The organism is Stenotrophomonas sp. TWI1409, from assembly GCF_039673015.1.
GTDB classification, from domain to species: Bacteria; Pseudomonadota; Gammaproteobacteria; order Xanthomonadales; family Xanthomonadaceae; genus Stenotrophomonas; species Stenotrophomonas maltophilia_A.
This window is the reverse complement of sequence record NZ_JBDJKU010000040.1, coordinates 1-44,546: the sequence shown is the minus strand read 5'-3', so window position 1 is coordinate 44,546 and position 44,546 is coordinate 1. Positions and strand designations below refer to the sequence as shown.

The 44,546-nt window shown below is 67.2% G+C and carries 38 protein-coding genes and 2 tRNA genes; 18 read left to right on the top strand and 22 right to left on the bottom strand.

Annotation, left to right across the window (positions count from 1 at the left end; all coding sequences use genetic code 11):
- Window positions 1-86 precede the first annotated feature (86 nt).
- Together cydC and cydD are read right to left on the bottom strand one after the other, a co-directional pair.
- A complete protein-coding gene (gene cydC, locus ABE423_RS13885) occupies window positions 87-1,760 on the bottom strand; it encodes a thiol reductant ABC exporter subunit CydC (protein WP_253143597.1) in 1,674 nt (557 codons plus the stop codon).
- On the bottom strand, window positions 1,757-3,502 hold the full coding sequence (gene cydD / locus ABE423_RS13880) for a thiol reductant ABC exporter subunit CydD (RefSeq protein WP_125894450.1): 1,746 nt from the start codon (window positions 3,500-3,502) through the stop codon (window positions 1,757-1,759). The genes cydC and cydD overlap by 4 nt, the downstream gene beginning before the upstream one ends.
- A gap of 228 nt (window positions 3,503-3,730) precedes the next feature.
- On the opposite strand from cydD, the gene ABE423_RS13875 reads away from it, so the two are divergent.
- The 10 genes from ABE423_RS13875 (at window position 3,731) to pgaD (ending at window position 14,410) form a co-directional block, all read left to right on the top strand.
- Entirely contained in the window at window positions 3,731-5,314 is a 1,584-nt protein-coding gene (locus ABE423_RS13875) for a cytochrome ubiquinol oxidase subunit I (protein WP_032129413.1), read from the top strand.
- Between the two features lie 15 nt (window positions 5,315-5,329).
- Window positions 5,330-6,484 carry a cytochrome d ubiquinol oxidase subunit II gene (gene cydB / locus ABE423_RS13870; RefSeq protein ID WP_125894452.1) on the top strand — a complete coding sequence of 385 codons (1,155 nt, stop codon included), beginning with the start codon at window positions 5,330-5,332 and terminating at the stop codon, window positions 6,482-6,484.
- A 54-nt stretch (window positions 6,485-6,538) separates the two neighbouring features.
- On the top strand, window positions 6,539-6,652 hold the full coding sequence (gene cydX / locus ABE423_RS13865) for a cytochrome bd-I oxidase subunit CydX (RefSeq protein ID WP_125894454.1): 114 nt from the start codon (window positions 6,539-6,541) through the stop codon (window positions 6,650-6,652).
- Between the two features lie 56 nt (window positions 6,653-6,708).
- Window positions 6,709-6,785: transfer RNA gene (locus tag ABE423_RS13860), tRNA-Pro, on the top strand.
- Window positions 6,786-6,925: 140 nt separating this feature from the next.
- A tRNA-Pro gene (locus ABE423_RS13855) sits at window positions 6,926-7,002 on the top strand.
- Between the two features lie 218 nt (window positions 7,003-7,220).
- Window positions 7,221-8,426 (top strand): MFS transporter, encoded by a 1,206-nt coding sequence (locus ABE423_RS13850; protein WP_032129410.1) that lies wholly within the window; start codon window positions 7,221-7,223, stop codon window positions 8,424-8,426.
- Between the two features lie 343 nt (window positions 8,427-8,769).
- Window positions 8,770-10,797, top strand: a complete 2,028-nt coding sequence (gene pgaA, locus ABE423_RS13845; RefSeq protein WP_346486442.1) for a poly-beta-1,6 N-acetyl-D-glucosamine export porin PgaA — start codon at window positions 8,770-8,772, stop codon at window positions 10,795-10,797.
- Between the two features lies 1 nt (window position 10,798).
- On the top strand, window positions 10,799-12,685 hold the full coding sequence (gene pgaB / locus ABE423_RS13840; protein ID WP_032129408.1) for a poly-beta-1,6-N-acetyl-D-glucosamine N-deacetylase PgaB: 1,887 nt from the start codon (window positions 10,799-10,801) through the stop codon (window positions 12,683-12,685).
- Between the two features lies 1 nt (window position 12,686).
- On the top strand, window positions 12,687-13,943 hold the full coding sequence (gene pgaC, locus ABE423_RS13835; protein WP_010486660.1) for a poly-beta-1,6-N-acetyl-D-glucosamine synthase: 1,257 nt from the start codon (window positions 12,687-12,689) through the stop codon (window positions 13,941-13,943).
- Entirely contained in the window at window positions 13,940-14,410 is a 471-nt protein-coding gene (pgaD, locus tag ABE423_RS13830; protein ID WP_346486439.1) for a poly-beta-1,6-N-acetyl-D-glucosamine biosynthesis protein PgaD, read from the top strand. Before pgaC ends, pgaD begins: the two co-directional genes overlap by 4 nt.
- A gap of 137 nt (window positions 14,411-14,547) precedes the next feature.
- On the opposite strand, the gene ABE423_RS13825 is transcribed toward pgaD, so the two are convergent.
- From ABE423_RS13825 to ABE423_RS13775, 11 genes are all read right to left on the bottom strand, one after another.
- On the bottom strand, window positions 14,548-15,819 hold the full coding sequence (locus ABE423_RS13825; RefSeq protein WP_125894460.1) for a glutamate-5-semialdehyde dehydrogenase: 1,272 nt from the start codon (window positions 15,817-15,819) through the stop codon (window positions 14,548-14,550).
- Window positions 15,816-16,973, bottom strand: coding sequence for a glutamate 5-kinase (proB, locus tag ABE423_RS13820; RefSeq protein WP_049401148.1), 1,158 nt, complete (start codon window positions 16,971-16,973; stop codon window positions 15,816-15,818). The genes ABE423_RS13825 and proB overlap by 4 nt, the downstream gene beginning before the upstream one ends.
- Before the next feature lie 11 nt (window positions 16,974-16,984).
- Window positions 16,985-17,248, bottom strand: coding sequence for a YciI family protein (locus ABE423_RS13815; protein WP_346486437.1), 264 nt, complete (start codon window positions 17,246-17,248; stop codon window positions 16,985-16,987).
- Entirely contained in the window at window positions 17,248-18,543 is a 1,296-nt protein-coding gene (gene argH / locus ABE423_RS13810; RefSeq protein WP_346486436.1) for an argininosuccinate lyase, read from the bottom strand. Before argH ends, ABE423_RS13815 begins: the two co-directional genes overlap by 1 nt.
- A gap of 20 nt (window positions 18,544-18,563) precedes the next feature.
- Window positions 18,564-19,517 (bottom strand): N-acetyl-gamma-glutamyl-phosphate reductase, encoded by a 954-nt coding sequence (gene argC / locus ABE423_RS13805; protein ID WP_293797344.1) that lies wholly within the window; start codon window positions 19,515-19,517, stop codon window positions 18,564-18,566.
- Window positions 19,514-20,116 carry a GNAT family protein gene (locus ABE423_RS13800; RefSeq protein ID WP_049401159.1) on the bottom strand — a complete coding sequence of 201 codons (603 nt, stop codon included), beginning with the start codon at window positions 20,114-20,116 and terminating at the stop codon, window positions 19,514-19,516. The genes argC and ABE423_RS13800 overlap by 4 nt, the downstream gene beginning before the upstream one ends.
- A 3-nt stretch (window positions 20,117-20,119) precedes the next feature.
- Window positions 20,120-21,448: an acetylglutamate kinase gene (locus ABE423_RS13795; protein WP_032129401.1), complete on the bottom strand. Its 1,329-nt coding sequence runs from the start codon at window positions 21,446-21,448 to the stop codon at window positions 20,120-20,122.
- 75 nt (window positions 21,449-21,523) lie between these two features.
- Entirely contained in the window at window positions 21,524-22,612 is a 1,089-nt protein-coding gene (locus ABE423_RS13790; RefSeq protein ID WP_125894470.1) for an acetylornithine deacetylase, read from the bottom strand.
- A 132-nt stretch (window positions 22,613-22,744) separates the two neighbouring features.
- Window positions 22,745-23,938, bottom strand: coding sequence for an argininosuccinate synthase (locus ABE423_RS13785; protein WP_049447895.1), 1,194 nt, complete (start codon window positions 23,936-23,938; stop codon window positions 22,745-22,747).
- 119 nt (window positions 23,939-24,057) lie between these two features.
- Window positions 24,058-25,068 carry an N-acetylornithine carbamoyltransferase gene (locus tag ABE423_RS13780; protein ID WP_032129398.1) on the bottom strand — a complete coding sequence of 337 codons (1,011 nt, stop codon included), beginning with the start codon at window positions 25,066-25,068 and terminating at the stop codon, window positions 24,058-24,060.
- A 318-nt stretch (window positions 25,069-25,386) separates the two neighbouring features.
- Window positions 25,387-25,956, bottom strand: coding sequence for a hypothetical protein (locus tag ABE423_RS13775; RefSeq protein ID WP_032129397.1), 570 nt, complete (start codon window positions 25,954-25,956; stop codon window positions 25,387-25,389).
- Window positions 25,957-26,144: 188 nt separating this feature from the next.
- Between ABE423_RS13775 and cysS the strand changes: the two genes are divergently transcribed.
- From cysS to ABE423_RS13760, 3 genes are read left to right on the top strand one after another with little or no spacing between them, the layout of a single operon-like run.
- Window positions 26,145-27,521 (top strand): cysteine--tRNA ligase, encoded by a 1,377-nt coding sequence (gene cysS / locus ABE423_RS13770; RefSeq protein ID WP_346486432.1) that lies wholly within the window; start codon window positions 26,145-26,147, stop codon window positions 27,519-27,521.
- A 53-nt stretch (window positions 27,522-27,574) separates the two neighbouring features.
- Window positions 27,575-28,027: a SufE family protein gene (locus ABE423_RS13765; protein ID WP_049423936.1), complete on the top strand. Its 453-nt coding sequence runs from the start codon at window positions 27,575-27,577 to the stop codon at window positions 28,025-28,027.
- A complete protein-coding gene (locus tag ABE423_RS13760) occupies window positions 28,024-29,271 on the top strand; it encodes an MFS transporter (protein WP_032129395.1) in 1,248 nt (415 codons plus the stop codon). The genes ABE423_RS13765 and ABE423_RS13760 overlap by 4 nt, the downstream gene beginning before the upstream one ends.
- 508 nt (window positions 29,272-29,779) lie before the next feature.
- On the opposite strand, the gene dksA is transcribed toward ABE423_RS13760, so the two are convergent.
- Window positions 29,780-31,009 (bottom strand): RNA polymerase-binding protein DksA, encoded by a 1,230-nt coding sequence (gene dksA / locus ABE423_RS13755; RefSeq protein WP_346486429.1) that lies wholly within the window; start codon window positions 31,007-31,009, stop codon window positions 29,780-29,782.
- A 272-nt stretch (window positions 31,010-31,281) separates the two neighbouring features.
- Here dksA and yidD point away from each other — a divergent pair, with 272 nt between their 5' ends.
- The 3 genes from yidD to ABE423_RS13740 are packed head-to-tail and all read left to right on the top strand — an operon-like array spanning window position 31,282 to window position 33,732.
- Window positions 31,282-31,536 (top strand): membrane protein insertion efficiency factor YidD, encoded by a 255-nt coding sequence (gene yidD, locus ABE423_RS13750; RefSeq protein WP_080356488.1) that lies wholly within the window; start codon window positions 31,282-31,284, stop codon window positions 31,534-31,536.
- Window position 31,537: 1 nt separating this feature from the next.
- Window positions 31,538-32,884, top strand: coding sequence for a dihydroorotase (locus ABE423_RS13745; RefSeq protein ID WP_010486624.1), 1,347 nt, complete (start codon window positions 31,538-31,540; stop codon window positions 32,882-32,884).
- Window positions 32,884-33,732, top strand: a complete 849-nt coding sequence (locus tag ABE423_RS13740; RefSeq protein ID WP_180866268.1) for a M23 family metallopeptidase — start codon at window positions 32,884-32,886, stop codon at window positions 33,730-33,732. The genes ABE423_RS13745 and ABE423_RS13740 overlap by 1 nt, the downstream gene beginning before the upstream one ends.
- 105 nt (window positions 33,733-33,837) lie before the next feature.
- Here ABE423_RS13740 and ABE423_RS13735 read toward each other — a convergent pair whose 3' ends face one another.
- The 5 genes from ABE423_RS13735 to efp all read right to left on the bottom strand — a co-directional run bounded on the left by ABE423_RS13735 (window position 33,838) and on the right by efp (window position 38,094).
- On the bottom strand, window positions 33,838-34,542 hold the full coding sequence (locus ABE423_RS13735) for a squalene/phytoene synthase family protein (protein WP_049460737.1): 705 nt from the start codon (window positions 34,540-34,542) through the stop codon (window positions 33,838-33,840).
- Window positions 34,543-34,553: 11 nt separating this feature from the next.
- Window positions 34,554-35,249: a phosphoglycolate phosphatase gene (locus ABE423_RS13730; protein WP_125895510.1), complete on the bottom strand. Its 696-nt coding sequence runs from the start codon at window positions 35,247-35,249 to the stop codon at window positions 34,554-34,556.
- Window positions 35,246-35,962 (bottom strand): bifunctional 2-polyprenyl-6-hydroxyphenol methylase/3-demethylubiquinol 3-O-methyltransferase UbiG, encoded by a 717-nt coding sequence (gene ubiG, locus ABE423_RS13725; protein WP_346486425.1) that lies wholly within the window; start codon window positions 35,960-35,962, stop codon window positions 35,246-35,248. The genes ABE423_RS13730 and ubiG overlap by 4 nt, the downstream gene beginning before the upstream one ends.
- Window positions 35,963-35,986: 24 nt before the next feature.
- A complete protein-coding gene (locus tag ABE423_RS13720) occupies window positions 35,987-37,330 on the bottom strand; it encodes a TRZ/ATZ family hydrolase (RefSeq protein WP_014037873.1) in 1,344 nt (447 codons plus the stop codon).
- 197 nt (window positions 37,331-37,527) lie between these two features.
- On the bottom strand, window positions 37,528-38,094 hold the full coding sequence (gene efp, locus ABE423_RS13715; protein WP_014037874.1) for an elongation factor P: 567 nt from the start codon (window positions 38,092-38,094) through the stop codon (window positions 37,528-37,530).
- Between the two features lie 96 nt (window positions 38,095-38,190).
- Here efp and epmB point away from each other — a divergent pair, with 96 nt between their 5' ends.
- Entirely contained in the window at window positions 38,191-39,231 is a 1,041-nt protein-coding gene (epmB, locus tag ABE423_RS13710; RefSeq protein WP_132810512.1) for an EF-P beta-lysylation protein EpmB, read from the top strand.
- A gap of 73 nt (window positions 39,232-39,304) precedes the next feature.
- Here epmB and ABE423_RS13705 read toward each other — a convergent pair whose 3' ends face one another.
- The 3 genes from ABE423_RS13705 to ABE423_RS13695 form a co-directional block, all read right to left on the bottom strand.
- Window positions 39,305-41,431 carry an EAL domain-containing protein gene (locus ABE423_RS13705; protein WP_132810513.1) on the bottom strand — a complete coding sequence of 709 codons (2,127 nt, stop codon included), beginning with the start codon at window positions 41,429-41,431 and terminating at the stop codon, window positions 39,305-39,307.
- Window positions 41,428-42,330, bottom strand: coding sequence for a phosphate/phosphite/phosphonate ABC transporter substrate-binding protein (locus tag ABE423_RS13700; protein WP_032952775.1), 903 nt, complete (start codon window positions 42,328-42,330; stop codon window positions 41,428-41,430). The genes ABE423_RS13705 and ABE423_RS13700 overlap by 4 nt, the downstream gene beginning before the upstream one ends.
- A 76-nt stretch (window positions 42,331-42,406) precedes the next feature.
- A complete protein-coding gene (locus ABE423_RS13695) occupies window positions 42,407-43,177 on the bottom strand; it encodes an RNA methyltransferase (protein ID WP_049423915.1) in 771 nt (256 codons plus the stop codon).
- A 120-nt stretch (window positions 43,178-43,297) separates the two neighbouring features.
- Between ABE423_RS13695 and ABE423_RS13690 the strand changes: the two genes are divergently transcribed.
- The gene (locus ABE423_RS13690; protein WP_049401244.1) at window positions 43,298-44,125 is read left to right on the top strand and encodes an inositol monophosphatase family protein; all 828 of its coding nucleotides are present in this window, start codon (window positions 43,298-43,300) and stop codon (window positions 44,123-44,125) included.
- Window positions 44,126-44,546: the final 421 nt, after the last annotated feature.

Below are 44,546 nucleotides of genomic sequence, written 5' to 3'. Positions count from 1 at the left end.
CTATTGGTTTGGCCCGGCCGGGGGCGGCCAATCCGGTATCCTTACCAAGCGCCCTGCGGTGCCCGGCCTGCGGCCGGCACTACCATTCACGCTTCGCGCACCACTCCCCCATCACGCAACCGGTACTGCGCATCCACCACGCCGTCGGGCAGGTCGTCGTGGGTGATCATCAGCAGGCTGCGCCCGTCCAGCAACCCGGAGAGGTCCTGCAGCAACGCACGTGCGGTATCCACGTCCAGGCCTTCGGTCGGTTCGTCCAGCAGCAGGATCGGCGCATTGCGCAGCAGCGCGCGCGCCAGCGCCAGGCGTCGTGCCTGGCCGGCCGACATCGTCGCGCCGTTCTCGCCCACCCAGGTCTGCAGGCCACCGTTGCGCTCGGCCCACTCGCCCAGACGCACGCGACGCAGTACCGCCCACAACGCTGCGTCACTGGCATCGGGATCACCCAATCGCAGGTTCTCGGCCACGCTGCCGGCAAACACCGGCGCGTTCTGCGGCAGCCACGCCAGTTGCCGGTGCCAGTCGGCCTGGGCGAAATCACGCAGGTCGCGGCCCCCGTAGGTCAACCGTCCTTGTTGCGGATCCCATAGCCGCAGCAGCAGGCTCGACAGGGTGGTCTTGCCACTGCCGCTGTCGCCGCGAATCGCGATCCGCTCGCCCGGCGCCAGGGTCAGCTGCAGGCCGGACAACACCGGCCGCGCCGCACCGGGCCACTGGAAGTGCACGTCATCCCAATGCACGCGCGCGGCCTGCGGCACCGCCTGCGGCGCCTGCGGGTCCTCCACCGTCGGCGGTTGCTCGACGATGGCCTGCAGGCGATCGGCGGCGATGCGCCCGGACTGCAGCGACTGCCAGGCCAGGCCCATGCCGGCCCACAGTTCGATCAGTGCCACGGTGAGGAACACCAGACCCGCCGCCATTTCCGGCGCGATGCGCTGCTGTTCGGCCGCATGCAGGGCCAACGCCAGCATCGCCACCAGGCCCAGCCCGGCGACCAGGCCATGCAGGGTCGAGGCCGCGATCAGGCGCCAGCGCCGACGACGATCCCGCGAAGCCAGCTGCTTGGCCGCCACGCGCACCTTCAACTGCCACGCTGCATCGGCATGCAACGCGGCCAGATCACCCGCGCCCTCCAGTCCTTCGAAGGCTGCGGTACGCAGGGCAGCACGATGCGCGGCACGGTCGGCCTCCTCATCGTCGCGACCACGCACGCCCAGCCACGGCACACCGAAGGCGATCAGCAACGCCAGCACCGCCAGCAGTACCGCCGCAGACGGCAGGATCACCGCGGCCGAGGCGATCGCCACCAGTGACAGCGCACCCAGCGCCACCAGCGGCCCGATCGCACGCACCAGCAGGCCATCCACCTCATTGATGTCACCCAGCAGGCGTGCCAGCAGTTCGCCGGTACGCGTGGCCCCCAGCCGCGCCGGTGCCAGTGGCAGCGCGCGGCGGAAGAACCACACGCGCAGATCGCGGGCGATGCGCAGCGTGGCATCGTGGCCGACCAGCTTCTCGAAGTAGCGCGACACGATGCGCGCCATGGTCAGGCCGCGGATGCCGGCCGACGGCGAAAAGAAGTTGAAGCCCTGCGCCAGCCCGGCCGCACCGGCCAGCGCAGCGGCGGTCAGGAAGCCACCGGACAGGCCCAGCAGGGCGGTGCCGGCCAGCATCGTGATCCACAGCAGCAGCACGGTCAGCAGCAGGCGCGGGCGATGGCGCAGGAACACCGCGCGCAGCGAATCAGGCGAACGGCTCATGCGCGCACCGCCTGTGCCGGCTCGACCAGGCGGCCTTCCGGCAACAGCAGGCAACGGTCAGCCCACGCGATCACCGCAGGGCTGTGGGTGGCGACCACCACGCTGCGTCCACGTGCATAGGCGGCCAGGCTGCGCAACAGCGCGGCTTCGGTATCGGCATCGAGGAACGCAGTGGGTTCGTCCAGCAGCAGCACCTGCGGGTCGCGCAGCAGCAGGCGGGCCAGACCGATGCGGCGTGCTTCACCACCGGACAGGCCGAAACCACGCTCGCCGATCACGGTATCCAGCCCCTGCGGCAGGCGTTGCGCGAACTGCAGTACCTGCGAGGCCTCGGCGACCGCGCGCAGGCGCGCATCGCTGGCACCGGGATCAGCCAGCCGCAGGTTGTCGGCGATGCTGCCGTGGAACAGGTACGGCCGCTGGCTGGCGTACGCCACCTGCACGCCGGGCCGCAGCTGCAGCTTGCCGGCACGCGGCGGCAACCACCCCGCCAGCGCTTCCAGCAACGTGCTCTTGCCGGATCCGCTGGGGCCGACCAGGGCCAGGCGCTGGCCCGGTTCCAGCAGCACGTCCAGATCCTGCAGCACATCATGCGGCGCACCCAGCGGGCGCAGCACCAGACCCTGCGCCTGCAGCGGCGGCAAGGCAGCCTCGGCCGGTTCCACCGCCAACGGTGCAACCTCGCTTTCGATCAAGCCCTGCTCCCCGGGCAGCGACTGCAGCAGGCGCTCTACTTCGGCGGCAGCGGCCAGCGCGTTGGCGCGGTCGTGGTAGTGCGCGGCCAGCCGCCGCAGCGGCGCGTAGAACTCCGGCGCCAGCAGCAGGCAGAACAGCCCAGCGCCCAGCGTCGGCACTGCTGCATGCAGCGTCATCAGGCCCAGATAGCTCAGGCCCAGGTACAGCGCAACCATCGCCACGCTCACCGAGGCGAAGAATTCCAGCACCGTGGACGACAGGAAGGCGATGCGCAGCACCTTCATCGTACGCACGCGCACGCCTTCGGCAGCGGCCGCGATGCCGTCCAGTTCGGCCTCGCCCCGGCCATACAGGCGCAGCAGGCCCAGACCCTTGATGCGGTCGGCGAAGTGGCCGCTCATCCGCGCAAGCTCGCCCAGCTGCGCACGGCCGGCGGCTTCAGCGCCCCAGCCCACCAGCATCATGAAGAACGGCACCAGCGGTGCGGTGAACAGCAGGATCAGCGCCACCACCCAATCCACCCAGGCCACTGCGGCCAGGATCAGCAGCGGCACCACCACCACTTCGGTGCGCACCGGCAGGAAGCCGCTGTAATAGCTCTCGATCGCATCACCGTGATGCAGCATCAGTTCGCCCAGCTCGCCGGTGCGGCGCTGGCGCAGCCACAGCGGCCCATGCCCAAGCAGGCGCGCGAACACACGCTCGCGCAGCGCCAACCGCGCGGCATCGGCCACATCACCGGCAGCCGCCTGGGTGGCGCTGCCCAGCAGCGTGCGCAGCACCAGGATCACCGCCAGCCCAGCGAGCACCGGCAGGCCCGACGCCAGCGGTGCGCGTTCCACCAGCACCTGCTGCACCAGCCAGGCGATGGCAGCGGCCTGGCCGATCAGCAGCGCGCCGGACAGGCTGATGCACAGCGCCGCCAGCCGCTGGCGACCTCGAGCGGAGCGCGCAAGATCGGCCAGCCAGGCGGTGCGGGCACGCCGCTGGCGGGTCGTTTCGGCTTCCGGGGAAAGGCCGTCAGGGGTCGTTTCGGCAGCGCTCAAGGGGTCTTCACGGGTAACAGGGGAGACACGGCATTGTAGGCGCAGGCAACAGCCTCCCCCTGCGGCCGGCGGTCGCAGTCTTCATCGGGTTGGCATACGATCCTCCTGAATACCCATTCATACATTGATCTGGATCAAGGCTGTTTGAAGTAGTCGGTCACATCATTCACCCCGTAGACCACCCTTCCCGCCACCTGCAACGGCACTATCCAACGAGGTAGCCAGGCCATGATTGATCAGACAGTCGTAGAACTGTCGCGGCTGCAATTCGCTCTGACCGCGATGTACCACTTCCTATTCGTCCCGCTCACGCTTGGCCTGTCCTTCATGGTGGCCATCATGGAGAGCGTGTACGTGATGACCCGCAAGCAGGTCTGGCGGCAGATGACCCTGTTCTGGGGCACCCTGTTCGGCATCAACTTCGCCATCGGCGTGGCCACCGGCCTGGTGATGGAGTTCCAGTTCGGCATGAACTGGTCGTACTACAGCCACTACGTGGGCGACATCTTCGGTGCGCCGCTGGCCATCGAAGGCCTGATGGCGTTCTTCCTGGAAGCGACCTTCATCGGCCTGTTCTTCTTCGGCTGGAAGCGCCTGAGCCCGGTCAAGCACCTCACTGTGACTTGGCTGATGGCGCTGGGCACCAACCTGTCGGCGGTGTGGATCCTGATCGCCAACGGCTGGATGCAGAACCCGACCGGTGCGGTGTTCAACCCGGAAACGATGCGCATGGAAGTGGTCGACTTCGCTGCGGTTCTGCTGAACCCGGTGGCCCAGGCCAAGTTCGTGCACACCGTCAGTGCCGGCTACGTGACCGGTGCGATCTTCGTGATGTCGATCAGCGCCCTGTACCTGCTGCGCAACAAGCATCGGGACATGGCCCGCCGTTCGTTCGCGGTGGCCGCAGCCTTCGGCCTGCTGTCCTCGCTGTCGGTGGTGGTGCTGGGTGACGAGAGTGGTTACGCCGCCAGCGAACACCAGAAGATGAAGCTGGCCGCGATCGAAGCAATGTGGGAAACCGAGCGTGCACCGGCCGACTTCACCGCCTTCGGCATTCCCAACCAGGACACCCACCAGAACGACTACGCGGTGAAGATCCCGTACCTGATGGGCCTGATCGCCACCCGTTCGCTGGACCAGCCGATCCCGGGCATCCTGGAACTGGTGGAGCGTGCCGAGCACCGCATCCGCGGCGGCCAGATCGCCTATGGCGCACTGGAACGCGTGAAGAAGAACCGGAACGACCTCGAAGCACGCGAGATGTTCGATCGCCACTGGCAGGATCTCGGCCACGGCCTGCTGCTGAAGCGCTACCGCGAAGACATCCTCAACGCGACGCCGGAGGAAATCTCCAAGGCCGCGATGGATACCGTCCCGCGCGTGGCCCCGCTGTTCTGGACCTTCCGCATCATGGCGGGCCTGGGCTTCTACCTGATCGCCTTCTTCGCACTGGCGTTCTACTTCTCGTGCCGCAACAACTTCCAGGACAAGCGCTGGTTCCTGAAGCTGGCCGTGTGGTCGCTGCCGGCACCGTGGATCGCGATCGAGTGCGGTTGGTTCGTCGCCGAGTACGGCCGCCAGCCGTGGGCGGTGGATGGTGTGCTGCCCACCTTCTACGCGGCATCGGGCCTGGCACTGCATGAAATCCTGACCACGCTGGCGGTGTTCACCAGCTTGTACACGGTGCTGCTGATCATCGAGATCAAGCTGATGCTGAAGGCGGTCCGCAAGGGTCCGGACGACATCCTGCCCTCGCTGCAGGCCGATATCCGCCCCGCTTCCCCCAATGCAGTCGCCCCCGGCCAGGCCTGAGGCAGGAGAATCCAGATGGAATTCATTGCACTTGATTACACCACGCTCCGCGTGATCTGGTGGCTGCTGCTCGGCATCCTGCTGATCGGCTGGGCCGTGATGGATGGTTTCGATCTTGGTGTCGGCACGCTGCTGCCGTTCGTGGCCAAGACCGATGAAGAACGCCGGCTGGTGATCAACACCGTCGGCCCGGTGTGGGAAGGCAACCAGGTCTGGCTGGTGCTGGGTGGTGGCGCGATCTTCGCCGCATGGCCGCCACTGTATGCGGTCAGCTTCTCCGGCTTCTACCTGGCGGTGTTTGCGATGCTGTTCGGGCTGATCCTGCGCCCGGTCGGCTTCAAGTACCGCAGCAAGCTGCCGTCCAAGCGCTGGCGCGACAACTGGGACCGCGTGCTGTTCATCGGCGGCCTGCTGCCGGGCCTGATTGCCGGCGTCGCCGTGGGCAACGTGCTGCTGGGTGTGCCGTTCCACTTCGATGACACCCTGCGCGTGACCTACACCGGTTCGTTCTTCGGCCTGCTCACCCCGTTCGCGCTCATCGCCGGCCTGATCAGCGTGGCCATGCTGGTTTCGCATGGTGCAGCCATGCTGGTGATCAAGACCGACGGCCCGGTGGCCGAACGTGCCGCACGTTATGGCAGCGTCGCCGCCATCGTCAGCTTTGTGCTGTTCGCCGTGGCCGGTGCCTGGGTGGCCTTCGGCCTGCCGGGTTACCAGATCACCTCGCAGGTGGTCACCGATGGCCCGACCAATCCGCTGCTGAAGACCGCCGAACTGGGCACGGTCGCCGGTGGCTGGCTGCGCAACTACAGCTCCATGCCGGCGACGCTGGTGTTCCCGGTGCTGGGCCTGCTGGGCGCACTGGCCAGCGCGGTACTGCTGCGCGCACGTCGTGGTGGCCTGGCCTTCATCGCCTCGGGCGCCTCGATCGCCGGCATCATCCTGACCGTCGGCTTTGCGATCTTCCCGTTCCTGCTGCCGTCCTCCAGCCAGCCCACCTCCAGCCTGACTGTCTGGGACAGCTCGTCCAGCCATCTGACGCTGTGGGTCATGCTGCTGGCCACGGCCATCTTCCTGCCGATCATCATCGCTTACACCACCTGGGTGTACCGCGTACTGAAGGGCAAGACGACGGTCGAGGAAATGGGCGACAACCCCAACGCTTACTGATTGCCGGTGTGCCGGCCCACGGTCGGCACATCCCTTGAACATAGGAGATTGACCATGTGGTATTTCGCCTGGATTCTCGGTGCCGGACTGGCCTCGGTCGTGGCCATCCTCAACGGGATGTGGTTCGAAGCGCGCGAAAGCGCCCGCACCGACAACGACGCGCATTGAAACTGTAAAAAAGGGTTGCCGACAGGGCCTTCACACGGTATCTTAGGCGGCTCCTTCGGGGTGTAGCTCAGTCTGGTAGAGCGCTACGTTCGGGACGTAGAGGTCGCAGGTTCGAATCCTGTCTCCCCGACCACTCAAGTGGTCGCATTGAAGCCTGGTGAAGTCGTCCAGGCTTTTTTGTTCCCTGAAGTGGCACTGCTTCGGCAGTGTGAAGAAAACAGCATTCACCCCTTGCCGCCATCGGGGTGAATCGCTAGAATAGGCGGCTCCCTTCGGGGTGTAGCTCAGTCTGGTAGAGCGCTACGTTCGGGACGTAGAGGTCGCAGGTTCGAATCCTGTCTCCCCGACCACTTCGGTGGTCACCAAGAAGCCTGGAAGACATCACTGTCCTCCGGGTTTTTTTGTATCAAGCGCCAGGCCGCCCGCGTGACGGGACCTTGCCGCGCAGCGCACGTACAATGGCCGCGCTGCCGGCCCTCCTGCAGCCCCCCCACCTGCCGCTTCGGCGTAGACCGATGCCGGCGCTGCATGCCGTTGCTGCGGCGTGCGACACCTGCAAGGACCACCGATGAGTTCCTCCCCTTCCGATTCGCCGTCGCTGCTGCACGGTCGTGTCCTCGCGTTTGCCGCGATCCTGCTGGCAGCGGTCAACCTGCGCACTGCGGTCACCTCGATCACCCCGCTGCTGGACGTGCTCGGCCAGCAGTTCGGCTTCGGCACCACCATGACCGGCGTGCTGGGCATGCTGCCGACCGCCTCGTTCGCGCTGTTCGGCGTGGCCACGCCGGCATTGGCGCGGCGCCTGGGCCTGGAACGCACCACGCTGCTGGCGATGGTGATGGCGATGGCCGGCCTGCTGCTGCGTTCCAGCGCCGGCAACGTCGGCACGCTGCTGCTCGGTTCGGTGGTTGCACTGGCCGGCATGGGCATCGGCAACGTGGTGGTGCCGCCGCTGGTGAAGCGCTATTTCGCCAACAAGGTTGGCACCATGAGCACGCTGTACATCAGCGTGCTGCAGCTGGGCACGATGCTGCCGGCGCTGCTGGCAGTGCCGGTGGCGAATGCTGCGGGCTGGCGCGTATCGCTGGGCATGTGGGCGCTGCTGGCGCTGGCCGCCGCCCTGCCGTGGCTGCTGCTGGCCAGGCGCGCACCGAAGCCGCAGGCCGACGCCACCGATCCCACCGCACAGCCGCACGGCAAGGTCTGGCGCACGTCGCTGGGCTGGAGCATGACGCTGATGTTCGGCATGACCTCGCTGATGACCTATTCGATGTTCACCTGGCTGCCGCGCATCGTGGTCGAGGCCGGTGGCACGCCCGCGTTCGGCGGCGTGATGGTCGCCGTGTTCTCGGCACTGGGCCTGCTGCCGTCGCTGGTCATTCCGTCGATGGCGGTGCGCCTGCAGAACCCGTTCCCGCTGGTGCTGATCGGTTTCTTCTCGTTCGTGATCGCCTTCACCGGCCTGCTTGTGGCCCCGATGAAGGCGCCGCTGCTGTGGGCCTGCCTGCTCGGCGTCGGTCCGTCCACCTTCCCGCTGGCGCTGACCCTGATCAACCTGCGCACCCGCACCCCCACCGGCTCGGCCGCGCTGTCCGGGTTCATGCAGGGCGTGGGCTACAGCTTCAGCTGCCTGGGGCCGTTCCTGGTCGGCTGGCTGCACACCGTCAGCGACGGCTGGACGATCCCATTCAGCTTCCTGTTCGGCTGCGCCACCCTGATGCTGTGCGCCTCCTGGGTGGCCTGCAAGCCGCGCAAGCTGGAAGACCTCTGGTAAGCCACGTGGGGCCTCGCAACCGGCCCCACCTACCGCTCGTCAGCCCGTCTGCGCATTTTGACGCCGGGCTGACAATTCCGGGCGGATAGTGCCCACGAATGCCCATCCTTGCCGCGTGCCGGCATCGGGCATGGGGGCGGCAGCGCCGCCCAGGCCACCACTCGGTGTGCGGGGGACTCTCGTTTCAGACAAGACATTGCAGGTCGCTGTCCTGGTTTCGCCCATCCCTGCTGGATGGGAGTTCGCGAGGGGAGTGACGCAGGCCACGGCCATCCCAAAATCTGGCATGTGATGTGCGTCACATTTTTCAGGTTGTCTGGTTCGGAAGCCAAGGGGGTCCCCAATGGTTGTCCACCGCCGGCTGGCGCTCTGCGTCGGCCTTGCCTGTACCGCCCTGGCCTGGGCCAGCAGCGCTGCCCCGCCTGACCGCGAGGCGGCCCTGGCCGAGATCGGCCGCTACCGCGACCAGGCCCGTTGGCTGGATGCGCTCGGCGCGATCGAGCACGCCAGCCAGCAGCAGCCCAACGACGACCTGCTGTTCAAGCTGCGCGTCCTGACCCTGGGCGACATCGGCAATGCCTGGCGCGCCTGGGAGCTGTACCAGCAGCGCCCGCAACTGTTCGACGCTGCTCAGAAGCAACGCATCGAAGGCGACTACCTGGCCAAGCTGGTGGTCTGGAGCCTGGCCTACAGCAGCAGCGAAGACAGCCGGCTGGAAGAAGCCGAATCGACCCTGGCGCGCATGCAGCGCTATCTGGGCAGCGAAGGCACCCCACCTGTGCAGGCGCCATTGCGCATCCGCATGGACCGGCTGATCCTGCTCAACCGGCTGGGCCGCCATGCGCAGGTGCGAGAAGAAGCCCGCGCACTGCAGGCTGAAGGCCATGCCCTGCCCGACTATGTTCTGCCTGCGGTCGGCGATTCGCTGATGGGCACGCTGCATCCGGAAGAAGCCATTCCGGTGCTGCAGGCGGCCGTCGCAGGCGATCCGACGCGCGACGCCTCGCATTCGGAACTGGCTTACGCCTACCTGGAAAGCGAGCAGCAGGAAAAGGCCGTCGACCTGCTGCAGGCGTGGCGCGACAAGGAACCTGCCTGGCGCTGGAGCAACGGCAAGTCGCCGTATCCAAACTGGTCGCGCTACGAAGCCGACCTCAACCTGGCGATGGTGCGCGCCTACAGCGGTGACCTGCCCACCGCGCAGCGCGATCTGGAATCGATGGTCGACATCGCACCGGGCAACGGCGGCCTGCAGAGCGCGCTGGGCAGCGTGTACATGATGCGCGGCTGGCCACGCAGGGCGCTGCAACGGCAACAGATGGCGCATGCGCTGGACCCGCGCGACATCGAGCCACGGCTGGGTATGCAGGAAGCCTACGTCGCCCTGCAGCGCGATGACCTGGCGCGACCGCTGCACGACGATCTGGTCGCGCGCTACCCCACCCAGCCCGCCGTCGAACGCATGGACCAGGCCTGGCGCGCGCACCGCGGTTGGCAGCTGAAGGCATGGACCGACATCGGACGCAGTTCCGGCGGTGGTGGCACCTCGCCACTGGGCAACGACGACCGCCGCTATGGCATGGAAGTCCAGACACCCGTACTCGACGATCGCTGGCGGCTGTTCGCCTTCGCCGACCGGCGCTCGGTCGATTTCCAGGACCAGCGCATCGACCCGCTGTGGCTGGGCGCGGGCGTACGCTACCGATTCGGCCGTCTGGATGCGGAAGCTGCAGTGCTGCGCGCCAACGACCACATCGGTGATACCGGCCTGCGCGTCGGCGCGGGCTGGCAGTTCAACGACCACTGGCATGCCGGACTGACCGCCGCACGCAATGATCCGGATGCATCAATGCAGGCGCGCGTGGCCGGCATCACTGCCGACAGCGTCAGCGCGCAGGTCGACTACCGGCGCAGCGAACGCACGCACTGGATGTTCGGCGCCAGCCGCTTCCGCTACGACGATGGCAACCATCGCGAACTGTTCAGCACCAGCGTCGAGCAGCGGCTGCTGACACGCCCACGGTGGCTGATCGATGGCCTGGGCAGTGCATACACCAGTCGCGGCAGCCGCGATGATGCTCCCTACTTCAACCCGAAGCGTGATCGCATGGTCGAGATCGGCCTGCGCATCGACCAGCAGCTGTGGCGCCACTACGAACGCCACTTCCGCCACCGGCTGACCGTCTCGCTGGGCGATTACTGGCAGGACGGCTTCGGCAGTGCACTGGTGCCGTCGGTGTCATACATGCACGAGTGGCAGCTGGGCCAGGGCCGCGTGTTCGAGTATGGCGTGCGCTGGTCGCGGCCGGTCTACGACGGCCATCGCGAACGCCATATCGGCTTCGAAGCCGCACTGCGCTGGGGAGACTGACATGACCCGCATCCTGCGCCTGATCGTGCTCCTGCTGCTGTCGGCTGCGCCGCCGGCCTTCGCGCAGCAGGCCCTGCATCTCGATGCGATCGACAACGGCCTGCTGATCCTCAGCTACCACGACATCCGCGATCAGGTCGCAGCCAAGGGGGATGCCGATACCTATGCGGTGAGCACGCAGAACTTCGCCGCCCATCTGGACTGGCTGGGGGCACACGGTTACCACCCGGTGTCGCTGTCGCAGGTGATCGACGCCTCCCGGGGACGCGCCACGCTGCCACCGAAACCGGTACTGCTGACCTTCGATGACGGCCTGCGCAGCGTCTACGACAAGGCCTTCCCGTTGCTGCAGGCTTACCGCTATCCGGCGCTGGTGGCGGTGATCACCGACTACGTGGACATGGCACCTGGCCGCACCATCGACTATGGCTACCGGCCGTTCGGCCGCGACGACTTCATCACCTGGGCACAGCTGAAGCAGATGCACGACAGCGGCCTGATCGAAGTGGCCAGCCATACCGACGACCTGCACCACGGGGTGCTCGCCAACCCACAGGGGAACTCCACCCCGGCTGTCGTGACCCGCGTTTACAACCCCGCCACGCGCAGCTATGAAAGCGAGGCGCAGTACGCGCAACGCCTGCGCGCCGATCTCTCGCGCAGCGTGCAGCGCATCGAGCAGCATCTGGGCGTGCGCCCGCGCGCCATCGTATGGCCATACGCGGCCTACAACCAGTTGAGCAACGACATCGCCGAGCAGCTGGGCATGCCGGTGTCCTTCGATCTGGAGGGCCGCAGCACGCCGGTGGCCAGCGACCTGCATGGCCTGGCGCGCTTCCTGGTCAGCGACAACCCGACCGTGGAAGGGCTGGCCTACGAGCTGCGCCGCGACGTCGCGCTCGATGGCATCCGTGCCCTGCAGATCGACCTGGATGATGTCTACGACCCCGAGCCCGCACAGCAGGCGCGCAATCTGGATGCACTGATCGAGCGGGTCAAGCGCATCGCACCGACGCACGTCTACCTGCAGGCGTTCGCCGACCCGGACGGCAACAACACCGCCGATGCACTGTACTTCCCCAACCGCCACATGCCGATGCGCGCGGACCTGTTCAGTCGCGTCGCCTGGCAGCTGAAATCGCGTGCGGGGGTGAAGGTCTACGCATGGCTGCCGGTACTCGGCTTCGAGCTGCCCGACCCGGTGCAGCGCAAGGCGCTGGCGATCCGCAACGGCGATGCCGATGGCATGTACCGGCTGGACTTCACCAATCCCCAGGCGCGCCAGGTCATGCTCGACCTCTACGAGGATCTGGCGGTCAACTCCTACTTCGAGGGCCTGCTGTTCCATGACGATGGGTACCTGCGCGATACCGAGCTGCCCACGCTGGCGGCCGGCGATGGGGGCAGCGCACGCACGCAGGCGTTGATCGACTTCACCCTGGCGCTGCGCAACAGCGCGCAGCGCTGGCGGCCGAAGCTGGCCACGGTGCGCAACCTGTACGCGGAGCCGGTGCTGCGCCCGCAGAGCGAAGCCTGGTTCGCGCAGCGCCTGGACCTGTTCAACAAGGCCTACGACCAGACCGCACTGATGGCGATGCCGTGGATGGAAGGCAGCAAGCATCCGGAACGCTGGCTCGACCAGCTGCTGGCCGCGGTGCGTGCACATGACCCACAGCTGCAGCACACCCTGTTCGAACTGCAGACCGTCGATTGGCGCAGCGGGCAACCGATTCCTGCCGAGCGCCTGCGCGCGCAGATCCGCCAGCTGCAGGCGCAGGGCGTGCACCACTTCGCCTGGTACCCGGACGACTTCATCGCCGACCAGCCCTCCACCCGCGATGCCCGCGCGGCAATGTCCGCCGGCAACTTCCCGTACCCGGAGAAGTGACATGGACATGCATCCGTTGCTGCAGGTCCTGTTCCAGTTCGCCTTCTACTACCCGATGGTGATGGCATTCTTCTGGATGTCGGGCGGCCTGTATTACTACTTCCGGCGCGAACGCCATTCGCGCCCACGCAACGACCCGCCGCTGATGGTCGATCCACCGTTCGCGAGCCTGCTGATTCCCTGCCACAACGAGTCGGCAAACCTCGACGACACACTCGGCGCGGCGCTGGCCCAGCGCTACCCGGCCGACTATGAGGTGATCGCCATCGACGACGGCAGCAGCGACGACACGGGTGCGCGGCTGGACGCCCTGGCGGCAAAGCACCCACGGCTGCGCGTGCTGCACCTGGACCGCAACCTCGGCAAGGCCAATGCGCTGCGCATGGGGGCGCTCGCCGCACGCTCGGAATACCTGGTGTGCATCGACGGCGACGCGATGCTGGAAGAACACGCGCTGCACTGGATGATCTGGCACCTGGTGAGCGGCAACCGGGTCGGCGCGGTCACCGGCAACCCGCGCATCCGCAACCGCTCCACCCTGCTCGGACGCCTGCAGGTGGCCGAGTTCTCCTCGATCATCGGCATGATCAAGCGCGCGCAGCGGGTGTACGGGCGCATCTTCACCATCTCCGGCGTGATCGCCGGCTTCCGCCGCACCGCCCTGCACCAGGTCGGCTGGTGGTCCGATGACATGGTGACCGAAGACATCGACATCAGCTGGCGCCTGCAGCGCGCGCACTGGGACATCCGCTACGAACCCAACGCACTATGCTTCATCCTGATGCCGGAAACCCTGAAGGGACTGTGGCGGCAGCGGCTGCGCTGGGCCCAGGGCGGCGTGGAGGTGATGCTGCGCCACGCCCGCTCGCTGCTGCACTGGAAGGAGCGGCGCATGTGGGGCGTACTGCTGGAGTACGTGCTCAGCGTGATCTGGGCCTACACCATGTTGTTCATCGTGGTGCTGTGGGCGCTGGGCAAGTTCATCGAACTGCCCCCGCAACTGCATATCGCCAGCCTGCTGCCGGAGTGGCATGGCGTGATCCTGGCCCTGGTCTGCCTGCTGCAGTTCGCCAGCAGCCTGATCATCGACCGTCGTTACGAAACACAGATTGGACGCAACTACTTCTGGGTCATCTGGTACCCGATGGCGTACTGGTTGATCAGCCTTTCCACCACCCTGGTGGCGTTGCCGAAAACCCTGCTGCGCCGTCGCAGCAAGCGCGCCACCTGGACCAGTCCCGATCGGGGGATCCGATGAACGCACAACGCCCGTCCAACCGCTTCGACTCGCGGATGATCCGCAAGCCGCATCGCCAACCACGCTTCCAGCGCACCGCCTGGGGCTTCGTCACCCTCGCGTTCTGGGGGTTCTACTTCTACCTGTGGGCCCCACTGGTCACCCTGGTGTCGTGGCTGGTCGGCGGCCAGCTGGCCTGGCAGCAGCTGTACGAACGGCAAAGCCAGTTCGACCCCTATGTGCTGGTGGCGTTGCCGCTGATGCTGCTGTGCGCCAGCGTACTGCTGATCGGCTGGGCCGAGTACAACCGCGCGCGCTTCCGTGGCCACGAGCGGCGCCTGCCACGGCCGCTGGCCAGCCTCAACGAAGTGGCCGCCGACCTGGGGGCCAGCACCGGCCTGGCCGAACGCCTGCTGGGCTGCAAGTCCGCCACGCTGCACATGGACGACCACGCGCGGCCGATCGGCATCCGCCGCGAGGTGGTGTAACTCGATTGCCCTGGGTGCCGACCCTGGTCGGCACTTGCTTTGGTAGATGCCGACCTTGGTCGGCGTTCTCTCTGGTGGGTGCCGACCTTGGTCGGCACCGGGGTCTACCGCGAAGAGCATCCACGCATGGCGTGGATCTACTTGCGGGTCTGCCCTTCACCGCGCACGACGAATCGCTCGACGGTGAGTGCCTCCAGCCCCATCGGGCCGTACGCGTGCAGGCGCGTGGTGGAGATGCCGATCTCGCTGCCCAGGCCCAGCTGGCCGCCGTCGGAGAAACGCGAGGACGCATTGACCATCACCACCGCCGAGCGCAGCGCAGTGACGAAGCGCTCGGCGTTGCCCGCGTCTTCGGTGGCGATCACTTCAGTATGGTCGGAGGTGTAGGCACGGATGTGCGCAATGGCAGCGTCGAGATCGTCAACCACGCGTACCGCCAGCACCAGATCAAGGAACTCGGCGGCATAGTCGTCTTCAGTGGCCAACATGCTGCCCGGCAGCAGCGGCTGCGCCTGCGCATCGGCGCGCAGCTGCACGCCGCGCTCGCCGAGCGCCTGCGCCACGCGCGGCAGGAACGCTTCGGCCACCTCGCGGTGCACCAGCAGCGTTTCCAGCGAGTTGCAGGCTGCAGGGCGGCTGCACTTGCCATCCACCAGCAGATCAATGGCCTTGCCGAGGTCGGCGCTGGCATCCACGAACAGATGGCACACGCCCTTGTAATGCTTGATCACCGGCACCCGCGCATGCTCGGCGACGAAGCGGATCAGGCCTTCGCCGCCACGCGGAATGGCCAGGTCGATCAGCTCATGCAACTGCAGCAGTTCCAGCATCGCTTCGCGGCGCAGGTCGGTCAGCACGGCCACCGCAGCCGGCGGTACGCCGTTGGCCTTCAATGCGCCGGACAGCGCCTGGGCGATGGCGGTGTTGGAATGGATCGCCTCGGAACCACCGCGCAGGATCACGCCATTGCCGGCCTTCAGGCACAGCGCGGCCGCTTCGGCGGTCACGTTCGGGCGGGCTTCGTAGATCATCGCGATCACGCCCAGCGGCACGCGCACCTTCTGCACCCGGATGCCGTTTGGACGCACATCGTCGCGGGTGACCTGGCCGACCGGATCGGGCAACGCAGCGACCTCACGCACGGCTTCGGCCATCGCGAACAGGCGTGCCGGGTCCAGCGCCAGGCGGTCGAGCATGGCACTGCCAACGCCCTTGTCGCGCGCTGCGGCGAGGTCACGTGCATTACCGGCCAGGATCAGCCCGGCATTCACTTCCAGCGCCTGTGCCATCGCCAGCAGCAGCGTGCGGCGGGCCGCACTGTCGAGGCCGGCAACGATCTGGGCCGCGTCACGGCAGGCACGCGCCTGCGCTTCGATTTCGCTCATCGGGGTGTCCTTCAAACCGGTCATGGCAGCACCAGATCGTCGCGATGGACGACACTGCCACCGTAGTTGTAGCCCAGCACGGCCTCGATGTCGCGCGAATGGCGACCGGCGATCCGGCGCACATCATCGGCGGCGTATTGACTGACACCGCGGGCGATGCAGACACGGCCCTGTGGTGCATTCCAGCACACCTGCACCATATCGCCACGCCGGAACGCGCCCTCCGCACCGGTGATGCCCCCGGGCAGCAGCGAGGCGCCCTTCTCGCGCATGGCCTGTGCCGCACCGGCATCGATGACGATCGCGCCTTCGGTCAGCGGTGCATGCCGCAGCCAGTGCTTGCGGGCCGCCTCACGGCTGCGCGCTGCGTGGATGCGGGTGCCGAACAGGCGGTCCTGCGCCAGTGCACGCACCACGTCGCTGCTGCGGCCGTTGAAAAGGTAGGTCTCGATGCCGAGACGACCCGCCTTGGCCGCCGCCTCAAGCTTGGTCCGCATGCCGCCGGTACCGGCGCGCGACCCTGCGCCGCCGGCCATCGCCAGCACCTCGTCACTCAGTTCCGGCACGTCGTGCAGTGGCCGCGCATCGGCCACGGTGCGCGGATCCGCGCTGTACAGGCCGTCGATGTCGGTGGCAATGAACAGTGCATCGGCATCGACCAGCGCAGCCACGGTTGCCGCCAGGTTGTCGTTGTCGCCGAGCTTGAGTTCGTCCACCGACACGGTGTCGTTCTCATTGACCACCGGCAACGCGCCCAGCCGCAGCAACTCATTGAGCGTGGCGCGTGCGTTGAGGTAGCGGCGGCGGTTGCGCAGATCGTCGTGGGTCAGCAGCACCTGCGCCACCGGGCGCTCGAAGAAGCGCTGCCAGAGCCCGATCAGCTGGGCCTGGCCGAGCGCGGCCAGGGCCTGCCGCGCCGCCATCGCCGCACCGGGTTCATCGGCCCGCGGCAGGATCGCGCGCCCCGCCGCAACCGCACCGGAGGAGACGATCACCACCTCGCGCCCGGCCAGGACGTTGGCGGAAACAAACTGGGCCAGGCCCAGCGCGTGGCGAGGTGACAGGCCGCCGCCATCGGCAGCCAGCAGGCTGCTACCGACCTTCAGCACCGCACGCCGCCACGGCGGCAGCGCTTGTTCGGGGAACGGCGAGGCGACGTGGGCAGCGTGCTGGATCATCGGTCAGGCTCTCAGCGGGTGTTCCATTCGTGCACGGTCAGCGCGGAGGCCTGCATCGTCACCAGCGGATCGGTGGCGACGATGGCCTGCGCCTGTTCCAGGCTATCGACGTTGCACAGCACATAGGCACCACCGCTGCCATCGGCGAAACCGCCGGTCAGCTGCAGCTTGCCTTGTGCCTGCAATGCATCGAGAAAGTCACGGTGCGGCTGCACGGCGGCGGCGTTGAAATCGGGCCGGCGCATGGCCAGCACCAGGTAGACGGTGCCGGCCATCAGGCCAGCGCCTGCCAGCGTGCGCGCAGTTCGTCCAGGCGCAGGTCGGCAGCCGAACCCGGCGACACGCGTGCGGCCAGGCTGCCTTCCGGGGTGCGTCCCTGCCCTGCAATGTCGGCGCCGGCAGCTGCGGCCTTGTAGGCCTCGCGGAACGGCACGCCGGCCACGGCCGCTTCCACGGCCACGTCGGTGGCATACATGCCCGAATCGATCGCCGCACGCAGCCGGTCGTCACGCCATTCCAGGTTGGCCAGCAGCGCCGGCAGCAGCTCCAGCGCGGCCAGGCCACGGCCGAAACCGTGGAAGATCGCGCCCTTGGACGACTGCAGGTCACGGTGATAACCCGACGGCAGCGACAGCAGCTGCTCGATCTCGGTACGCGCGGCGGCGACGCTGGCGTGGGTCGCGCGCATCAGCTCGATCACGTCCGGATTGCGCTTGTTGGGCATGATCGAACTGCCGGTGGTGTACTGCGCCGGCAGCGCGACGAAGCCGAACTCGGCGCTGGTGAACAGCGACAGGTCCCAGGCAATGCGGCGCAGGTCCAGCGTGGCGCCGCCCAGCGCTTCCAGCGCGGCCAGTTCGAACTTGCCGCGCGACAGCTGCGCGTAGATCGGCGAGATCTGCATGCGGGCGAAACCGAGCGCGGCCGTGGTGTGCTCACGGTCCAGCGGCAGGTTCACACCGTAGCCGGCAGCCGTGCCAAGCGGATTGGCGTCGACCAGCGCATGGGTGTCGCGCGCGCGGATGGCGTTGTCGATGAAGGCCTCGGCCCAGCCGGCCCACCACATGCCGGCCGAGGACACCACGGCACGCTGGATGTGGGTGTAGCCGGGGATCGGCAGATCCTTCTCGGCCTGCGCACGGTCCAGCGCGACCTTGGCAACCTCGGCGCTGAGCTGGGCCACACGCTGCAGCTTCTCCTTCAGCCAGAGGCGGGTGGCGACCAGGATCTGGTCATTGCGGCTGCGGCCGGTGTGGATCTTGCGGCCGGCATCGCCGAGGCGTTCGGTCAGGCGCGCTTCGATCGCCGAATGACCATCTTCGTACTGCGTGTCCAGCACGAAGCGGCCTTCGCGGAAGTCCTGCGCCAGCACGTCGAGCTCGCGCAGCAGGCCGGCCAGTTCATCGGCGCTGAGGATGCCGATGTGCTGCAGGCCCTGCGCATGCGCGGCGCTGGCGGCGATGTCATGCAGGAAGAACTCGCGGTCGAGGATCACGTCGTCGCCGGCGAGGAAGGTCTGGATCTGGGCGTCGACGGCGACGCCGGGCTTCTGCCAAAGAAGGTCTGCCATGGGGGCTCCGGAATACGTGTTCAGTGCGGGATCGACGTCAGTTCGTCGATGCCCAGCGCGAGGTTGAGGTTCTGCATGGCCTGGCTGGCCGCGCCCTTCAGCAGGTTGTCCAGGGTCGCCACCACCACCACCCGCTTGCCGCCCGGGGCCAGGGTGAAGCCACCGACCTGCGCACCGTGGCGGCCGGCGATGCGGCTGACCCACGGCGCTTCATCCACTACCTCGATCAGCGGTTCGCCCGCATAGGCCTGCTGGAAGCGCTCGACGATCTGTTCGCGGGTCTGCACGCGGTTCAGCCACAGGTTGGCGGTGAGCGTGATGCCGCGGAAATGCGGCGCGACATGCGGCATGAATTCAACCGCCACGCCCAGCTGGACCGACACTTCACGCTCGTGCACGTGGTTGGTCAGCGCATACGGCATCAGGTTGTCGGCGAGCAGTTCGACGTTGTTCTTGTCCGACGGCGTGGTGCCGGCGCCGGAATAGCCGGACACACCGAAGCACTGCGGCGGACCGGCCAGCAGGTCCAGCAGCGGATGCACCGCCAGCTGCATCGCCGTGGCATAGCAGCCCGGGTTGCTGATGTGCTTCTGGCCGTTGTAGCGGCCTCGGGTCAGCTCCGGCAGGCCGTAGTACCAGCTGTTGTCGAAGCGGTAGTCGGCCGACAGGTCGACGATGACGGTGTCCGGCTTCGCCGCTTCCAGTGCGGCCACGAACGGTGCGGCCAGGCCGTTGGGCAGGGCCAGGATCACCGCGTCCACGCCCTTGGCGGCCACCGCGTCGGCGTCCAGATTCTCGTACTGCAGCTCGCCCTGGAACTCCGGATGGTGGTCGGACAGGCGCTGCCCGGCGCGTTCGCGCGAGGACACGAAGGCCAGCTTCAGCCGCGGATGTGCGGCCACCAACTTGATCAGCTCGGCACCGGTATGGCCACGGGCGCCGACGATGCCCAGGGTGAAAGTCGAATCGTTCATGCGTGGCTGTCCAGGCGGTACTGCAGGTGGCGCTTCACGCCCTGCCATTCCGTATCGATGATGGAGAAGATGACGGTGTCGCGCGGCGTGCCGTCGGCGTGCCGCTTGTGGTTGCGCAGCACGCCGTCCTGCTTGGCGCCCAGGCGGGCGATGGCGGTGCGCGAGGTGAAGTTGAACCAGCTGGTTTCCAGCACCAGGCTGATGCAGCCCATGGTTTCGAAGGCGTGCTGCAGCAGCAACAGCTTGGTTTCGGTGTTGACGCCGGTACGCTGCACGCGCGGTGCATACCAGGTGTAACCCAGGCTGAGCTTGGGCACGCCGGCATCCAGGTCGTAGAAGCGGGTGGTACCCACGATGTCACCCGCCGCATCGAGGATCACGAACGGAAGCACCTTGCCTTCTGCCTGTGCCTGCAGCGCGGCCTGCACATAGTGCTCGACCCGCTCCGGCGAAGGCACCTGGGTGTACCAGAGCTGGTCCAGGCCGCTGCCCTCCACGGCGGCGCGCAGGCCAGGCACATGCTCGGGCTGCAGCGGCTGCAGTGTCACGTGCTGGCCGCGCAGGGTGGGAATCGTAGTCCAGTGATCGGAATGGTCCATCATTCAGCCCTGCAGGCTCGGTGCGCGCTGGGCGCAGTGGTCGACATAGGTGCTGATCCGGTCGATGCCATCGGCGCCGTACCAGAACACCTTCCAATGGCCCTGCTTGTAGCAGCCATCGGATTCAGCATAGTAGAAGTGATTGATCGGGTTGCCATTGCGCGAACGCCAGAACAGCTGCGGCGTTTCATCCCGCATCACGTTCCACACCGCGCGGCCGAGGCCTTCACCCTGTGCATCATCGAGCACGGCGAACTTGTCCAGGTACACGCCCTCGGCTTCGTCGGTGAGGATCACCGCGGTGCGGTAGTTCTCGCTGACATAGGCGCGCAGCAGCTTGGTCTTCTGGAAATAGTCAGGCACCAGCGTGCGGCCGAAGCTGGATTCGATCAGGCCCTTCAGCCGTGGCAGGTCCAGCTCGTTCCACGCGGTGGCGCGCAGCACCTTCTCGCCCTTGCGCACCAGCGTGCCCGAGCCCTTGTGGGTGAACAGTTCCTTGGCCAGGTCAGCCGGGCGCGTGATGGACACCGACGATTCCAGCGGCAGGCGGTCGAGCAGGTCCTTGATCTGTTCGATCTTCACCTTCATGCCGCCGTGGATCCACGGCTGCGCGATCAGGTGGTCGTACTCGGTGGACAGGTTGATCGAATCGATCACGCTGCCCTGCTCGTCCAGCAGGCCGCCGGTGCCGGTCAGGAAAATGATCTTGTACGGCTGCAGCTCCTGCACCAGCTCGTTGGCGGCGAAGTCGGCGTTGACGTTGAGGATCTGGCCACCCGCGGTTTCGCCCAGGCTGGTGATGACCGGGATAGAACCGGCGCGCAGGCTGGCCTCGATCGGCGCCAGGTTGACCCGCTTCACTTCACCGACCAGGCCGTAGGTGTCCACGTCCAGGTACTCCGCCTCGAACACGCCACCGGTGATCGAGGTGGCACGCGCGCCGTTCTGCTGCAGGGCTTCGACAAGGCGCAGGTTGGACTGCTGGAACACCCGGCGCACGATCGCCAGCGCCTCCGGCGAGGTCACGCGCAGGCCGTTGACAGTCTGCTTCTCGATGCCGGCGGCCGACAGCTCGGCATCCAGCTGCGGGCCGGCGCCGTGCAGCACGATCGGGGTCAGGCCGACTTCCTGCAGGAACGACAGCGAAGAGGTCAGCGCGTCGAGATCGTCGCGCAGCACCGCGCCGCCGACCTTGACCACGGCAAAGCGCTTGGCATCCAACTGAGAAAAGCGCTTGAGGTACTGGCTGATCTCCTTCGCGCTGGCCATGCTGGAAAGCAGGCGCACGATGGTCTGGCGGGTCTGGCGGTGGGGCTGGAGGGCAGGAGACATTTCGGTTTCGTCACAGGCGGCGGTCGCCGCGTTGCAGTTCCACCCGGCCAGGGCCGGGCGGCGTTGTAGAGTCGATCAGGCGCCGGCGGCGATGATGCGGTGCACGGCGTCGGTGTAGCGCTGCAGCTGCTCCAGCGTCACGAACTCATCGGCGGTGTGGGCCTGGGCGATGTCACCCGGGCCGAACACCAGCGTGGTGTAGCCGCCGGCCGAGAACAGCGAGGCCTCTGTCCAGAAGTCCACCGCGTTGCCGATCGGCAGTTCCAGCGCATCGGCCACGTCGCGTGCCAGCAGGCGGCGGTTCTCGGCCTCGGCGATGTCACCGGCCGGCAGGCTGGGGCCACGGAAGGTTTCGGTGAACAGTGCGGCTTCCGGTTCGGCAAAACCGGCGAAGGTCGCCAGCAGGCCATCGATGTCCATCGACGGCAGCGGACGGAACCCGAACCGCACTTCGGCGGCCGGTGCAATCATGTTGGCCTTGATGCCACCTTCGACGCGACCGATGTTGAAGCGCAGGCCGGTGAGGCCGCCGAAGCGCGCCGAGGCCAGCGATTCCACATGGTCCAGCGCACGGTTGCCCCAGCGCATGGCCTGATGCAGTGCGCTGGCGGCCGCATCCTGCTTGCCCGAGGCATGCCCGGCGCGACCGGAGAACTGCATCAGCACCGAGCTGATGCCTCGGTGCGCCAGCACCGCTTCGCTCATGGTCGGCTCCGCCACCAGCACCGCTTCATATGGCAGGCCACGGGCCAGGAACGCGGCGATGCAGCGCGGATCGTTGGCTTCTTCGTCGCTGGAGAACAGGAACGCGGCATCGCCATCACTGGCGTTGGCCGCGGCCACCAGTGCAGCGGCGGCGCCCTTGATGTCACACACGCCCAGGCCGATCACACGATCTTCCAGGCGGCGCATCACGTGCGGGTCGGCACTCCAGTGCGGCGAATCCGGCACGGTATCCAGATGCACGTTGAACAGGTACTTCGGCGTACCACGCACGGCGTACAGGCTGACCGCACCGGCACCGTGGTCGATCACCTCGACGTTGAAGCCGGGCAGGTTCGCGCGCAGGTAATCGAAGATGCCACCGGTGGTGATCGCACGCGGCGGGTTGCGGGTGTCGAAGGACACCAGGGCCTGCAGGTGATCGAGCGTCTGTTCAAGCATGAATCAACAATCCTGTGGAATTCCGCCGGGCATGGCCCAGCGCTACCGGAGCGCATCTGGAGGAGAGCCCCCTTCTTGTTGAAGGGGGCGCGCCAACGGCGCAGGGTTGAGGAGGAATGCGTGGTCAATCGCTCAGCGATTGACTTGCGCGTAAAGCGTCGAGCTCATGCCGAACAGCTTGATGAAGCCTTCGGCCTCCTCCACGCCCCAGTCGGCCGACTGCGCGTAGGTGGCGCCCTTGGTGTTGAGCAGGTGCGGCGACTTCACCGCCACTGCATCGACGCGGCCGCCGCGGGTTTCCAGCACCACTTCGCCATTGACCTTGGCCTGCGAGGACTTCAGGAAGGCCTCGATGTCGGTCTTCAGCGGGTCGTGGTAGAAGCCTTCGTAGACCAGCTCCACCCACTTGCGCGCCACGTCCGGCTTGAAGCGGTTCTGCTGCTTGGTCAGCACCGCATCTTCCAGCGCGCGGTGTGCGGCCAGCAGCGACACCAGGCCCGGGGCCTCGAACACGATGCGGCCCTTCAGGCCGATCACGGTGTCGCCGGTGTACACGCCGCGACCGACGCCGTACGGGGCGAACAGCTTGTTGAGCTGGGCCAGGATCTGGTCGCCCGGCAGCGCCTTGCCGTTCAGTTCAACGGCTTCGCCTTCAACGAACTTCAGGGTGACGGTCAGCGCCTGCTCCGGCCACTCGCTGCGCGGTGCGCACCAGCCACGGGCGCCCTCGCCCGGGGCTTCCCAACGGTCGATCTCGCCGCCGGACATGGTCAGGCCCAGCAGGTTCTCGTTGATGGTGTAGGCCTGCTGCTTGGCGCGCACGCCGAAGCCGCGCTCTTCCAGGTACTTCTGCTCGTAGGCGCGGGTCTGGGTGTGTTCCTTCTGGATCTCGCGGATCGGCGCGATGATCTGGTAGTCACCCAGCGCCTTCACGGCCAGGTCGAAGCGGACCTGGTCGTTGCCCATGCCGGTGCAGCCGTGGGCGATGATGTTGGTGCCCAGTTCGGCGGCACGCTTCAGCGCGGCATCGACGATCAGGTAGCGGTCCGAGACCAGCAGCGGGTACTGGCCCTGGTAGCCTTCGCCGGCCCACACGAACGGCTTGACGAAGCCTTCCCAGATGGCCGGGCCACCGTTGACGGTGACGTGGCTGGTCACGCCCAGCTCGGCGGCGCGCTTCTCGATGAAATCACGCTCTTCATCATCCACGCCGCCGGTATCGGCGAACACGGTGTGCACGTTGTAGCCGCGCTCCTGCAGGTACGGCACGCAGAAGCTGGTATCCAGGCCGCCGGAGAAGGCGAGAACGACGTCTTTGTTGCTCATGGGGATCAGGTCCACTTGGGGGATGGGAATTCGGTAGAGCCGACCGCTGGTCGGCTGAAATGTTGGATGCGCCGCTGCGGGAGCAGCCGACCAACGGTCGGCTCTACCCCTTGTTTGATTCAGCGCCCGGCAACCGCCGCCATGATCGCCTTCTGCACGTGCAGGCGGTTCTCGGCTTCGTTGATGGCGATGCACTGCGGCGAATCCATCACCGCGTCGGTGGCCTTCACGTTGCGGCGCAGCGGCAGGCAGTGGCTGAACACACCGTTGTTGGTCAGCGCCATCTTCCGCTCGTCCACGATGAAGTGCTTGAACTGGTCGCGGATCGGCTTTTCCGGTTCCCAGTTGCCGAAGAACGGCAGCGCGCCCCAGCTCTTGGCGTAGACCACGTCGGCACCGGCGTAGGCGCTGTCGATGTCATGGCTGATCTTCAGCGAGCCGCCGCTCTCGGCCACGTTCTGCTCGGCCCAGCCCATGTAGCGGTCGTCGAGGATGTAGTCGGCGGTCGGGCACAGCAGGGTCACGTCCATGCCCATGCGGGTGGCGATGGTCAGCGCCGAATTGGCGACGGCGGTGTTCAGCGGCTTGGGGTGATAGGTCCAGGTCAGCACGTACTTCTTGCCGCGCAGGTCCTGGGTGCCGAAGTGCTCCTGCAGGGCCATGATGTGGGCCAGCTCCTGGCACGGGTGGGTGATGGTCTCCATGTTGATGACCGGCACCGGCGAGTACTTGGCGAAGCTGTTGAGGACGATGTCCTGGCGGTCGTAGGCCCAGTCGATGAACTTGGGGAACGCGCGCACGGCGATGATGTCGCAGTAACGGCCCAGCACCTTGGCCACTTCCGCGATGTGCTCTTCGGTATCGCCGTCCATCACCGTGCCGAGGTTGAACTCGATCGGCCACGCATCCTTGCCCGGCTGCAGCACCACCGCGTGGGCACCCAGCTGGAACGCACCCAGTTCAAAGCTGGTGCGGGTGCGCATGGACGGATTGAAGAACACCAGCGCGATCGACTTGCCCTTGAGCTGGTCGCCGAGCTTGTTGCGCTTGAACAGCGCGGCCTGGGTCAGCAGCGCGTCGAGCTCGCTGCGGCTCCAGTCCTGGGTGTTCAGGAAGTGCTTGGGGGACATCATCTTTCCTTGCGTGGCGGCGCCGGGTTCGACGCGGTGGAAGGGAAAACAGGAAGCAAAGGTGGAACGAAAAGGTTGCAGTTGCAGCTTTCATGACGCGGAAACGAAAAAACCCAGCCGGCGGGCTGGGTTTTTTTCGGACGAACAGCAAAAAGCTCCGGTTACCCAGCGAGGATGTGGGGTTCCGGTCGACGCGCACGCGAGGTCATGCCCGACGCCTGTCGGGCTGCGCTGCTGTCGTGCTGGAAGTCGGTGAGCTTCATGGTCATCCATCTTTGCATGCGGCCGGGGCCGACGCAAGGGGCCGGGGTCGCAGAATCAGGGATTGCCGGCGGCGCCCTGCTCGGGGCCGACCCAGGGGGTGATCGACACCCGGATCTTGAGCCGGTTGCCGGGATCTTCCGGCAGCCGCGAGCGGTACTTGGTGCCCTTGTAGACGTAGTCCACGTCGTAGGCGATGGGCCGGCGGAATTCACGTCCCACCGGCACGATGCGACAGTCGCGGGTCAGCATCGGACCATTGTTGGCCGGTGCCGGCGCCGGAGCCGGTGACTCGGCGGCGGTATCCTCGGAGACCTCTTCATCGCTGCGCTTGAACATCGAGCGTACCGAGTCCCAGAAGCGGCTGATTCGGCCCTTGTCCTCGACCGGCTCCTCACCAGTGACATTGACCGGCGCCAGGGTCCGGGTCGAGACCGGCTCGCAGTGTTCTTCGGTACGGGTCGCGCGCAGGGTCTGGAACACGGGTTCGACGTTCAGTACCTGCGCGTAGTCGAACTTCACGTTCTCCACGATCACCACCCGGTTGCGGGGCTCGGCCTCCTGCGCCTGGGCCACGGCGGCCAGCGCCGACAGGCAGGCCAGGGTCAGCAACGCGGTGGATTTCATTGGCGAAGGGAGCAAGGACACGGCAATAGTGTAGGCAGTGGCGAGCGCAAGGGGCTGAACATTACCCGTCCACGCTGCTCCTGCCCACCCCACCCTGGTTGGACCCGGCGTCCACCGGTGGCAGGCGGTGCCCCCAAAGGGGGCCGACACGTTCTAAAATCACAGGCTTGTCCCCCAGCCACAGCCCCATGACCCTGCGCCTGCACAACAACCTGACTCGCCAGCTCGAACCGTTCACCCCGCTCGACCCGGCCTGTCCGACCCTGTATGTGTGCGGCCCGACGGTCTACAACTACGTGCACATCGGCAACGCCCGTGGCCCGGTAGTGTTCGGGGTGCTGGCCGATCTGCTGCGACGCCGTTTCGGTGGCCTGCGCTACGCGCGCAACATCACCGACGTGGACGACAAGATCAACAACGCCGCGCGCGAGCAGGGCGTGCCGATCAGCACCATCACCGACAGGTTCGCCGCCGCCTACCGTGAAGACATGGCCGCGCTGGGCGTGGTGCCGCCGGACATCGAACCGGAAGTGACCGCGCACATCCCGCAGATCATCACCATGATCGAGCAGCTGATCGCCAATGGTCATGCCTACGCCGCCGAAGGCCACGTGCTGTTCGCGGTGGCCAGCTTCGAAGGCTACGGCAAGCTCTCGCGCCGCGACCCGGAAGAGATGCTGGCCGGCGCTCGCGTCGACGTGGCCCCGTACAAGCGCGACCCAGGCGATTTCGTGCTGTGGAAGCCGTCCAGCGATGACCTCCCTGGCTGGGAGTCTCCCTGGGGCCGTGGCCGCCCGGGCTGGCATATCGAATGCTCGGCGATGGCTGCCGCCCACCTGGGCGAGACCATCGATATCCATGCCGGCGGCGTCGACCTGCAGTTCCCGCACCACGAGAACGAGCTTGCGCAGAGCGAATGTGCCCACGGCGGCAAGATCTTCGCCCGCTTCTGGCTGCACAACGGCATGCTCAACTTCGGCGGCGCCAAGATGAGCAAGTCGCTGGGAAACATCGAACGCGTGCACGACCTGGTCCGCCAGCACCCGCCGGAAGCGCTGCGCCTGGCCCTGCTGTCGGCCCACTACCGGCAGCCGCTGGACTGGTCCGATGGCCTCATCGAGCAGTCGGTGCGCACCCTGGACCGCCTGTACGGCACGCTGCGCGAGCTGGCGTCGGTCGAGGCGGTCGTGGCGATCCCGGCCACGGTCGAGGCGACTCTTGATGACGACCTGAACACCCCGCAGGCACTGGCCGAAGTGGCCCGCATCGCCGCAGATGCACGCCGGGCCACCGACCCTGCCGAACAGGTGCGCCTGAAGGGCGAACTGCTCGGTGCCGGCCTGGCCCTGGGCCTGCTGCAGGCCGATCCAGCGCAGTGGTTCGGCACCGCGGCCAGCGATGATGGCGAAGATGCCCGCATCCAGGGCCTGATCGACGAGCGTGCCGCCGCCAAGCAGGCGCGCGATTTCGCCCGTTCCGATGCCATCCGCGACCAGCTGGCCACCGAAGGCATCGTGCTGGAAGACACCCCGCAGGGCGTGCGCTGGTCACGCAAGCGCGGCTGACCCACCCTGCCCCGTGGCCGGTCCGCCGGCCACGCTCCACTGTAGAGACTGTTGTGACCGACTCCCCGTTCCCGCTTGAACCCACCGCCGCCGAGGCCCAGACCGCCATCGCCGAGGAATTCGGCTTCTTCGGCGACTGGTCCGAGCGCTACCAGTACCTGATCGACCTCGGCCGTAAGCTGCCCGCCTTCCCGGACGAATGGAAGACCGAAGAGCACCGCCTGCTCGGCTGCCAGTCGATGGTCTGGATCGTGCCGGAAGGCAATGCGCAGTCGCTGCGCTTCCACGCCATCAGTGATTCGGCCATCGTTTCCGGCCTGATCTTCCTGGCCCTGCGCGTGTACTCCGGGCGCTCGGCGCAGGAGATCCTGGCCACCGAACCGAGCTACATCCAGGACATCGGCCTGGCCCGCCACCTCTCGCCCACCCGCAGCAACGGCGTGGCGGCGATGCTGGCCTTCATCCGCGAGACCGCGCAGGCCCAGCTGCAGCGCGACCCGTCGTGAGCGAACCCGCCACGGCCGAAGACACCGCGCTGGGGCTGCTGTCCCGGCCCGGTTTTGCCAAGCTGCTGGCCTACCGCATCTTCGCGATGCTGTCCTACCAGGTGGTCGCGGTCACCGTCGGCTGGCACATCTACGAAGTCACCCGCAATCCGTTCTCGCTGGGCCTGGTTGGCCTGGCCGAGGTGCTGCCGTTCTTCTGCGTCGCGCCATTCGCTGGTTATCTGGTCGACCACCTGCCGCGCCGCCGGCTCGGCATGGTCGCCTGCTCCGGGTTGATCGCCACCGCGCTGGTGTTGACCGGCGTGGCCAAGGGCTGGCTGCCGTTCGAAGGCGTGTGGCCGATCTATGCGGCCATTGCGCTGACCGGCATGGTCCGCGCCTTCCTGTCGCCGATCTACAACGCCCTGTTCGCCCGCGTGCTGGCCCGTGACCAGTTCGCACGTGGCGCTGGCCTCGGCGCCGTGGTGTTCCAGGCCGGCATGGTGGCCGGTCCGGCATTGGGCGGCGTGCTGGTCGGCTTCGGCGGCAAGGGCCTGTCCTACGCGGTGGCCACGGGCTTCGCGCTGGTGGCGATGGCCTGCCTGGCCACGCTGAAGGTGGAAGAACCGGTGCATACCGGCCCGGCCGCCCCGATCTTCAAGAGCATCGCTGAAGGCGCGCGCTTCGTGGTCGGCAACCGGATCATGGTCGGGGCGATGGCGCTGGACATGTTCTCGGTGCTGCTGGGCGGCGTGGTGGCGATGCTGCCGGCGTTCCTGCACGAGATCCTGCACCACGGTCCGGAAGGCCTGGGCATCCTGCGCGCAATGCCGGCGCTGGGCTCGGTCTGCGTTGGCCTGTGGCTGGCGCGCCACCCGCTGCACCGCAATGCCGGCCGCGTGCTGCTGTTCGCGGTGGCCGGCTTCGGCCTGTGCGTGATCAGCTTCGGGCTGTCGCAACACTTCTGGCTGTCCGCGCTGATCCTGCTGTTCTATGGGGCCTTCGATGGCGTGTCGGTGGTGATCCGCTCGACCATCCTGCAGCTGGCCACACCGGAAGAAATGCGCGGCCGGGTGTCGTCGATCAACGGCATCTTCATCAGTTCGTCCAACGAACTGGGCGCGTTCTATGCCGGCACGATGGCAAAGCTGCTCGGCCTGGTGCCGGCAGTGGTGCTGGGTGGGTTCGCGGTGCTGAGCGTGGCCGGGATCACGGCGTGGAAGAACCCGACGTTGCGGAAACTGAATCTTCGCGACCTGCAATAGAGCGGATTTCCGCGCGCCCACGCGCCGGTAGCGCCGGGCCATGCCCGGCGGGCTCTTTCCGTGACCGCGGTGGGGTGTCACTTTTCTTTTCGCGCGAAAAGAAAAGTAACCAAAAGAAACGCGCCGCCATCCGCGAGCCGACGCTGCGCGCCGGTGCCCTGTGCTCCTCGGTGAATCAGGGGACGGCGCCGAACTCGCTGCGCTCAAACAGCGGCGCCTCTTCGCCCCTGATTCCCCTGCGGTGCTCGGCTCGCTACAAGGCGGACCCAACAGCCGCGAGCGCACGCATGACCGCCCTTGGTGGAGCCAAGCCATGCTTGGCTGCTTTTGCTTTTGCTCTTCTTTGCCCGCGCCTTCGACCCGAGCCGGGCATGGGCTAGGCTTTACAGCAACCGCGCACACAGGCTCCCTCCTATACCCGGAAGGCCCCGTTCTACCCAGCCAACCACACCCAACAAAAAACCCGGCCGAGGCCGGGTTTTTCGCATGACCAGACAACGATCAGGAATCAGTCGCCCTGCTGCTTCTGCAGGTGCTCCCAGCGCTCCTGGGCGTCGATGGTGCGTTCGGCGGTCAGGCGCGCTTCCAGGCGCTCCAGGCCGATTTCTTCGCCGGTGTCGACGCAGTAACCATAGTCGCCCGCTTCCAGGCGCTTCAGGGTGCTGTCGATCTTGCCGATCAGCTTGCGGTAGCGGTCACGGGTACGCAGTTCCAGCGAGTTCTCGGTCTCGCGGGTCGCACGCTCGGCTTCGTCGCCGATGTCACGCACTTCCTCGCGCAGGTTCTCGATGGTCTGCTTGGACTCTTCCACCAGGTCCGCGCGCCAGTTCTGCAGCCGCTGGCGGAAGTACTCCTGCTGCAGCGGGCTCATGTATTCCTCTTCCGAGGACGGCTTGTAGCCAGCCGGCAGGATCGGGCGGCCGGTGGCCTCGTCGGTCTTGTACTCGACCACCTTGTACTTGCTGCGCGGGGCCGGTGCCGCCGAGCGGGCGGCGACGGCCACGGCAACCTTGCCGACAGGGCGCGACACGGTCTTCGGGGCGGAATCGGATTTCACGGCGGTTTTGGCAGGCGATTTCGAAACGGGCACGGGATTCTTGGATTGCGGGGCCTTCGAAGCAGCAGGAGCGGCGGCCGGGGCCGGCTTGGGGGCCGGTTGGGCTGCTGCCACTGCCACGGTCTTGGCCGGGACAGGCTTGGCCGGAGCCGGCTTGGGGGCAGGCTTCGGTGCGGACTTCACTACGGGGGCCGGGGTCGGCTTTGCGGCCGGCGCGGCAACATTCTTGGTGACTTTCTTTACAGCGGCAGGCGTGGCCACCGGTTTAGCCGCAGCAACCTTCTTCGCTGCAGGTTTGGCGACCGGCTTGGCCGCAGCCTTCTTCACCACCGCCTTCGGCGCCGGCTTGGCTGCTGCCTTCTTCGCCACCGGCTTGGTGGCGGCCTTCTTCACCGGCGCGGCCTTGCTGGCGGCTTTCTTCACTACCGGCGCCTTCTTGCTGGCAGCGGCAGGCTTGGCCTTGGCGGGCGCAGCAGCCTTCTTCGCCACCGGCTTGGTTGCCTTGACCGGCGTTTTCTTTGCGGTGGCCTTCCTGGCCGCCGGTTGCGAGGACGCTGCCTTGGTCGCCGGCTTGCTGGCCGGTTTCTTGGCAACGGGCTTTGCCGCCAACTTCTTCACAACAGGCTTGGCGGTTTTCTTGGCGGCCGTTGCGGCCTTCTTTGCAGTTTTTTTAGCAGCCACGAAACGCTCTTCCTTGGATTCCCCGGGGCCCGGGAAAGCGGGCCTTTATAGCCTACCCGACCCGCAGCAGCAACCTCGACCCCCTGCTCCATTCAGTCCTGGAGTCAAGGCGCCCTTGGAGGCAGTCCGACGAACACGGACCGCCTTGCGCGGTACGGAACCTGGCCAGCACCCGAAGGCGCTGGTACCGGTCGCAGGCCATCGGCGACATGCGACCAACGGCCCATCCTGCACAAATGCGGCCTTCATGCCAACTGGCATAAGATGACTGGGTGATCTCGCGCCTGCTCATTGCCCTGCTGCGCTTCTACAAGCGCTTCATCAGCCCCCTGCTGGGGCCACGCTGCCGTTTCGTGCCGAGCTGTTCTGAATACGCGATGGACGCCATCGCGCGGCACGGCCCGCTGCGCGGAAGCTGGCTGGCTGCGCGCCGGCTGGGCCGCTGCCACCCGTTCCATCCCGGCGGCTTCGACCCCGTGCCCGAGTCCCCCAACGCCCCCTCTTGCCGTTGCACAGGAAAACACTGACATGTCCTCCACCCTCATCACCAACGCCCGCATGGTCAACGAAGGCCGCACCTTCGACGGCGACCTGCGCATCGAGAACGGCCGCATCGCGCAGATCGGCAACGGGCTGGCGCCGCGCGACGGCGAGCAGGTGGTGGACGCAGCCGGACGCTGGTTGCTGCCTGGCATGATCGACGACCAGGTGCACTTCCGCGAACCGGGCCTGACCCACAAGGGCGACATCGCCAGCGAATCGGCGGCTGCGGTGGCCGGTGGCCTGACCAGCTTCATGGACATGCCCAACACCAATCCGCCGACACTGGATTCGACCATTCTCGAAGCCAAGTACGAACTGGCGCGCGGCCGCGCCTGGGCCAACTACGGCTTCTACCACGGCGCCAGCAATGACAACCTGGACGCCATCCGTGCCCTGGACCCGAAGAAGGCCCCGGGCGTGAAGGTGTTCATGGGCGCCTCCACCGGCAACATGCTGGTGGACAATCCGGAAACGCTGGACGCGATCTTCCGCGAATGCCCGACGCCGATCATCACGCACTGCGAAGACACGCCGATGATCGACGCCAACCTGAAGGCCTTCCAGGAGAAATACGGCGACGCGCTGACCCCGGACATGCATCCGGACATCCGCTCGCGCGAGGCCTGCATCAAGTCGACCCGCCTGGCGATGTCGCTGGCGCGCAAGCACGGCACCCGCCTGCATGTGCTGCACATCTCCACCGCCGATGAGCTGGCGCTGTTCGAGAAGGGCCCGCTGATCCGCGCCGACGGCAGCCGCAAGCAGATCACCGCCGAAACCTGCGTGCACTTCCTGCACTTCGCGCGTCCGGACTATGCGACCAAGGGCAACCTGATCAAGTGCAACCCGGCGATCAAGGAAGTGTCCGACCGCGAGGCGATCACCGCCGCGCTGGCCGACGACGTGCTGGACGTGCTGGCCACCGACCACGCGCCGCACACCTGGGAAGAGAAGCAGAAGCCCTACGCACAAGCGCCGTCGGGCCTGCCGCTGGTGCAGTACGCGCTGGTGGCCGCGCTGGAGCGCGTGCACGAAGGCAAGCTGACCCGCGAGCAGGTGGTGCAGAAGTTCGCGCATGCGCCGGCACAGCTGTTCGACGTGGAAGAACGTGGCTTCCTGCGCGAGGGTTACTTCGCCGACCTGGTGCTGGTCGAGGACGTGCCGTTCACGGTCAAGCGCGAGGACGTGCTGTCCAAGTGCGGCTGGTCGCCGTTTGAAGGCACGACCTTCCGTTCGCGCGTGGCCTCCACCTGGGTCAATGGCCAACTGGTGTGGGACGGCAGCAAACTGGTGGGCGAGCCGGCCGGCCAGCGCATGACCTACGACCGCTGATGCGCTCCGCACTTCTGATCGGGGCGCTGCTGGTGGCCGCGCCCCTGTTCACCGCACCGTCGGCGCAGGCACAGGACGGCATCGGCAGCCTGATCGACAGCCGCGTGGTGTTCCCGGCCAGCGCATCGCAGGGCGCACTGGTGATCGGCAAGGTACCCGCCGGCAGCCGCGTGCAGTACGCCGGCCGCCAACTGCGGGTGAGCGGCTATGGCAGCGTGGTGTTCGGCATCGGCCGCGACGAGAAGGGTCCGCTGCGCGTGCAGGTGCAACGCCCTGATGGTGGCAGCGAGACCGCGACCATTGCGGTGACCCCGCGCGACTGGCCCACCGAGCGGGTCAACGGCGTGCCGCCGAAGACGGTCAACCCGCCGCCGGCGATTGCCGAGCGGATCAAGCGCGAACAGGCACAGGTGACCGCCGCGCGTGCCCGCGATGACGATCGCACCGACTTCACCCAGACCTTCATCTGGCCGGTGCAGGGCCGCATCAGCGGCCGCTTCGGCAACGCACGCGTGTACAACGGACAGCCCGGCGCAGGTCATTCCGGCATGGACATCGCGGTACCGACCGGCACGCCGGTGAAGGCGCCGGCGGCCGGCATCGTCACCTTCGCCGGCCCCGACCTGTACCTGACCGGCGGCACGCTGCTGCTCGACCACGGTTTCGGTGTCAGCTCCAACTTCCTGCACCTGTCGCGCATCGACGTAAAAGTTGGCGACCGTGTGGAACAGGGCCAGGTGATCGCTGCGGTCGGCGCCACCGGTCGTGCCACCGGCCCGCACCTGCACTGGGGCATGAACTGGTTCGATACCCGTATCGATCCGCTACTGGTACTGGAACGCAAGTAACGCGCGCAATGCGCTTTGGTGGGTGCCAACCTTGGTCGGCACAACCTCACAGAGCGTGCGGACCAAGGTCCGCACCCACCAGAAGCAGTCAACAGCGCCGATCGATCAACCGCGCGCAGCCCACCACACACGCAGCAGGGTGCGCACCGGGGTCGCTTCAATCGGCTTGCCTGCGGCCTGCGCGGCAACGCGTGCACGCGCCAGGCTGGACCACACGCGGCGCGGGCGCGGGCCGGGCACGCGGCTGCCCCAGCCCTTCAACAGATGCTGCGCCCAGCGCTGTGCGGCCGTGCTGGCATCACCATCCAGCAGGCTGCGCGGCACACCGGCTACGCCGGCATCCTGCAGGCGCTGGGCCAGAGTCTGCAGCTGCACTGCGCGACCGGCGCCGGTGCGCGGCTTGTCCGCGAACAGGGCTGCCTCCACCGCGGCCACGGCCTCTGCGTAGTTCGCCAGCGCGCGCTCGGCGCCGGCCGCATCCAGCGCGACCGTGCGCGCTTCAACCAGATCCGGAAGTGCTTCGGCCAGCTGCGCCCACGGCGCACGCACCGGCTCCAGCAGGCGGCCCAGCGGATGGCGCGAACGATGCGCGGCCCAGCTGCGCAGCTCCTCGCCCCACCATGCCAGCTTGGCGTCGGCCGGCAACGGGTCGCCGCTGGTGTTGAGCATGTCGTCGAATTCCTGCAGCAGCGCGAACCACGCCACCGCAAGCTCGCGTTGCGATTCGGCCACGAACGGGGCGGCCACCGACCATTCCGGCCAACGGCTGCGCCACTTGTCGAGGAAACTGTCCAGCGCGGTACTGCTCACTACGTGATTCCTTACGGCTGGGCCGGGGCTGCCGGCCGGGTCGGCCAGAGACTGGCCAGTTGCAGAAGTGCGGCGTTCTCGACCAGCACGTCGGCCTGCCAGGCCAGCGGATCGTCGCTGTGCAGGCGATAGCCCCACAACGCCGCCACCGACGGCATGGCCGCGGCACGCGCGGCGATGATGTCGCGCTCGTCGTCACCCACGTACACGCAGTCTTCGGCGGCAATGCCGATGGCCTGCGCGGCGTGCAGCAACGGCAGCGGATGCGGCTTGCGTTCGGCCAGGCTGTCACCACCCACCAGTACCGCACAGCGCTGCTGCCAGCCGTGCTGCGGCAGGATCAAGCGCGCCAGGTATTCAGGCTTGTTGGTGACAATGCCCCACACCGTACCGGCGTCGTCCAACGCGGCGAGCATGCCGGCCACGCCATCGAACAGCACTGCGTGCTGGCCGATCAATGCTTCGTAGCGCTGCAGGAATTCCGGGATCAGCGCGTCACGTGCGGCAACGTCCAGTTCCGGGAACGCAGCCGAGACCATCGCCCGCGAGCCCTTCGACACCACCGGGCGCAGCGCGGCCGGATCGATGGGTGCGCGTCCACGCTCGGCCAGCATCGCGTCGCAGGTGGCGACGAAGTCCGGCGCGCTGTCCAGCAGGGTGCCGTCCAGATCGAACAGCACCGCGCGCGGGAAGCGGGCCGCGGTCATGCCGGCTTGACCGCGTAGGCCAGGTAGTTGATGTCGGTACGGCTGCTCAGGCGGGCCTGGTTGCGCCACGGCTCGTAGGCCATGCCGCTGACATCCACCAGCTGCATGTCGGCCTCGCGCAGCCAGCGCGCCAGCTCGGCAGGCTTGATGAATTCCTGGTAGTGGTGCGTGCCCTTGGGCAGCAGCCGCGCCACGTACTCGGCGCCGACGATCGCCACCGCGAAGGCGGCGGCGGTGCGGTTGATGGTCGACAGGAACAGGTGGCCGCCCGGCTTCAGCAGGCGCTTGCAGGCCTCGATGATCGCGCCCGGGTCGGGCACGTGCTCGAGCATTTCCATGCAGGTGACCATATCGAAGCTGCCCGGCTGCTCGGCGGCCAGATCTTCGGCAGCCTGCACCCGGTAATCGACCTTGGCGCCGCTTTCCAGCGCATGCAGGCGCGCGACCTTGACCAGTTCCGGGGCCAGGTCGATGGCGGTGACGTCAGCACCGGCCTGGGCCAGCGCTTCACTCAACAGGCCGCCACCACAACCGATGTCGAGCACGCGCGCACCGCGCAGCGGCACGCGATCGGCCACGTACTGCAGGCGCACCGGGTTCAGCGCATGCAGCGGCTTCTGCGGGCCGTCAGCGTCCCACCAGCGGTTGGCCAGCGCGGCGAACTTGTCCAGCTCGGCCTGATCGAAATTGGAGGAAGCGTGGGGGGCAGTCATGAGGGGTCCTTGCGGCGCCGGGGTTCAGGCGCGGATATGACGGATGCGCTCGCGCCACTGGCGCGCGTTGGCGATGATGCCCGGCAGGTCCATGCCGACCAGCTCGCGCTGCACCAGCTTCGGCTTGCCGGCAATCCAGACGTCGCTGACCTGCTGGCGGCCGGTGGCGTACACCAGCTGCGACAGCACGTTGTGCAGTGGCTGGGTCTCCAGCGCGGACAGGTCGACGCAGACCAGATCGGCCTGCTTGCCGACTTCGATGGAACCGATGCGGTCGCCGAAGCCCAGTGCGCGGGCGCCACCCAGGGTGGAGGCGCGCAGCGTGGTCGCCGCATCGAGCGCGGTCGCATCGTCGGCCACGGCCTTGGCCAGGATCGCCGCGGTGCGGTTCTCGCTGAACATGTCCAGGTCGTTGTTGCTGGCGCAGCCATCGGTGCCGATGGCCAGGTTCACGCCGGCGCGCTGCAGGGCGCAGGCCGGGCAGAAACCGGAGGCCAGCTTCAGGTTCGATTCCGGGCAGTGCACCACGCTGACGCCACGTTCGGCGCACAGGTGGATTTCCGCATCGGTCAGCTGGGTCATGTGCACCGCGATCAGGCGGTCGTTGACCAGGCCGAGCCGATCCAGCCGCGCCAGCGGGCGCTGGCCGTGCAGCTTGATCGAATCGTTGATCTCCTGCGCGGTCTCGTGGGTGTGCAGGTGCACCTGCATGTCGAGCTGGTCGGACAGCATCCGCACCCGCTCGAAGTTGGCATCGTTGACCGTGTAGGGCGCATGCGGCGCGAACGCGGTGCCGATCAGCGGATCGGTGCGCCACTGGTCGTGCAGTTCACCGGCCTTGGCGAAGTATTCGTCATCGGTCTTGGCCCAGGCGGTGGGGAAATCGATGATGACCGCGCCCACCAGCGCGCGGAAACCGTGCTTCTTGTAGACCGCGGCCTGCACGTCGCCGAAGAAGTAGTTCTCGTTGGCACAGGTGGTACCGCCGCGCAGCATCTCGGCGATGGCCAGGGTGGTGCCGTCGGCAACGAATTCGGGGCCAATCACCGCCGCTTCCACCGGCCAGATGTGCTGCTGCAGCCAGGTCATCAGCGGCAGGTCGTCGGCGACGCCGCGCAGCAGCGTCATCGGGTTGTGCGTGTGCGCATTGACCAGGCCCGGCATCAGGGCAGCCTCGGGGCGGCTCACCACCTGGGTGGCGCGGAACCGTGCGCGCGCCTCGGCACGCGGCAGGATGGCCACGATTTCACTGCCACGCACGGCAACGGCATGGTCTTCCAGCACCACCGCGTGCGGCTCGATCGGAACGACGTAACCGGCTTCGATGAGCAGGTCGCAGGCTTCGGGGAGGTGCGGGCTATCGCTCATGCGGGCTCACTGGCTGTGGGGCGAGATACTTCTGGGGGACACGCCCCTGAGTCAGGGGCTGCCGCGAAGCGGCGGGGTCTGGAGACTCGTGAAGCGGGGCCCATGATCTGCCGAAGCAGATCATGGGAGCGCCAGCGCGAATGCGATGGCGCGTACCCGGCCAGCGGCCGGCACTACCGTAATCCGGCTGCGCCGGATTACTTGACGCGTGCGGAGTATTCGCCCGAACGGGTGTCGACGCGGATCACTTCTTCCTGGTTCACGAACAGCGGCACGCGGACCACGGCGCCGGTTTCCAGGGTGGCCGGCTTGCCGCCGCCGCCCGAGGTGTCGCCACGGACGCCCGGATCGGTTTCGGTGATCTTCAGTTCAACGAAGTTCGGCGGCTGCACGAAGATCGGCTCACCGTTCCACAGGGTGACCACGCAGGACTCTTCGCCCTTCAGCCACTTCTCGGCGCCGCCCATGCCGGCCTTGGTGGCCTGGACCTGCTCGAAGGATTCCGGGTCCATGAAGTGCCAGTACTCGCCGTCGCTGTACATGAAGTTCATGTCGGTATCGACGACGTCGGCTGCATCCAGCGAGTCGGTCGACTTCATGGTGACTTCCTGGGTACGGCCGTCCTTGATCAGGCGGTACTTCACGCGGGTGAAGGCCTGGCCCTTGCCCGGCTTGACGTATTCGGTGTCGATGATGACGGCCGGTTGGTTGTTGACCAGGATCTTCATCCCGTTCTTGACGTCGTTCATGCCGTAGCTGGCCATGCGTAAACTCCTGAGTGGCAAAAACGCCGCGGGTGCGGCGAGCCGTTAGAATGGAAAGCCCACCGGATGCCGGTGGGCGACTGTTTTTCTGCCCCCATGATAACCGCAGGCCCCCTCTCCATGCAGCTTTCCGCCTTCCCACGGCCCCAGTCGCCAGGTGCGCCCGCGCGCTGGCAGCAGCTCTGGCGCCAGGCGCTGCGCGACCCGCACGCCCTGCTGGCCCGGCTGCAGCTGGACCCGGCCGCGCTGGGTGTCTCGGAGGCGGCCATGGCCCAGTTCGCGCTGCGCGTGCCGGAGGGCTTCGTGGCCCGCATGCGCCCCGGCGATGCGGCCGACCCGCTGCTGCGCCAGGTGCTGCCGATCGACGCGGAAATGCACCCGGCGCCCGGGTTCAGCTTCGATGCGGTGGGCGATGGCGCCGCCAAGAAGGCCACCGGCGTCATCCAGAAGTACCGTGGCCGCGCCCTGCTGGTCGCCACCGGCAGCTGCGCGATCAACTGCCGCTACTGTTTCCGCCGCCACTTCGACTATGGCGCGGAGAACGCCGCCAAGGGCGGCTGGCAGGAGGCCGTAGCCGCCATCGCCGCCGACCCGGACATCGACGAGGTGATCCTGTCCGGCGGTGACCCGCTGTCGCTGGCCACGCACAAGCTGGTGGAACTGACCGACGCCCTGCGCCAGATACCGCACATCCGCCGCCTGCGCATCCATACCCGACTGCCGATCGTGCTGCCGGAGCGCGTGGACGATGAACTGGTCTCCTGGCTGGGCAGCCTGCCCTGGCCGCTGGCGATCGTGGTCCACGCCAATCACGCCAATGAATTCGACGCCAGCGTGGACGCGGCCATGGCGCGCCTGCGCGGTACCGGCGCCCAGCTGCTGAACCAGGCGGTGTTGCTGCGCGGGGTCAACGACAGCGTGCAGGCCCTGCAGGACCTGAGCGAGCGCAGCTTTGCTGCTGGCGTGCTGCCCTATTACCTGCACCAGCTGGACCGGGTCGAGGGCGTGGCCCATTTCGAAGTGGACGACACCCAGGCCAAGGCGCTGATTGCCGGCCTGACCGCACGCCTGTCCGGCTACCTGATCCCCAAGCTGGTGCGCGAACTGCCCGGCGACCCGAGCAAGCGCCCGCTGTAACAAAAAAGGGGACGGAGGGAATTAAGTCGCTTATGCATTTGCGACTTAATTCCCTCCGTCCCCTTTTTTGGGGTCAGACGCCCGATTCGATCATCCGCACCACTTCGGTGGCGGTCACCGGGTGGCTCAGCCAGTAGCCCTGGCCAAGATCGCAGCCGCGCTGCGCCAGCAGCTCGAACTGTGCCTGCTGCTCGATGCCCTCGGCCACCACGGTGATGCCCAGCGCGTGGGCCATGGCGATGATCGCCGTGGTCAGCGCAAGGTCGTCGGGATCGCGCTGCATGTCGGCAACGAAGCTCTTGTCGATCTTCACGCCGTCCACGGGCACCTGGCGCAGATGACTGAGCCCGGAGAAGCCCGTACCGAAATCGTCCAGCCACACCTTCACGCCGGTGCGGTGCAGCTTGTCCAGCAGCTGCGCGGCAACCATCTCGTCGCCGATCACGGCGGTTTCGGTCAGCTCCAGGTGCAGGCGCGACGCCGGCAGCCCGGACTCATGCAGGCACTGCGCGACCAGTGCCGGCAGTTCGCCGCCACGCAGCTGCCGCGGTGACACGTTGACCGACACGAACAGCTCATCGCCCGCTGCCCCGCGCGGCCACTGCGAGGCCTCCATGCAGGCCGCACGCAGCACCTTCGGGCCGATGATCTCGATCAGGCCACTCTGCTCGGCCACCTCGATGAACACCGAGGGCGGGATCGTGCCCAGGGTCGGATGCTGCCAGCGCAGCAGTACTTCAACGCCGACCATGCGGCGGTCGCGCATGCGGAAGATCGGCTGGTAGGCCAGGCGCAGCTCACCGCGCTCCCAGGCGCCGCGCAGCTCCTGTTCCATATGCACGCGACGCTCGACCGCATGGTCCATCGCCCGGCTGTAATAGCGATAGCAGTTCTTGCCGGCCATCTTCGCCTGGTACATGGCGATGTCGCCGTTCTTCAGCAGCGTGGTCGCATCGGCAGCATCGTCGGGGAACAGGGTCACGCCGATCGAGGTACCCAGGAACAGTTCCCTGCCCTGCACCACCAGCGGCTTGCCCAGCTCGCGCACCAGCACTTCGGCCAGCAGCCGCGCATTGGCCGCCACGTCGCCATCTCCGACCAGGATCACGAACTCGTCGCCGCCGAAGCGGGCCAGCAGGGCTTCATCGCCCCCGGCCTCGGTGACCGCGCGGCCGATACGCTGGGCGAACTGCAGCAATGCCTCATCGCCGGCCTCGTGGCCAAGGGTGTCATTGACCCGCTTGAAATCGTCGATATCGGCGAACAGCAGGCCCAGCCGGTGGTTGGCGGCACGGGCCGCCATCAACCGATGATCAAGCGCCTCGCGGAATGCCAGCCGGTTGGTCAGCCCGGTCAGCGCGTCGGTATAGGCCATGCGCCGCACTTCGCGGTCATGGCGTGCGATCGCATCGCGCATCCGGGCGAAACCGCGGACCAGTTCGCCGACCTCGTCGTCGCGGGTGTTCTCGGCCAAGGGTGTCTGGTAGTCACCGGCCTCGATGCGGCGGGCGGCGACGGCAAGATCACGGATCGGCGCGACCAGGGTGCGCTGCACGTACAGGATCACCACCACGCCGATCACCACCAGCAGGCCCAGCATCAGCAGCAGCCAGCCCAGGTGACGGCTGCCAACCTGCTGCAGGCGCTCGCCCAGGGTGGCGTTGGCCGCCTGCTCGCGCTGCTGCACCTCATCCAGCGCCATGCCGACCCGGACGCCGCCAATGCGCTGGTTGCCGATCATGATCGGCATGGCGTTGTCGAGCACCTTCGGCGATTCCTGCACGACCAGCATCTGCGCGGCCGCGGCCTTGGGTGCCAGTGGATCGGCCATCGGCTGACCGAATCCAGACACCTCGACCGAGCCATCGTGTACCAGCCGGCCGCGTTCATCGAACACCAGTACATAGCGCACCACGGGCTGGCGCGCGGTACTGCGCACCAGTACGCCCACCTGGTCCAGGTCACGGTAGTACAACGGGTTGGCCAGCGCGTCGGACAGCTCACGCGCCATCGCCTCGCCGCGACTGCGCACGCTGCGGTCGAACAATTCATGGATGACGCCGCCGCTGAGGTTGCGCACCTCGCCCTGCATCGCGGCCTGCCGCCCCAACAACACCGCAAGGATCGCGATCACCACGACCATCGCCCCGCCCATCGCGAGCAGGAACCGGGCCTGCATCCCCGAGCCAAGCCACTTCATTCCACTTCCATCCGCACGCGCGTCAATCCTTGTTTCAATTCATCCAACCGCTGCTGCGCATGCGCATCGACGCGGTGGAACCCGGAAGTGCCAAAAAATCGATGCAGCGCCCCCTGTGCCTGCGGGTCGCTGGCTGCCTGCAGCAGTACTTCCTGCAGGCGATCGCGCACGCGTGGATCAAGGTCGGCGCGGACCATCTCCACCGCACGCGGGTAGGGCTCGGTGCGCAGCAGCTCGCGGAAGTCGCGCCGGAACGCTGCCGGCATCCGCCGCTCGTCGTTCCAGTCCACGCTGCTCACCGCCCCCACGTCAACCACCCCCTTGTGCACGAACGTCGCGATGTTCAGCTCGCTGCGTGCAAATACGTAACCCACACTGTCCCGGCCCGGCATGTCCCATGCTCCGGCCAGGATCTGGGGCGACAGGCCCTCCTGCAGCAACGTCATCACCGGCACCAGATAGGCACTGGTGGACGCCGTGTTCTGCAGGGCCAGGCGATGGCCCCGCAGATCCTGCACGCGCTGGATCGGGCTGTCGCGGCGCACGAAGAACACCGTCTGGTAATCCCGCACGCCGTTGCGCTCGGTCAGCAGCAGTGGACGGGCGCCACTGCGCTGGCCCAGCGCCACCGCCGTACCGGAGGTTTCCGTGACCCAGTCGACCCTGCCCCGCCGCAGATAGCTGGCCATCTGCTGCGGGTCGCGTGCCATCAGGATCCTCCCCTCCTTGATGCCAACGTCGTGCATGCGCGCCACCACGTAGTCCAGCAATGGTTGCAGTTGCTCGTAATGGGCCTTGGGATCATCGCTGATCCGGCCCAACACCAGCACCGGGTCCGGTGCTGCACGCACCGTCCCGGCCAGCAGGACCATGGCCAGGCTCAGCAGTCCCCCCTGCATTGCCTTTCGCAGACCCGACACAGGCTTCATCCCCCCTGGGTATCCGGACAGACTACCCGAAAAAATGAGAACGTCGTCAGCTGTCCTTGCCGCCTGCCTGGGCCAGTCGCGCCATGCGCTGGGTGTCGGCGAGGATGCCGCGCAGCAGGCGCACTTCCTGCTCGCTCGGCTCACTGCGCAGGAACAGGCGGCGCAGCTTGCGCATCGCCGATTCCGGGGCGCGGCCCTTGTGGAAATCGATCTCGTCCAGCGTGTCGCCAAGCTGGGCGAAGAAGCTCTCCATCTGCTCGTGGCTGGCCGCCTGTTCGCGGAAGCCGGGCTCGGCATCGGTGGCCGGCTGCGCGCCCAGCAGCTGCATGCGCGTTTCATAGGCCAGCACCTGCACGGCGGCAGCCAGGTTGAGCGAGCTGAACTCCGGGTCGGACGGGATGTGCACCGCTGCATGGCAGAGCTGCAGTTCCTCGTTGGTCAGGCCGGTGCGCTCACGGCCGAACACCAGCGCCACCTCGGCGCCCTCGCCGGCCTTGGCCACCGCGCGGGCAGCGGCATCGGCCGGCAGGTACTCCTCCAGCTGGACGCGGCGTGCGCGGGCGGTGCAGCCCAGCACCAGGCGGCAATCGGCCACCGCCTCGGCCAGGGTGGCCACCACCGGGGCATCCCCCAGCACGTCTTCGGCACCGGCCGAGCGGCGGAAGGCCTCCTCGTCCAGTGGCTTTTCGGGGGCAACCAGCACCAGGCGGGCCAGGCCCATGGTCTTCAGGGCGCGGGCGGCGGCGCCCATGTTGCCGGGGTGCTGGGTACCGACCAGGACGAATCGGAGGCGGGTGGCGGCAGGAAACTGGGACATGAACAGGGAAAAGGTCGAGCTGGACGATGACCAATGGTAAACTGTGCGGCCGGCCACTGCGCCGGACCCGCTCTTTTCCCCCGCCAGCCCTTCTCTTCTGCCTTTCCGGGAGCCCACGCCATGCAGAAACCCGCCGTAACCGTCATGGTCAAGGCCGCCCGCCTCGCCGGCAACGTCCTGTTGCGCAACATCAACAAGCTCGAGGCACTGAACGTGGTGCAGAAGGGCCGGATGGACTACGCCAGCGAAGTGGATGCGGACGCGGAAAAGGTCATCGTCAAGGAACTCAAGCGCGCCTACCCCGAATACGGTGTATTCGGCGAGGAAGGCGGCGTGCAGGGCGAGCGTCGCCACATGTGGGTCATCGACCCGCTGGACGGCACCAGCAACTACCTGCGCGGCGTGCCGCACTACTGCGTGTCGATCGCCCTGGTCGAGAATGGCGAGCCGACCGATGCGGTCATCTTCGACCCGCTGCGCAATGAACTGTTCACCGCCAGCCGTGGCGCCGGCGCCGTGCTGAACGACCGCCGCATCCGCGTGGCCGAACGCAAGGATCTGGAAGGCACGATGATCCACACCGGCTTCGCGCCGCGTGAGCGCAACCGCGCCAGCGCCCAGCTGAAGGCGGTCGACGCCCTGCTGGTACACGGCGAAGACATCCGCCGCACCGGCTCGGCGGCACTGGACCTGGCCTACGTGGCCTGCGGCCGCGCCGACGCCTACTTCGAAGCTGGCGTGAAGGCGTGGGACATCGCTGCCGGCCTGCTGCTGGTCCGCGAGGCCGGTGGCAAGGTCTGCGACTTCAAGGGCGCCACCTTGGGCCGCATGGACAACCGCGGTCCGGAGACCCACCAGATCGTGGCCGGCAACCTGAAGGTGGCCGAGTCGCTGCAGAAGGTACTGGTCAACACCGGTTACGCGGCGGAGTTCGACGCGAAGTTCTGATCTGCGCGTAGACGCGGTTCATGGAGACGGCACCTGCGAAGGTGCCGTTTTCGTATCCGCGGTGATCGTGCTTGTCACTTTCTTTGCTCGTGCACCACGCTGCAGGAGCAGCGTGGAACGGCGTAGCCGGCCCGTAGGGTGGCGCACACGGATGTGCGTCATCAAGAAAGTAACCAAAGAAACACGCCGCCAGGTCGCGAGCCGATGCTGTGCATCGGTACCCTGCGCTCCTCGGTCCGTCGAGGGACGGTGCGGGAACTCGCTGCGCTCAGACACCCGCACCTCTTCGCCCTCGCCGGACCTGCGGTGCTCGGCTCGCTCAAGGCGGACCCAAGGTCAAATGCCACAGCTGCACCCAGTAGATCCACGCCATGCGTGGATGCTGTTGCCGTTGATCTTGACTTTCCAGTCCGCCTTGAGC

Coding starts and splice junctions, on each gene's coding strand:
- argH (WP_346486436.1), bottom strand. CDS start 18,543: ATGGCAGACCTTCTTTGGCAGAAGCCCGGCGTCGCCGTCGACGCCCAG.
- ABE423_RS13795 (WP_032129401.1), bottom strand. CDS start 21,448: ATGTCTCCTGCCCTCCAGCCCCACCGCCAGACCCGCCAGACCATCGTG.
- ABE423_RS13800 (WP_049401159.1), bottom strand. CDS start 20,116: ATGGACCATTCCGATCACTGGACTACGATTCCCACCCTGCGCGGCCAG.
- cydX (WP_125894454.1), top strand. CDS start 6,539: ATGTGGTATTTCGCCTGGATTCTCGGTGCCGGACTGGCCTCGGTCGTG.
- ABE423_RS13875 (WP_032129413.1), top strand. CDS start 3,731: ATGATTGATCAGACAGTCGTAGAACTGTCGCGGCTGCAATTCGCTCTG.
- ABE423_RS13815 (WP_346486437.1), bottom strand. CDS start 17,248: ATGGCCGGCACCGTCTACCTGGTGCTGGCCATGCGCCGGCCCGATTTC.
- ubiG (WP_346486425.1), bottom strand. CDS start 35,962: ATGACTGCCCCCCACGCTTCCTCCAATTTCGATCAGGCCGAGCTGGAC.
- ABE423_RS13700 (WP_032952775.1), bottom strand. CDS start 42,330: ATGCAGGGGGGACTGCTGAGCCTGGCCATGGTCCTGCTGGCCGGGACG.
- pgaB (WP_032129408.1), top strand. CDS start 10,799: ATGACCCGCATCCTGCGCCTGATCGTGCTCCTGCTGCTGTCGGCTGCG.
- cydC (WP_253143597.1), bottom strand. CDS start 1,760: ATGAGCCGTTCGCCTGATTCGCTGCGCGCGGTGTTCCTGCGCCATCGC.
- ABE423_RS13785 (WP_049447895.1), bottom strand. CDS start 23,938: ATGAGCAACAAAGACGTCGTTCTCGCCTTCTCCGGCGGCCTGGATACC.
- pgaD (WP_346486439.1), top strand. CDS start 13,940: ATGAACGCACAACGCCCGTCCAACCGCTTCGACTCGCGGATGATCCGC.
- ABE423_RS13690 (WP_049401244.1), top strand. CDS start 43,298: ATGCAGAAACCCGCCGTAACCGTCATGGTCAAGGCCGCCCGCCTCGCC.
- proB (WP_049401148.1), bottom strand. CDS start 16,973: ATGATCCAGCACGCTGCCCACGTCGCCTCGCCGTTCCCCGAACAAGCG.
- epmB (WP_132810512.1), top strand. CDS start 38,191: ATGATAACCGCAGGCCCCCTCTCCATGCAGCTTTCCGCCTTCCCACGG.
- ABE423_RS13695 (WP_049423915.1), bottom strand. CDS start 43,177: ATGTCCCAGTTTCCTGCCGCCACCCGCCTCCGATTCGTCCTGGTCGGT.
- ABE423_RS13730 (WP_125895510.1), bottom strand. CDS start 35,249: ATGACCGCGGCCCGCTTCCCGCGCGCGGTGCTGTTCGATCTGGACGGC.
- ABE423_RS13850 (WP_032129410.1), top strand. CDS start 7,221: ATGAGTTCCTCCCCTTCCGATTCGCCGTCGCTGCTGCACGGTCGTGTC.
- pgaA (WP_346486442.1), top strand. CDS start 8,770: ATGGTTGTCCACCGCCGGCTGGCGCTCTGCGTCGGCCTTGCCTGTACC.
- argC (WP_293797344.1), bottom strand. CDS start 19,517: ATGAACGATTCGACTTTCACCCTGGGCATCGTCGGCGCCCGTGGCCAT.
- ABE423_RS13825 (WP_125894460.1), bottom strand. CDS start 15,819: ATGACCGGTTTGAAGGACACCCCGATGAGCGAAATCGAAGCGCAGGCG.
- ABE423_RS13720 (WP_014037873.1), bottom strand. CDS start 37,330: ATGAGCGATAGCCCGCACCTCCCCGAAGCCTGCGACCTGCTCATCGAA.
- ABE423_RS13745 (WP_010486624.1), top strand. CDS start 31,538: ATGTCCTCCACCCTCATCACCAACGCCCGCATGGTCAACGAAGGCCGC.
- cydB (WP_125894452.1), top strand. CDS start 5,330: ATGGAATTCATTGCACTTGATTACACCACGCTCCGCGTGATCTGGTGG.
- ABE423_RS13780 (WP_032129398.1), bottom strand. CDS start 25,068: ATGTCCCCCAAGCACTTCCTGAACACCCAGGACTGGAGCCGCAGCGAG.
- ABE423_RS13790 (WP_125894470.1), bottom strand. CDS start 22,612: ATGCTTGAACAGACGCTCGATCACCTGCAGGCCCTGGTGTCCTTCGAC.
- cysS (WP_346486432.1), top strand. CDS start 26,145: ATGACCCTGCGCCTGCACAACAACCTGACTCGCCAGCTCGAACCGTTC.
- ABE423_RS13775 (WP_032129397.1), bottom strand. CDS start 25,956: ATGAAATCCACCGCGTTGCTGACCCTGGCCTGCCTGTCGGCGCTGGCC.
- ABE423_RS13740 (WP_180866268.1), top strand. CDS start 32,884: ATGCGCTCCGCACTTCTGATCGGGGCGCTGCTGGTGGCCGCGCCCCTG.
- pgaC (WP_010486660.1), top strand. CDS start 12,687: ATGGACATGCATCCGTTGCTGCAGGTCCTGTTCCAGTTCGCCTTCTAC.
- efp (WP_014037874.1), bottom strand. CDS start 38,094: ATGGCCAGCTACGGCATGAACGACGTCAAGAACGGGATGAAGATCCTG.
- ABE423_RS13705 (WP_132810513.1), bottom strand. CDS start 41,431: ATGAAGTGGCTTGGCTCGGGGATGCAGGCCCGGTTCCTGCTCGCGATG.